General features: G+C 50.8%; 46 protein-coding genes and 1 tRNA gene (2 of these 47 running past the window's edge). 28 read left to right on the forward strand and 19 right to left on the reverse strand.

The annotated features are described in order from the left end of the window. The 3 genes from ACMGDE_RS05100 to uxaC all read left to right on the forward strand — a co-directional run. Window positions 1-575, forward strand: the 3' portion of a protein-coding gene (locus ACMGDE_RS05100) for an SDR family oxidoreductase (protein WP_436831680.1). The gene continues 247 nt to the left of window position 1, outside the view; the window shows 575 of its 822 coding nt (coding positions 248-822); its start codon lies beyond the left edge, outside the window; the stop codon is at window positions 573-575. 103 nt (window positions 576-678) lie between these two features. Continuing rightward, a complete protein-coding gene (gene uxuA, locus ACMGDE_RS05105; protein ID WP_436831681.1) occupies window positions 679-1,842 on the forward strand; it encodes a mannonate dehydratase in 1,164 nt (387 codons plus the stop codon). 21 nt (window positions 1,843-1,863) lie between these two features. Further along, window positions 1,864-3,267: a glucuronate isomerase gene (gene uxaC, locus ACMGDE_RS05110; RefSeq protein ID WP_436831682.1), complete on the forward strand. Its 1,404-nt coding sequence runs from the start codon at window positions 1,864-1,866 to the stop codon at window positions 3,265-3,267. 14 nt (window positions 3,268-3,281) lie between these two features. Here the strand turns inward: uxaC and ACMGDE_RS05115 are convergent, their stop codons facing one another. Both ACMGDE_RS05115 and ACMGDE_RS05120 read right to left on the reverse strand, forming a co-directional pair. Beyond that, complete coding sequence (locus ACMGDE_RS05115) at window positions 3,282-4,205, reverse strand: VOC family protein (RefSeq protein ID WP_436831683.1); 924 nt, start codon at window positions 4,203-4,205, stop codon at window positions 3,282-3,284. Window positions 4,206-4,254: 49 nt separating this feature from the next. Next, window positions 4,255-4,362: a helix-turn-helix domain-containing protein gene (locus ACMGDE_RS05120; protein WP_436831684.1), complete on the reverse strand. Its 108-nt coding sequence runs from the start codon at window positions 4,360-4,362 to the stop codon at window positions 4,255-4,257. A gap of 131 nt (window positions 4,363-4,493) precedes the next feature. Between ACMGDE_RS05120 and ACMGDE_RS05125 the strand changes: the two genes are divergently transcribed. The 4 genes from ACMGDE_RS05125 (at window position 4,494) to ACMGDE_RS05140 (ending at window position 6,622) form a co-directional block, all read left to right on the forward strand. After that, window positions 4,494-4,712: a helix-turn-helix domain-containing protein gene (locus tag ACMGDE_RS05125; RefSeq protein WP_436831685.1), complete on the forward strand. Its 219-nt coding sequence runs from the start codon at window positions 4,494-4,496 to the stop codon at window positions 4,710-4,712. Further along, window positions 4,709-5,038, forward strand: coding sequence for a HipA N-terminal domain-containing protein (locus ACMGDE_RS05130; RefSeq protein WP_436831686.1), 330 nt, complete (start codon window positions 4,709-4,711; stop codon window positions 5,036-5,038). Before ACMGDE_RS05125 ends, ACMGDE_RS05130 begins: the two co-directional genes overlap by 4 nt. Before the next feature lie 173 nt (window positions 5,039-5,211). After that, window positions 5,212-6,021, forward strand: a complete 810-nt coding sequence (locus ACMGDE_RS05135) for a HipA domain-containing protein (RefSeq protein WP_436831687.1) — start codon at window positions 5,212-5,214, stop codon at window positions 6,019-6,021. Between the two features lie 154 nt (window positions 6,022-6,175). Further along, on the forward strand, window positions 6,176-6,622 hold the full coding sequence (locus ACMGDE_RS05140; RefSeq protein ID WP_436831688.1) for a hypothetical protein: 447 nt from the start codon (window positions 6,176-6,178) through the stop codon (window positions 6,620-6,622). A gap of 169 nt (window positions 6,623-6,791) precedes the next feature. Here ACMGDE_RS05140 and ACMGDE_RS05145 read toward each other — a convergent pair whose 3' ends face one another. Continuing rightward, entirely contained in the window at window positions 6,792-9,146 is a 2,355-nt protein-coding gene (locus ACMGDE_RS05145; RefSeq protein ID WP_436831689.1) for a TonB-dependent receptor domain-containing protein, read from the reverse strand. Between the two features lie 333 nt (window positions 9,147-9,479). On the opposite strand from ACMGDE_RS05145, the gene ACMGDE_RS05150 reads away from it, so the two are divergent. Continuing rightward, the gene (locus ACMGDE_RS05150; RefSeq protein ID WP_436831690.1) at window positions 9,480-10,625 is read left to right on the forward strand and encodes a Fic family protein; all 1,146 of its coding nucleotides are present in this window, start codon (window positions 9,480-9,482) and stop codon (window positions 10,623-10,625) included. 107 nt (window positions 10,626-10,732) lie between these two features. Here ACMGDE_RS05150 and ACMGDE_RS05155 read toward each other — a convergent pair. Further along, window positions 10,733-10,804 (reverse strand) — tRNA-Glu (locus ACMGDE_RS05155). 55 nt (window positions 10,805-10,859) lie between these two features. Continuing rightward, window positions 10,860-12,134, reverse strand: a complete 1,275-nt coding sequence (gene purD, locus ACMGDE_RS05160; protein ID WP_436831691.1) for a phosphoribosylamine--glycine ligase — start codon at window positions 12,132-12,134, stop codon at window positions 10,860-10,862. Window positions 12,135-12,247: 113 nt separating this feature from the next. On the opposite strand from purD, the gene ACMGDE_RS05165 reads away from it, so the two are divergent. From ACMGDE_RS05165 to ACMGDE_RS05190, 6 genes are all read left to right on the forward strand, one after another. Next, window positions 12,248-14,959: a TonB-dependent receptor plug domain-containing protein gene (locus tag ACMGDE_RS05165; protein ID WP_436831692.1), complete on the forward strand. Its 2,712-nt coding sequence runs from the start codon at window positions 12,248-12,250 to the stop codon at window positions 14,957-14,959. 84 nt (window positions 14,960-15,043) lie between these two features. Beyond that, window positions 15,044-17,497 (forward strand): TonB-dependent receptor plug domain-containing protein, encoded by a 2,454-nt coding sequence (locus ACMGDE_RS05170; RefSeq protein WP_436831693.1) that lies wholly within the window; start codon window positions 15,044-15,046, stop codon window positions 17,495-17,497. Window positions 17,498-17,517: 20 nt separating this feature from the next. After that, window positions 17,518-18,285: an enoyl-CoA hydratase/isomerase family protein gene (locus ACMGDE_RS05175; RefSeq protein WP_436831694.1), complete on the forward strand. Its 768-nt coding sequence runs from the start codon at window positions 17,518-17,520 to the stop codon at window positions 18,283-18,285. Continuing rightward, window positions 18,282-19,169 carry an SDR family oxidoreductase gene (locus tag ACMGDE_RS05180; RefSeq protein WP_436831695.1) on the forward strand — a complete coding sequence of 296 codons (888 nt, stop codon included), beginning with the start codon at window positions 18,282-18,284 and terminating at the stop codon, window positions 19,167-19,169. The genes ACMGDE_RS05175 and ACMGDE_RS05180 overlap by 4 nt, the downstream gene beginning before the upstream one ends. Window positions 19,170-19,294: 125 nt before the next feature. Then, window positions 19,295-21,025: a phospho-sugar mutase gene (locus ACMGDE_RS05185; RefSeq protein ID WP_436831696.1), complete on the forward strand. Its 1,731-nt coding sequence runs from the start codon at window positions 19,295-19,297 to the stop codon at window positions 21,023-21,025. 1 nt (window position 21,026) lies between these two features. Beyond that, on the forward strand, window positions 21,027-21,572 hold the full coding sequence (locus ACMGDE_RS05190; protein ID WP_436831697.1) for an NUDIX hydrolase: 546 nt from the start codon (window positions 21,027-21,029) through the stop codon (window positions 21,570-21,572). Window positions 21,573-21,589: 17 nt separating this feature from the next. Here the strand turns inward: ACMGDE_RS05190 and ACMGDE_RS05195 are convergent, their stop codons facing one another. Together ACMGDE_RS05195 and ACMGDE_RS05200 are read right to left on the reverse strand one after the other, a co-directional pair. Continuing rightward, window positions 21,590-22,237: a response regulator gene (locus tag ACMGDE_RS05195; protein ID WP_436831698.1), complete on the reverse strand. Its 648-nt coding sequence runs from the start codon at window positions 22,235-22,237 to the stop codon at window positions 21,590-21,592. Next, window positions 22,218-24,224 carry a tetratricopeptide repeat-containing sensor histidine kinase gene (locus ACMGDE_RS05200; RefSeq protein WP_436831699.1) on the reverse strand — a complete coding sequence of 669 codons (2,007 nt, stop codon included), beginning with the start codon at window positions 24,222-24,224 and terminating at the stop codon, window positions 22,218-22,220. Before ACMGDE_RS05200 ends, ACMGDE_RS05195 begins: the two co-directional genes overlap by 20 nt. 214 nt (window positions 24,225-24,438) lie before the next feature. On the opposite strand from ACMGDE_RS05200, the gene ACMGDE_RS05205 reads away from it, so the two are divergent. The 3 genes from ACMGDE_RS05205 to ACMGDE_RS05215 all read left to right on the forward strand — a co-directional run bounded on the left by ACMGDE_RS05205 (window position 24,439) and on the right by ACMGDE_RS05215 (window position 27,914). Then, window positions 24,439-24,855 (forward strand): hypothetical protein, encoded by a 417-nt coding sequence (locus ACMGDE_RS05205; protein WP_436831700.1) that lies wholly within the window; start codon window positions 24,439-24,441, stop codon window positions 24,853-24,855. Window positions 24,856-24,881: 26 nt separating this feature from the next. Next, the gene (locus ACMGDE_RS05210; RefSeq protein ID WP_436831701.1) at window positions 24,882-25,289 is read left to right on the forward strand and encodes a hypothetical protein; all 408 of its coding nucleotides are present in this window, start codon (window positions 24,882-24,884) and stop codon (window positions 25,287-25,289) included. Between the two features lie 231 nt (window positions 25,290-25,520). Next, window positions 25,521-27,914, forward strand: a complete 2,394-nt coding sequence (locus ACMGDE_RS05215) for an ABC transporter permease (protein WP_436831702.1) — start codon at window positions 25,521-25,523, stop codon at window positions 27,912-27,914. A gap of 2 nt (window positions 27,915-27,916) precedes the next feature. Here the strand turns inward: ACMGDE_RS05215 and ACMGDE_RS05220 are convergent, their stop codons facing one another. Then, the gene (locus tag ACMGDE_RS05220) at window positions 27,917-29,122 is read right to left on the reverse strand and encodes an MFS transporter (protein ID WP_436831703.1); all 1,206 of its coding nucleotides are present in this window, start codon (window positions 29,120-29,122) and stop codon (window positions 27,917-27,919) included. A 331-nt stretch (window positions 29,123-29,453) separates the two neighbouring features. Here ACMGDE_RS05220 and ACMGDE_RS05225 point away from each other — a divergent pair, with 331 nt between their 5' ends. Continuing rightward, window positions 29,454-30,119 carry an ABC transporter ATP-binding protein gene (locus ACMGDE_RS05225; RefSeq protein WP_436831704.1) on the forward strand — a complete coding sequence of 222 codons (666 nt, stop codon included), beginning with the start codon at window positions 29,454-29,456 and terminating at the stop codon, window positions 30,117-30,119. Window positions 30,120-30,142: 23 nt separating this feature from the next. On the opposite strand, the gene ACMGDE_RS05230 is transcribed toward ACMGDE_RS05225, so the two are convergent. Further along, window positions 30,143-31,729, reverse strand: a complete 1,587-nt coding sequence (locus ACMGDE_RS05230; protein ID WP_436831705.1) for a S41 family peptidase — start codon at window positions 31,727-31,729, stop codon at window positions 30,143-30,145. Between the two features lie 187 nt (window positions 31,730-31,916). Between ACMGDE_RS05230 and ACMGDE_RS05235 the strand changes: the two genes are divergently transcribed. Further along, window positions 31,917-32,483, forward strand: coding sequence for a hypothetical protein (locus ACMGDE_RS05235; RefSeq protein ID WP_436831706.1), 567 nt, complete (start codon window positions 31,917-31,919; stop codon window positions 32,481-32,483). Here ACMGDE_RS05235 and idi read toward each other — a convergent pair. Further along, window positions 32,480-32,995, reverse strand: coding sequence for an isopentenyl-diphosphate Delta-isomerase (idi, locus tag ACMGDE_RS05240; protein ID WP_436831707.1), 516 nt, complete (start codon window positions 32,993-32,995; stop codon window positions 32,480-32,482). The two genes, ACMGDE_RS05235 and idi, sit on opposite strands and share 4 nt — an antisense overlap. A gap of 36 nt (window positions 32,996-33,031) precedes the next feature. Beyond that, on the reverse strand, window positions 33,032-34,345 hold the full coding sequence (locus ACMGDE_RS05245; RefSeq protein ID WP_436831708.1) for a nicotinamide mononucleotide adenylyltransferase: 1,314 nt from the start codon (window positions 34,343-34,345) through the stop codon (window positions 33,032-33,034). Between the two features lie 350 nt (window positions 34,346-34,695). On the opposite strand from ACMGDE_RS05245, the gene kbl reads away from it, so the two are divergent. From kbl to typA, 3 genes are all read left to right on the forward strand, one after another. Further along, complete coding sequence (gene kbl / locus ACMGDE_RS05250) at window positions 34,696-35,886, forward strand: glycine C-acetyltransferase (RefSeq protein WP_436831709.1); 1,191 nt, start codon at window positions 34,696-34,698, stop codon at window positions 35,884-35,886. 23 nt (window positions 35,887-35,909) lie between these two features. Then, entirely contained in the window at window positions 35,910-36,428 is a 519-nt protein-coding gene (locus ACMGDE_RS05255) for a GNAT family N-acetyltransferase (RefSeq protein ID WP_436831710.1), read from the forward strand. 67 nt (window positions 36,429-36,495) lie between these two features. Beyond that, window positions 36,496-38,301, forward strand: a complete 1,806-nt coding sequence (typA, locus tag ACMGDE_RS05260; protein WP_436831711.1) for a translational GTPase TypA — start codon at window positions 36,496-36,498, stop codon at window positions 38,299-38,301. A gap of 25 nt (window positions 38,302-38,326) precedes the next feature. Here typA and ACMGDE_RS05265 read toward each other — a convergent pair whose 3' ends face one another. The 6 genes from ACMGDE_RS05265 to ACMGDE_RS05290 all read right to left on the reverse strand — a co-directional run bounded on the left by ACMGDE_RS05265 (window position 38,327) and on the right by ACMGDE_RS05290 (window position 50,641). Then, window positions 38,327-39,793 carry a RagB/SusD family nutrient uptake outer membrane protein gene (locus ACMGDE_RS05265; protein WP_436831712.1) on the reverse strand — a complete coding sequence of 489 codons (1,467 nt, stop codon included), beginning with the start codon at window positions 39,791-39,793 and terminating at the stop codon, window positions 38,327-38,329. Window positions 39,794-39,830: 37 nt separating this feature from the next. Continuing rightward, window positions 39,831-42,851 carry a SusC/RagA family TonB-linked outer membrane protein gene (locus tag ACMGDE_RS05270; RefSeq protein ID WP_436831713.1) on the reverse strand — a complete coding sequence of 1,007 codons (3,021 nt, stop codon included), beginning with the start codon at window positions 42,849-42,851 and terminating at the stop codon, window positions 39,831-39,833. Window positions 42,852-43,270: 419 nt separating this feature from the next. Continuing rightward, a complete protein-coding gene (locus ACMGDE_RS05275) occupies window positions 43,271-44,875 on the reverse strand; it encodes a Na+/H+ antiporter (RefSeq protein WP_436831714.1) in 1,605 nt (534 codons plus the stop codon). Window positions 44,876-44,904: 29 nt separating this feature from the next. Then, window positions 44,905-46,023 (reverse strand): efflux RND transporter periplasmic adaptor subunit, encoded by a 1,119-nt coding sequence (locus ACMGDE_RS05280; protein ID WP_436831715.1) that lies wholly within the window; start codon window positions 46,021-46,023, stop codon window positions 44,905-44,907. Then, window positions 46,013-49,291, reverse strand: coding sequence for an efflux RND transporter permease subunit (locus tag ACMGDE_RS05285; protein ID WP_436831716.1), 3,279 nt, complete (start codon window positions 49,289-49,291; stop codon window positions 46,013-46,015). The genes ACMGDE_RS05280 and ACMGDE_RS05285 overlap by 11 nt, the downstream gene beginning before the upstream one ends. A gap of 6 nt (window positions 49,292-49,297) precedes the next feature. Next, window positions 49,298-50,641, reverse strand: a complete 1,344-nt coding sequence (locus ACMGDE_RS05290; RefSeq protein ID WP_436831717.1) for a TolC family protein — start codon at window positions 50,639-50,641, stop codon at window positions 49,298-49,300. Window positions 50,642-50,988: 347 nt separating this feature from the next. Here ACMGDE_RS05290 and ACMGDE_RS05295 point away from each other — a divergent pair, with 347 nt between their 5' ends. After that, complete coding sequence (locus ACMGDE_RS05295) at window positions 50,989-51,462, forward strand: DUF4293 domain-containing protein (protein WP_436831718.1); 474 nt, start codon at window positions 50,989-50,991, stop codon at window positions 51,460-51,462. A gap of 6 nt (window positions 51,463-51,468) precedes the next feature. After that, window positions 51,469-51,966 carry a hypothetical protein gene (locus tag ACMGDE_RS05300; RefSeq protein WP_436831719.1) on the forward strand — a complete coding sequence of 166 codons (498 nt, stop codon included), beginning with the start codon at window positions 51,469-51,471 and terminating at the stop codon, window positions 51,964-51,966. A 9-nt stretch (window positions 51,967-51,975) separates the two neighbouring features. Here ACMGDE_RS05300 and ACMGDE_RS05305 read toward each other — a convergent pair whose 3' ends face one another. Continuing rightward, window positions 51,976-52,512 carry a tetratricopeptide repeat protein gene (locus ACMGDE_RS05305; RefSeq protein ID WP_436831720.1) on the reverse strand — a complete coding sequence of 179 codons (537 nt, stop codon included), beginning with the start codon at window positions 52,510-52,512 and terminating at the stop codon, window positions 51,976-51,978. A 189-nt stretch (window positions 52,513-52,701) separates the two neighbouring features. On the opposite strand from ACMGDE_RS05305, the gene ung reads away from it, so the two are divergent. After that, window positions 52,702-53,373: a uracil-DNA glycosylase gene (gene ung / locus ACMGDE_RS05310; RefSeq protein WP_436831721.1), complete on the forward strand. Its 672-nt coding sequence runs from the start codon at window positions 52,702-52,704 to the stop codon at window positions 53,371-53,373. Here ung and ACMGDE_RS05315 read toward each other — a convergent pair whose 3' ends face one another. After that, window positions 53,374-53,844: an Lrp/AsnC family transcriptional regulator gene (locus tag ACMGDE_RS05315; RefSeq protein WP_436831722.1), complete on the reverse strand. Its 471-nt coding sequence runs from the start codon at window positions 53,842-53,844 to the stop codon at window positions 53,374-53,376. 286 nt (window positions 53,845-54,130) lie between these two features. On the opposite strand from ACMGDE_RS05315, the gene sufB reads away from it, so the two are divergent. The 3 genes in view from sufB to sufD are tightly spaced (at most 31 nt apart) and all read left to right on the forward strand, a layout consistent with a single transcriptional unit that may run on beyond the window. Beyond that, a complete protein-coding gene (gene sufB / locus ACMGDE_RS05320; RefSeq protein WP_436831723.1) occupies window positions 54,131-55,582 on the forward strand; it encodes a Fe-S cluster assembly protein SufB in 1,452 nt (483 codons plus the stop codon). Between the two features lie 31 nt (window positions 55,583-55,613). Further along, on the forward strand, window positions 55,614-56,378 hold the full coding sequence (gene sufC, locus ACMGDE_RS05325) for a Fe-S cluster assembly ATPase SufC (RefSeq protein ID WP_436831724.1): 765 nt from the start codon (window positions 55,614-55,616) through the stop codon (window positions 56,376-56,378). 17 nt (window positions 56,379-56,395) lie between these two features. Then, on the forward strand, window positions 56,396-57,671 hold the 5' portion of the coding sequence (sufD, locus tag ACMGDE_RS05330; protein WP_436831725.1) for a Fe-S cluster assembly protein SufD. 50 nt of this gene lie beyond the right edge of the window; only the first 1,276 of its 1,326 coding nucleotides appear in the window; the start codon lies at window positions 56,396-56,398; its stop codon lies beyond the right edge, outside the window.

Here is a 57,671-nt window from a genome sequence, read left to right on the forward strand (position 1 = left end):
TAGCTGTGTGGGGCACTATAGATGGTCTTGTGAATGCCGCTGGGGGCAACATCCCCGGCGCAACCATAAACCCCGACCAGAATCTGTTCGACACCAAGATCGAAGATACCAAAAAGGCGGTAGAACTGAATTTGTTCGGCACGGTCATACCGACTCATGTATTCGGAAGGGTAATTGCTGAAAAGGGCAAAGGTGCCATCGTCAATATCTCCTCGCTTGCCGCCCAGCAAGCCATTACGCGGGTGATGGGTTATAACCTGGCTAAATGCGCCATAGAAGGTTATACCAAATGGATGGCCGTTGAATTGGCGCAGCGTTATGGCGACAAAGTGCGTGTCAACGCCATTGCGCCGGGGGTGTTTCTTACCGAACAAAACCGTACGTTGCTGACCAATCCCGATGGGTCATATACCGACCGTGCCCAACGATTCGTCAACAATACAGCCTACGGTCGTTTGGGTACACCTGATGAATTGATCGGCGCATTGATTTTTCTGCTAAGTGACGCTTCAGGCTTTATCTCTGGAGAGACGATTCTGGTCGATGGCGGATTCAATGCATGGAGCGGGGTGTGAGGACGGGGTCAAAAGGATAAAGGACAAAGGAACAAGGATAAAGGAGCAAGGATAAAGGAATAGGGGTAAGGGAACAACGATAAATGAATAAGGATTGGGTACGATGACTAGAAAACTTGAGCAGACATGGCGGTGGTATGGCCCCGCTGACACGGTTTCATTGCAAGACATCAAACAGGCAGGTGCTACCGGCATCGTTACGGCGCTTCATCACATTCCTCACGGCGAGATATGGCCATTGGAAGATATCCGCACGCGCAAGGCTTTGATTGAGGCCGCCGGACTGGCGTGGAGCGTGGTCGAAAGTGTGCCCGTACATGAGGTGATCAAAACCCGGAAACCGAATGCGGGAATCTACCTCGAAAATTATCGGCAAAGCCTGCGCAACTTGGCCCAGGAAGGGATCAAGACCGTCTGCTATAACTTTATGCCGGTATTGGATTGGACACGCACGCAACTCGACCTGGAGATGAAAGACGGATCGAAGGCATTGTATTTTGATTGGAATGATTTGGCTGCTTTCGATCTTTTTGTACTGAAACGTGAGGGGGCGGCGCAGGACTATCCGGAAGAAATCGTGGCCGAAGCAAAGAAAAGGTTTGACGCATATACCCCGTCGCAGCTTGATTTGCTGAATGCCAATGTGCTCATGGGCATTCCGGGTGAGCGAAGCACGGAATTGGAGGAGCTGCGGGAAAGTATCCGTGAATACGCTGCCATTGGCTTCGATGGACTGCGGCAAAATCTGATTTGGTTTTTATCATCGATTGCCGATGTGTGTGAAGAGCACGGTATACGGATGACCATCCACCCGGACGACCCCCCTTATCCCATCCTAGGGTTGCCGCGCATTGCCAGCAATGAGGAAGACTTGCTTTACATCATCCGCGAACTGGATAAACCGTTCAACGGCATCTGTTTTTGTACAGGGTCGTTGGGTGCGGGCGTGTCTAACGACATCCCCGCTATTTTTGATGCGGTGAAATCCCGGGTTTACTTTGTACACCTGCGCAACGTGCGGAAAGATAAACAGGGCAACTTCTTTGAGGCCGATCATTTGGATGGCGATGTAAACATGTACGCCGTGATGAAGGCGTTAGTGGCCGAAAATCAGCGGCGCGACAAGCCCATTCCCTTTCGGCCGGACCACGGCCATCAAATGCTCGATGACCTCCAGAAAACCACTGCCCCGGGATATTCCGCCATTGGCCGCCTGCGGGGACTGGCCGAACTGCGGGGATTGGAACTCGGGATCATAGGACAATAATCGCTACCTAATCGAACGGACATGGCTCACTTCCTCCACGACGATTTCTTATTACAGTCGGGCACGGCTGTGAAGCTTTATCATGACTACGCGGCGGACCTGCCGATCGTCGACTATCATTCGCACCTCCCCCCGGAGGTGGTGGCGGCCAATGAAAACTTCCGCAACATGACCCACATCTGGCTGGCGGGCGACCATTATAAATGGCGTGCACAGCGGGCACTGGGTATTCCTGAACGGTACATCACCGGCGATGCAGACGACCGGGAGAAATTCCGCAAATGGGCGGAGGCGGTCCCCTACACCCTGCGCAACCCCTTGTACCACTGGACACACATGGAATTGAAAAACCCATTTGGTATCAACGAATTGCTCGGTTTGGATAATGCAGACGCTATTTTCGACAGCACCCTTGCGCAGTTGCAGCAACCCGCATTTTCACCGCGCGGATTGCTGACGCATTTCAGTGTAGAGATGGTGGGCACTACGGATGACCCCGCGGACGACCTTCGGCATCATCAGGCCATTGCCCAATCGGGGTTTGAGACCAAGGTGGTGCCCACGTTCAGGCCCGATAAGGCATTCCAATTGAGTAAGGGCGACGATTATCGCCGTTATATCGAGCGGTTGCAGGCAAGCAGCGGGGTAGCGATCGTCGACCTGGATACGCTGTTGGACGCGCTTTGGAACCGGCTATATTATTTCCATAGCCACGGATGTCGCATGGCAGACCACGGGCTAAGCCATATGCCCCGGAAGGGAACCACCGCCGTTTCATTGAACGAAGTCTTTAAACAAGTACTGAGCGGGGATGATCGCCGCGCGGCCGAATATGAAGAAGCATTTACATTTGCCGTATTGTCCGAATTGTGCAAATTGTACCACGATAAAGAATGGGTACAGCAATTCCACCTCGGACCGCTGCGCAATACCAATAGCCGGAAACTACGCGAGCTCGGCGCCGATACCGGATATGATTCCATCGGTGATTTTCAGCAGGCCGAGCGTATGCAGCAGTTTTTCAATGCCCTGGAGGAGGAAAACCGACTGGCCAAAACGGTCATATATAACGTAAATCCGGCCGATAACGCCGTCTTTGCAACCATGACGGGTAATTTCCAGGCGGAGGGAATCAAAGGAAAGATGCAATTCGGTTCGGGGTGGTGGTTTTTGGACCAGCTGGACGGGATGACCCAGCAGCTGAACACGCTATCCAATATCGGCTTAATCAGCTGTTTCGTTGGGATGCTTACGGACTCGCGGAGTTTCCTCTCGTACTCGCGCCATGAATATTTCAGACGGCTGCTTTGCAACTTGTTTGCCGAAGACATCGACAAAGGGCTGATGCCCACCGATATGGATTGGACGGGCAAGATCATACAGGACATTTGCTATCATAACGCAAAAGAATACTTTGGGTTATAAACTGACGTCCGGCATTATCGCTCGTATGCTTCTTTTAATTTCGATATATCCAGCTTTTTCATAGGCATGAATGCCTGCACGATTCGGTCTATTTGTTCCGGAGTTCCGTTACGCATCATTTGGCCCATTTCAGTCGGCGTAATCTGCCATGATAGACCATACTTGTCTTTGATCCATCCACATTGTTCCGCTTCCGGTACAGCAGAAAGTTTTTGCCAGTAATCGTCTATTTCAGGTTGATCGGTGCAGTTCACCATAAAAGAAACGGCTTCATTAAAATCAAAACCGTGTTCCTGTGCACTGTCCATCGCGGTTAACCAGTAGTCTTCCAGCATAAAATCGGCAAACATGATGGTACCTTCCTTGTTCGGCTCTTGTGCTTTGCCATAACGATACATTCCGCCCAGTTTTGAGTTTTTAAAAACGGAGAGGTAGAAGTTGATGGCTTCTTCGGCCTTGCCGCATTTACTGCCTACAAACATCAGAGAAGGCATTATTGAAGGGCGCGGTTCACCTTCAGGGTCGGTGAGAATCAGCTGCCAAGACAACCCGTATTTATCCGTTAGCCAGCCGTAACGTTTACTAAAGGGATACTCGTCGATGGGCATCAGCACCGTACCGCCATCAGACAGTTTATCCCAGACCATATCTAATTTATCCCTCGCGTCTTGATCCCGTGTTGATGATGAGCCGAAAAACAGGGGATCAAAATTTACCATGAATGACACGGAAGGGTTAAACTTGAAAACGGGCCCCGCGCTGATGGCCATAAATTCTTGCTTCCACAGCTCAAAGCTCACGACATCGCTATCTCCCGACGGCGTGCTGCGAAGCAATGTAGTGTGCGTAATTCGTGAGTCTGGAAACAGCGAAGTGTAAAATTCTGCCGCTTCTTTGGCTTCTTTGTCAAACCAAAGGTGTGGAACAATCTTTTGCATGACCTGTCATTTTTTAAGATTAACAAGCGTTGGGGTAGATTTGTTCTTCTTAATTCAAGTCCCGATACTTATTCGGTGTCACACCTGTTTTCTGTTTGAATAATCGGCTAAAATGCTGCAGATACTTGAAGCCCGATCGGCAATTTGTGCCTGACATAACATAGCTAATACGCTGTTCGGAAACACAGCGTTCTTCTAAAGAGGTAATGGCAAAAAGTGCGTCAAAACGCACTTTGGCATAAAAAATTAAATTAATAACTTTATATTTGCATCAGATAGAGCGTTAAAATGCACTTTGAAGAGATTATAAACACCATAAAAGAACGAAGGGAGTCACTGCAGGTCACTCAAGAAACATTAGCGGAGCTGTCGGGGGTTGGGTTGAGAACGCTTAAACAGTTTGAAAGCGGAAAAGGCAATCCTACTTTGATGACCTTGCAAAAACTTGTGGATACCCTAGGCCTCGAAATAGCATTGAGGATAAAGCACAAAACAAGTAACCCATGAGACAGGCAAAAGTATTATTCAAAGGCGGAGAAGCGGGTATACTAACCCAACAGGATGACGGTTCCTTCAGTTTCCGGTATCAATCCTCGTGGGTAGCCGATGCCAGTAAACCGGGAATCAGCCTTACCCTGCCCAAAACGGATAAGGAGTACCATTCCGATTTCCTATTCCCCTTTTTTTATAATATGCTCCCCGAAGGCACCAATAAGCAGACGGTCTGCAAGCTCAACAGAATTGACCAAAGCGACTATTTCGGGCTACTGATGACCACCACAAAAAATGATACGATAGGCGCCGTGAATATCGTCAAAATAGAAAATCAATGAGTCTTCCAGCAATAAAATATTGTCCCGGAACATTGGCAGCAGGGTTTGATACCTATAGCAGAGCATGCTTAAATCGTGTTTTCAACGGAAAAAAAGTTAGCCACATTTTGCTATACGATTCGCCCGCATCAAACCCTGATACAGATGAACTTTTTGAAGAAAACAGGAAAAGTATGTCCATTTCGGGGGTACAGGAGAAATTCTCTATGCTGTTGGAAAAAAATAAACTACGGCTGATTGGCGAAGGGGAGCAAGGAACCTACATCCTGAAGCCTGTTCCGGGAGCAGGGAGAAGGCCAGACCAAATGCCGGCCAATGAACATTTAACGATGCAGATCGGACGTCAGGTGTATGGCATAGAAACGGCTGAAAATGCGTTGATCTTCTTTAGCAATGGTCAGCCTGCTTACATCACCAAGCGTTTTGATGTAAAGAGCGACGGCTCAAAACGAGCCCAGGATGATTTTGCATCCTTGGCTCAACGAACTCCTCAAACCCACGGAGAACACTATAAGTACCTTGGGAACTACCTGGAGCTATTCCAGCTAATGGAGAAATATGTTCCTGCATACAAATTGGAGGCACCAAAACTACTGAAACTACTCCTATTCAATTATTTGTTTTCCAATGGAGATGCGCACTTTAAAAATTTTTCGTTGCTGGAAACACCTCTTGGAGATTATCGCTTAAGTCCCGCCTATGATCTGTTGAACAGCCGCATTCATGCCAATGACGGAGATTTTGCCTTAGCTGACGGCCTATTGCCCAAAAAGCTCACACAGGGAAAAATAAAGCGCCAATTCTCGGTATTAGCAGAAAATGCAGGGATTAACCAAAAGATTTTCAAGGATATCGTCAGGCTAATGCTGTCCGGATCGGACCTGGTAGAGAAATTGACCTTTTCCTCTTTTCTGGATGAAACGACCAAAAGGAATTATTGGCAATCCTATCAGGGCCGGATCAAACAGTTGATGAAAGATTAGTAGCCTATAGTAGGATTGAAAATATTGCTCTGTGACAAAAATAGCGATTTGGAAATTCGGAGCTTCTTTTTTCCTTTTGCCTGCTCAGTGTTGTAGCATTTCAATGTGAATTACGTCTATCTATATTGATTGGACAACTGAAAACAGCTTTGAAATGAACAAAGGAATGCTAATCGCGGCCTTATACCTATTTGCCGCTTGCGAAAAAAATGAGGTATGCAATAGCCCTACCCAACTGGCCGTTGAAAACTTGGAAACCCTGTTTGGATGCCAATATACGACGCATCAAATGCACATTGATCTAACGGAAACGCACACCATCATCCGCTCCCAAAATGATTTTGAAAACCGTGTCACTGGCAACTGCATGCGGGAAATCGATTTTGGAAAATACGACCTCGTTATCGGCAAAAAGAGGCTAACGAGTGGTGTGCATGAAATCAGGTATGATTATACAAGGGATTGTGACGGGACACACAATCTGAAAGTGGAAATCCAGCATAACGCGGCCTCGGAAGCACCCAACATCACCTACCACGCGCTGGTGCCAAAACTTGCGCCATCGCAGACGGTTAATGTGACGGTTGAGAGTAAATATTGACGATTTATGTTCAGTATGCAAAAGCGCTCCGTTTTTACGAATGGATAAGAACACAATGCGCGCGGGAAAAAATGAAAAAAATTAACCGCGCCATGTACTCTCCCTAAATAACCTCCAATTGTCCGAATCCGGACAACAGGTGTTCGAATACGAACCGAAGTCACCAAAGTCAATAACCGTCAATTTCTCTGATCTCGGGTCTTTCCACTTCTTTTTTACCCAGTTTCCATCGTAGAGCTACCCTGAAGAACCGATTGATATAGCGGCTTTCAACGTGCTGGTCAAAGGTCTCAGCAGCAGTAACTTCGGTCACATACCGGTACGGGGTGAACAGATTATCACAACGGGCGCTAAGATTCAGTTTGCCATCGAGCAACTCCTTGCTCACCGATAACGTATAACTTTGTACACCGGTGGCATATCCTTGAAAATTCACTGTTCTGGAATTCAGGTTCGCATAGGCACGGATGGTAAGCGAAGCGTTTGGTTTAAACGACGCATCTACACCCTGATTGATGATAAAACCATTCCTGAAGAGGTAGCCGTTTTGGCTGCCAAATTCCAGGTGCCGCGTGGTGTTTGTCAGGATGAATGTAAACCGTTTAAGGCGTAGTGACGCATCGATGCTAACCCCCAAAACATCATGGTCTGCTACGTTAGCATAGGTGTTTGCTACGATTCCATCCGGCTGCGCTACCCTTACCGGTTCAATGCTGTTCCCGGTCTGGTTGTAAAACAAGGCAACATTCAATAACCATGCAGATTTCCGGAAGGTGTAGGTCAGCTCATAGCTATTGGTAATTGCCGGCTTAAGATTGGGGTTGCCGTATTCCAGGTTCAGCGAGTCGATGTAGTTGACCACCGGATTCAGGTAATTGATATACGGCCGGAGTAGCTTCCTCGTATAGCCGGCGCCCATGTTGTGATCAGTGGAAATGGTTTTGCTGATAATCAGATTAGGCAGGAAATTTTGATAATCGGGAATGTTCAGTGACGTATCACGGAAGTGCAGCGGCCAGTGGGTGTATTCATAACGGCCACCGATTTTAATTTTCCAGGAATCAAGGTTAAGTGTGTACGTGGCATAAGCGGCGGCAATCATCCAGTTAAACCAAAACCGGTCAGCACGGAGGCTGTCGGGCAAATAAACGGACCGGTTGAAATCAAATACATCGAACAGATTTTCATTGAAGAACCTCCTGAATGCACCTTTTAGCCCTAATTCCAGTTCGCTGTCATTCCCGAAGTCTTTTCTTCCGTCCGCTTGGAAGGAAAATTCACGGTTGCCAAGCAAATTGAGATTCTTCTCTGAATAATTTTTTTGTTGCTGCCGATACTGATCCAATAAATAGCGATTTCGCTGGCCCTGGTAAAACCAATATCCCATGATGTTATATTCAGCAGATCCGTCCCGTGATCTGCGAAGCCATCCCCAGTTAATACCGTGCAAATACCGGAAAGCGGGATTATCAATTGTTCGGGTGAATGCGTCTGATTCCATCAAATTGTTTAGGGTCGACTTCGCGCCAAACCGGTCGCCACTATAGCGGTAGCCCGCATTCAGTGTAGTTAACGTATCGGGAAGGTAAATGACATTGATGCCGCCGAAGAGATTCTCCGATTCGTTGTTTATCTCCTTTTGCTGCCGTAATCCGTCACCGTCTACGGAGTGATCGGTACGCTCCAGCACGCTTGTGGTAACATTATCGGAGGCGCTGTGACCTATATCGAGACCTAACACCAGCTGCCGTTTTCTCCAGGTAATAGCGCCTGTCAATTCGTTGAAGCGGTTGGCCAGTGTTCCGTTAACGGTACCCGAAACACCGTCTTCCACGGGCGTTTTAGTGAAAATGTTAATTACTCCGTCTGCTCCCTCTGCATCATAACGGGCCGAAGGGTGGGTTATGATTTCAACTGTTTTGATATTATCGGCCGGTATCTGTCGTAAGGCTTCCGTCACGGAGGTTGCATACGTCATGGAGGGCTTTCCATCGATGAATACTTTGATGCGGTTACTGCCCCGCATATGCGGTGTTCCATTCGGGTCTACCTGCACGCCCGGGAGTTTCCTGAGCAGATCGGCGGCTGTTTCCCCGGCTTCCTGTATCTCCTGATCCGCATGGTATACAAAACCATCTATCCGTGTCGATATAGGCGAACCTTGCGCGGTAACGGTCACTTCGGCCAGTGTTTGCCCCGAACGGGCCATCAAACAGGGCGGGAGTTCGATAATGCTGTCTTTTACCGTAAAGTGCTCTGACACTTTCGGGACATAGCCTGTCATACGGCAATGGATCCGGTAGATACCTGGGGGCACTTCTTCAAAATAAAAACGCCCCAGGCTATCGGAAACGGAATTCTGCAAGTGCTTTTGATCCTTATCCACCAGCCTAACGGTAACAAAGGGCAGCTGCCAGCGGGTAGCAGAATCGACCACGGCACCTGAAACCCTGCTTTGTGCAAGTGCGTTTTGTCCGATGGAAATTATGGCCAATAGTAATAAAACAAGTGAACGTTTAATCATAGGGAAAATGCCTGAATGATTACGACAGGCAAATGAAACGGAATAACGGGTTATCCCGAAAAAAAGTAGACGAACGGCTAATAAAGTAGAGGAACCCAGGCTAACAGAACTGCACCGGATGAATCATATTTGCACAGTTGTAAAAACCACGCTTTTAACAGTATAATCAAAGCGGTAGCCCATAGCGTACAATCTTCGAACTCTTTTCTGCCTGATTTGAGACGTTTTGGGCGGGTTTGTGAAAAGTAAAACAGCAACTCGCTTATTTTACTTTTGGCCATTAAAGTAAAATATGTTTTTTTTTGTTTTACTTTGTAATACTAATCGAGTGCAATGGTAAAACTTGAAGCATACGAATCAGGGCATGTTGAAAAGGGCGTGGGTGGATACAGTTACTTTGTCCCATCCCCTATAAATATGGAATGGAAATGGGATAACCCGACAATCAATGGGTTACTGGAAGAGGCTGCAATTAAATTGGGTGAGCTGAATTCATTTGCAAGGCTTGTGCCCAATATCGACCTGTTCATCCATTTACACGTTACCAAAGAAGCTGTCAAGTCAAGCAGGATAGAAGGCACGCAGACCAACATAGAGGAGGCTTTGTTGGAAGAAAGGGAAATCTCTCCCGAAAGGAGGGACGACTGGAAAGAAGTGAATAATTACATCAGGGCACAGAATTACGCGATAGCGCAATTAGAGCGACTTCCCATTTCCTCAAGGCTCATCAGAAAGGCACACGCTCTACTTTTGGAGGGCGTGAGGGGGGAGCACAAACAGCCGGGAGCGTTCCGCACAAGTCAAAACTGGATTGGGGGCACGAGTCCAGCAGATGCTGTATTTGTTCCTCCGCACCACCAGTACGTGGAGGCCTTGATGGGAGATTTGGAGAATTTCCTCCATAACGAAGGCATCATCGTGCCAAAACTGATCAGGATTGGTATCGCCCATTACCAATTTGAAACGATACACCCTTTTCTGGATGGAAATGGTAGGATCGGCAGGTTGATGATACCATTGTTTTTGATTGATTCGAAGATACTGGAGAAGCCGCTGTTATATCTGTCAACTTATTTTGAACGAAACAAAGGGCTGTATTATGATAATCTGACCTTTGTAAGAACCAAGAACGACATGATACAATGGTTAAAGTATTTTCTGGTCGGGGTCGCGGAGATGGCCTCCGAGGCGGCCAAGAAACTGTCGCTCATATTGGAACTCAAATCCGATATGGAAATTTTGATCAACGGGCAGTTCGGCAGAAAAAGCAACTCGGCAATGGCATTGCTGCAATACCTGTTTAAGCAGCCGATCGTCTTCGTGGAGGATGCCAAACAAGCCACGGGGTTAAGTTACAAAGCAGCCAACAACTTGATTGCAGACTTTGAGTCATCGGGCATACTAAAAGAGACGACGGGTCAAAGCCGGAATAGGTCTTTTGTGTTTGACAAGTATCTCGACCTGTTCCGAAAGGATTGATCAAACCACTGATTCCTGCATAATTTGGCAGAAAATTAAAAGCCTTACAATATAAATATAATTGCAAGGCTTTAAACCATTAAACTTGGGTAGTACCCAAAAGTACGTAGCCCATAGGGGAATCGAACCCCTCTTTCCAGAATGAAAATCTGGCGTCCTAACCGATAGACGAATGGGCCTTCATAAGGATTGCAAATATAAAGCTAATTCAAATAGCTACCAATAGCCGCTGATTTATATCAGATCAAATCCGATGTCCCTTCGAAAATATTTTCCTTCGAAATAAATACGCCCGGCATCGGCGGTGGCTTGTTGAAGCGCGTCAAACAAGGTGTCTTCCAGGGCCGTTACCGCCAATATACGTCCGCCCGCGGTGTGGACCGCGCCGTCTACTTCTTTGGTACCGGCATGGAATACGATGGAACGTCTTACATTTTCGATGTTATCGATGACTTTGCCGGATTCGTACACGCCGGGGTATCCACCAGCGACCAATACCACAGTAGCGGCCGTCTTCGGGGAGAGCGTGAAGGACCGTTCGGAAAGGTTTCGCTGGGCTACCCCTTGCAATAAGTCCACCAGATCGCTTTCGATGCGCGGCAATACGCTTTCGGTTTCGGGATCACCCATGCGGACATTATATTCAATGACGTAGGGCTCGCCATCCGTGTTCATCAAGCCGATGAAAATGAATCCTTGATAGGGGATGCCATCTTTTTTGAGGCCATTGATCGTCGGCACTACAATGCGCTGTTCCACCTTATCCAAGAATTCGGTGTCGGCAAAAGGTACTGGAGATACGGAGCCCATGCCGCCGGTATTGAGGCCGGTGTCACGCTCCCCTATGCGTTTGTAGTCTTTGGCCGAGGGCAATATCTTATAGGTCTCGCCGTCTGTAAGGACGAAAACAGACAGCTCAATGCCTGTCAGGAATTCTTCAATGACGACGGTGTTACTTGCCTCCCCAAATTTAGCATCGGCAAGCATGGCTTTTAATTCGGCCTTCGCTTCTTCCAGGGTGGCGCAGATCAATACGCCCTTCCCTGCTGCCAGTCCGTCGGCCTTGAGCACGATGGGAAGCTTTTGGACCTCCAAATAGGCCAGTCCTTCGGACAGTGTTTCTTTGGTGAACGATCTTGATGCCGCGGTAGGAATGCCGTGGCGCACCATGAACTGCTTGGCAAAATCCTTACTCCCTTCTAACTGGGCACCCTGTTGCTGCGGACCGATGACCGGGATCCGCCGGAGGCTGGCGTGGTTTAGGAAATAATCGTGAATCCCTTTTACCAGCGGCTCTTCGGGTCCGACCAACACCATGTCTACGCTGTTTTGAAGCACGAAGTTGCCGATGCCCTCGAAATCGGTGACCTTGAGCGGCACATTTTTGCCGTATTGGGCGGTACCTGCGTTGCCCGGAGCAATATATAGCTGTGTGATTTGTTTGCTCTGGGCGATTTTCCAGGCGAAAGCACTCTCCCGACCGCCCGAACCGATAATTAGGATGTTCATCTTGCAAAGATATTTTTTTTGCCTATATTTACCACTATACCGGTCTGACAAAACCAATGCACATCGCGCGTGTTTATACCTGTAAGGTTACTCCACTGAGTTTAATGAGCTATATGCGCCATTTGCTAGCGATATTGATGGTTTTTGGGCTTTTTATACCAGTACTCCGTGGGCAGGAGACGACCGTTGATAGCCTTTTGAAGAAGCTCAGTAACTACACGGGCGAGTACCCGCAGGAGAAGGTATACCTGCACCTGGACAAACCCTATTATACGGTGGGTGATGATGTTTGGTTTAAGGGTTATGTCACCATCGGGGCGTACAATAACCTTTCTGGCCTCAGTAAAATTCTATACGTAGACCTTATCGGTCCGGAAGACCAGGTTATACAGTCTATCCGGTTGCCGCTGATCGCCGGGGTGACCATGGGGGATTTCCAGTTGGCGGATTCACTGCACGAGGGCAACTACCGCATCCGGGCATACACCAATTGGATGCGCAATTTTGACAATGATGTTTTCTTTGATCGGGTGTTGCCCATCGGCAATGCCCGTACGGACAGTGTGATTACGCATAGCTCTTTTTCTTACGAGAATTCGCCGATGCATACCGTCAACGCGGAGATCGAATTTACCGATTTAACAGGTGGACCGATGGCTGAGATGGATGTCAACTATCAAGTGACCATGGAAGGACGAAACATTGGTCGCGGCAGGGCTAAAACGGATGAACACGGGCGGGTTGCCTTTGATTTCGTAAACAAGCAGCCATTCAACCTGAAGACCGGGAAGATCGCACTTGCGCTATTGACACCCGAAAAGCGCGCCATCAATAAGACGATTCCGCTGAAAACCACGTCTAATACCAATAGTATCCAGTTTTTTCCGGAAAGCGGCCACCTCGTCGCCGGCATGCTCACCAAGGTGGGTTTCAAGGCGTTGGCGCCCGAGGGCCTGGGGGTGGGCGTGAAGGGCTATGTCGTGGATAACAGCGGCACTCGCAGCGCTGATTTTGAATCGGTATATGGCGGGATGGGCCATTTCGCCCTTATTCCGCAGGCGGGGGTCACCTACCGTGCTCGGATGACCTACGCTGATGGAAGCGAGGGGGAACAGGAGCTTCCGCAAGTGCAAACGGCTGGCTACGCGTTGGCGGTGAACAATGAACTGGATAAGCAAATTTTTATACAGGCATCTGCCTCGGATGATTTGGTAAACGGGCAAGAGGTTACCGTATTGCTTCAGCGGAATGGGACCGTATTTTATGCATCAAAAAGCAAACTGTCAAAAAAAGAGGTCGTTTTTGCCGTCCCGCGCGAGCGTATTCCGGCAGGAGTCGTGCAGATCACACTGTTTGCTGCCGATATGAAACCCTTGGCTGAACGGACGATATTCAATGTGAATGAAGCATCGATGCTGCCCATCGCCGTATCTACGGACAAAGAAAGCTATGGGCCTAAGCAAAAGGTGTCCGTAGCGGTCAATGTCGGGCAACAAACCGACAGCAGCCGCATAGCCGCGCTCTCGGCGGCCGTGATAGACGTGGCAAAGGTTCCCGTTGATAGTAATGTACGCGAAGCGAATATTTATGCAAACCTGCTGTTGAGTTCGGATATAAAAGGATACATTGAAACCCCTGAATATTATTTTGAGGATAGTGATATTGCCAAACGAAGGCAACTGGACAATGTGATGCTCACGCAGGGCTGGAGCCGGATCAACTGGCAAGACCTTGCCGCAGGGAAGACACCGGCTATCACTTATCATCCCGAGCAGGACTTGCGCATCAGCGGGGTAGTCATCAAGCGCGACGGCAAAACCCCCGTCCCCAATGCAACCGTAACGGTGCTGTCCACCAACAATGTCTCGGCGATTATTGACACCATAACCGGTCCGGACGGTCGATTCAGTTTTGATAGGCTGTTGTTTTATGACGATACCAAGTTTGTCGTGCAGGCGCGCGACGAGAAGGGCCGGAAGAATGTGGACATCCAGTTGGATGAAACGCCGCGGCAGCAGGTAACCCGCAATAAGAATACACCGGATGCGACCGTCAATGTGAATGAGTCCATCAGCACGTACCTCAAAAACACGCAGGAGCAATTCGGAGAGATGGAAAAATACGGCCTCAAGGGAAAGAGCATCTTATTAGAAGAAGTGAAGGTGACACGGGAGGCCGAAAACAATAAGGTCAGACACTCGAGCAACCTCAATGGCGCCGGCAATGCCGACCAGGTGATCACTGCTGAGGACCTGTCGATGGGTTGCGCGACGTTGGATATGTGCTTACAGGGTAGGTTGCTGGGCGTGATCTTCCGCAACGGTATACCGTACTCTACCCGTTCGTTCGATCAGCCGATGCAAGTGATCTTGGATGGGATGTATATGGAGGCCGATGCACTATCCATGATCAACCCGTTTGATGTAGAAACCGTCGAAGTGTTGAGGGGCATTGGCAACACGGCAATTTATGGTAGCAGGGGTGGCGGGGGTGTGCTCATCATTACCACCAAACGAGGGGATAGCGGGGGATATAACAGAGACCTGTACACGCCGGGCATCGTCACGCACAGTCCGCAGGGATATTACGAAGTGCGCGAATTCTATGCACCTGATTACAGCGCGCCTTCAGACTCGCTCGCAGGAATGAAAGACCTCCGAACCACCATCCATTGGGCACCTAATATTGTCACAGATGTGGAGGGCAAGGCATCGTTTGACTTTTATACGGCCGATAGCCCGGGCACGTACCGCATCGTGGTGGAAGGGTTGGACGTAGACGGGCGGTTGGCACGTGCAGTGCATTACATTACTGTCAAAAACTAATTTGATTTATCCTAATAGCGATCAATACTAAGACGATATGCCAGAACGTAGATGTGGAAGAAGCACCCATATAGTAGAAAACTTTTGACGTCGGCGTTATGCTGGCTGTCGGTATTTACACTGCATGCACAAGAACGCACCCTCGATGACCTGCTAAAAAAGCTTGCGCGGTATGCGGAGGAATACCCCCGTGAAAAGGTGTATCTGCATGTGGACAAGTCCTACTACGCGGTTGAGGATGACATTTGGTTTAAGGGATATATAATGATCGGGGCGCATAATAGACTTTCTGGATTAAGCAAGGTGTTATACGTAGATCTCATCGGGCCCGAGGACACTATTGTGCAATCCCTTAGGCTTCCCATTGTAGCCGGTGTGACGATGGGAGATTTTCAGTTAGCAGATTCGCTGGATTCGGGCAGCTACCGGATTCGGGCGTATACCAATTGGATGCGGAACTTCAGCGACAACGGATTGTACGAGCAGGAAGTATGGATTGGAAAGACGGGCGAAGCAATGGACAAAAGTGCAAAAGTGGCCGAAACGACACCGCTCATCCATGGTGTCCGATTTTTTCCCGAGGGTGGGGCGTTGGTGGCAAGTAATCTTACGAGGGTTGCTTTTAAAACAGTACCGGAAGGTTCGGACATCAATTTGAGCGGATATATAGCGGATCATCAGGGCGATCGGATCGTCAATTTTGCGTCTATGCATCCTGGCGTAGGGGATTTCAGTTTTGCACCTCAGCCGGGGAGCAGCTACTTCGCTGAGGAAACGTTCTCAGACGGGAGCCGCGTCGAACAAGCGCTTCCGCCGGTGAAACACTCAGGCTATGCTCTTGCGGTAAACAATGAGCTGGAGGAGCGGATTTTTGTTCAGGCCTTTACGACAGCAGATTTGGTGAGGGGGCAGGAAATTAGTCTCTTGGCACATCAGGACGGGGAAGTATTCTATGCGTCAAGGAACATACAAGCCAAAGGAGAGGTGATTTTTTCTGTGCCGCGGGCAATCTTACCTGCCGGGATTGTGCAGCTGACATTGTTTTCAGAAGCGATGGAGCCGGTGGCGGAGCGTGCGATATTTAATGTGAATGGTCTTTGGGCTTTGCCGACAACCGTCGTCACGGAGAAGGAACACTACGGTTTACGGAAGAAGGTAGAGGTGCAGGTGAGCGTGGGTCATGAGGATGACAGTAGCCGTGTCGCCGTGCTGTCGGCGGCTGTTGTAAACCTGGATAAAGTTCCTATTGATAGCGCGGTGCAGGAAGGGAATATTTATGCGAATTTGCTGTTGAGTTCGGAGATGAAAGGATATGTTGAAACACTGGAATATGATTTCGGAGGTATCGGTATCAACAAGCGCAGGCAGCTTGACAATGTGATGTTGATGCAGGAAGGCAGCCAGATAGATTGGCAGGAGCTTGCCGCGGGGAAAATCCCGGTGATCACCCATCATCCTGAGCGAGGGCTGAGCGTCAGCGGTGTTGTGACCGAGCGGGGCGGCGATACTCCCGTTGATAATGCCCGTGTGACGCTGCTTTCCAGCAACGGCTTTGTCTCGATGATGGATACCGTAACACGTCAAGACGGACGATTTAATTTCGACGAGTTGGTCTTCTATGACAGCACGCGGTTCGTGGTGCAGGCCCGAGACGCTCAGAATGGAAGGAAGGTGGATATCCGTCTTGATGAGTTTCACGGTCCGGCGGTTGCGCCCAGTAAGCGCATTCCAAACGCGACGGCCCGACTCGAAGAGGACATAGGTGTTTACCTGGGGAACGCAGAGGAGCAATTTAGCGAGCTTGAGAAGTATGGATTTGAGAAAGAACAAGGCATATTGTTAGAGGAAATAAGGGTGACGCATAAAATTTCCAATCCAAGACTCAGGAATTCCAGCAACCTGAACGGTCCGGGCAATGCAAACTATGTTTTCACAGCTGATGACCTAAATCCATCTTGTATTACCTTGGCTGAATGCCTCCAGGGGCGAATACCCGGGGTGAGTTTCAGGAATGGAATGGCGATCTCGACGCGTTCCATGGGGTTCGGTGGCGGATCAATGGCGATTATCCTTGACGGCACATTCATGGAGCCTGCGGCTTTGGCGGATATTCCGCCCTTTGAGGTAGAGGCGGTAGAAGTGTTATCGGGTCTGGGGTATGCCGCTGTTTACGGTGATGTTGGAAGCAGCGGGCTGTTGGTCATTACGACCAAGCGTGGAGATAGCCGCGAATACGATAAAAAAGGATATAACAAAGAATTACACACACCGGGCATCGTCACGCATAATCCGCAGGGATACTATGAAGTGCGCGAATTCTATGCGCCTGATTATAGTGCCCCCACGGATTCGCTTTCGGAGATGAAAGACCTCCGCACCACGATCCATTGGGCACCCAATATTGTCACGGATGAGCAGGGCAACGCATCGTTTACCTTTTATACGGCTGATAGCCCGGGCACATACCGAATGGTGATCGAAGGGTTGGACGTATATGGGCGTGTAGGACGCGCGGTGCATTATATTAAGGTAGACTAGAGACGAGTAAGCAAAAAAGGATGGACTTCATTAAAGTTAGTATCGAAGAACGTGTCTCCCATGTGTATTTGGATCGCGGCAAATCCAACGCCATGAACCGGCAAATGCTCGAGGAGCTCGGGCAAAGCTTAACTGGTGCACAGGACGATCCGGCGATTGAGGGGCTGATCTTGCATGGCAAGGAAGGGTTTTTCAGTGCGGGACTTGATTTGGTTGCTTTGTATGAAAGCGACGAAGGGGAGGTGCGCCAATTTTGGTATGCTTTCATGGACCTGGTACGGGTGTTTGTCGCGTTTGACAAACCGGCGGTAGCCGCCATCAGCGGGCATGGCCCCGCAGGAGGCTGCGTGTTGGCGCTATGCTGTGATTATCGGGTAATGGCCGAAGGGGATTACGTTATCGGACTCAACGAGATCCCCGTTGGTATAATCGTGCCGGATAGCATCTTTCAATTATATGGTTTCTGGCTGGGCCAGGCGGCGGCGTATCGATATTTGCTGGAGGGCAAGCTTTTCAGTCCGCAAGAAGCACATCAGATCGGATTGGTCGATGAGGTGGTCAGCGGAAAAAGCATTCGCACCGCCGCCGAACGGCAATTAGGTAACTATACGCAATATGAGCGGAATAGCTGGAGGCAGAGCAAGCGCAATATGAGACAATCCATGATCGCTGCGTTCGAAGTGAGCCAGGAACAAACCATCGAAGCGATATTGAAGCAATGGTGGTCGCCCGCTACCCGTGCGGTCCTCAAAGCGATTATCGACAACTTGAAGCGCGGACAAAAATGAAAGACTCAGCAAATACTGTACAAGGCGCTTTGCGCGAGGATGCGCTAAAAGACAAAACAATCGTGGTGACCGGCGGCGGTACCGGATTGGGCAGGGCCATGGCCACGTATTTTCTCCGATTGGGCGCGCGGGTGGTCATCGCCAGCCGGAAAATCGAAGTGCTGGAAAAGGCGGCCGAAGAAATGATGGCCGATACAGGTGGGCAGGTACTGCCCGTTGCGTGCGATGTGCGGGATATTACGCAGGTCGAGCAGCTGCTGGCGGCATCGCTGGAGCGGTTTGGCCGGGTGGATGCCTTGGTAAACAATGCCGCAGGCAACTTCATCTCGCCTACCGAACGCCTGTCTGCCAATGCTTTTTCGGCTATCATTGACATCGTACTGAAGGGCACGGCCAACTGCACCTTGGCTTTTGGCAAGCAGTGGATTGCCCAGAAGCAACCGGCCAGTATACTCAACATGGTGACCACCTATGCCTTTACGGGGTCGGCTTATGTGGTGCCGTCGGCAGCGGCCAAAGGCGGTGTGCTGGCGCTTACCCGTTCGCTGGCGGTAGAGTGGGGCAAATATGGCATCCGTAGCAATGCCATTGCCCCGGGTCCCTTTCCCACCAAGGGGGCATGGGAGCGGCTATTGCCCGGTGATCTGGCCAAGCAGTTCGATTTCAAAAACCGGGTGCCCCTTAAGCGTGTAGGCGATCATCAGGAACTGGCCAATCTGGCCGCTTTCTTGGTATCCGATTTTGCAGGGTATATCAACGGAGAGGTCATCACCATCGATGGGGGAGAGTGGCTGCAGGGCGCCGGTCAGTTCAATGGCCTCGCCGCCATCCCGGATGATCAATGGGATCTGCTGGAGCAGCTCACGCGGCAAGCCAAGGGCTGACACGGGTTGACCGAAAATTTCATCAGTTGTGCGGGCTTTTCTCGCCGACTTTGGCACTAGTTATGCTTATTATCCAACCGAGTTAATATTTTTGATAGCGACAAATTTTAGCCCCCATGACCACAATGAATTTAGATTCAGCATTACAAGCACGCGCCGAGGCTTGGCTGCAAGCCCCGTATGACGAAGACACCATCAACGCAGTAAAACAACTTTTTGACACGGGACAATACACCGAGTTGACCGATAGTTTCTACAAGGACCTCGAATTCGGTACCGGCGGTCTCCGCGGCGTCATGGGTGTGGGCACCAACCGGATGAATAAATATACCATCGGCCGGGCCACACAGGGATTGAGCAATTACTTGCGCAAGGTCTATCCGACAGCAGAAATAAAAGTAGCCATATCATACGACAGCCGCAATAACTCACAGGCCTTTGCGCGCTTGGTAGCAGATGTATTCTCAGCAAACAATATCAAGGTTTACCTATTTGCCGAACTGCGGCCTACCCCGCATCTTTCCTTTGCCGTGCGTCACCTGCAATGCCAGGCCGGTGTGATGCTGACTGCATCGCACAATCCGAAGGAATATAACGGCTACAAAGCCTATTGGAACGATGGCGGACAGTTGGTGCCGCCGCACGATAAGAATGTCATCAACGAAGTATATGCTATTGAAGATCCCAATGCAATCAAGTTTGCCGGCATCGCAGAAAACATCACGCTATTGGGTAAGGAGTTTGACAAGGCCTATTTGGATGCGATTGCAGCACTGACCATCCGTCCGGATGCAGTAGCCCGGCAGGCTGATCTGAAAATCGTCTTCTCGCCGATACACGGGACCGGCGTAACGCTGGTGCCACCGGCATTAAAACAGTGGGGCTTTACCAACGTGAATGTGGTAGCGCAACAGGCTACGCCGGACGGCAATTTCCCTACGGTTATATACCCCAACCCCGAGGAGGAAGAAGCCATGTCGTTGGCCGTGAAAGAGGGGGAGCACATCGGAGCGGATGTTATCTTCGCCACCGATCCGGATGCCGATCGGGTGGGCGCAGCCGTCAAGAATGCGCAAGGCGTTTACCAATTGCTTAATGGCAACCAGATCGGGAGCCTATTGGTGCACTATGTGCTTTCTGCCAAGCAAGAGCAGGGCGATCTGCGGCCGGATGACTATGTGGTCAAAACCATCGTCACCACTAGCCTTATTGCCGACATCGCCAATCAGTATGGCGTTACCTACTACGATACGCTGACCGGCTTCAAGTACATCGGCGAACTGATTACACTGAAAAATGGAGAAGGCCGGTTCCTCGTCGGCGGGGAAGAGAGCTATGGCTACCTCGTGGGCGAGCTGGTGCGCGATAAGGATGCCGTGGTATCTGCGGTGTTCATCGCCGAGATGGCCGCGTATTATAAAGATCAAGGGAAGACACTTTTTGATGCATTGCTCGACCTTTACGTGCAGCATGGATTTTATAAAGAGAAGTTGATCTCGCTGACGAAGAAAGGCAAGGCTGGAGCAGAGGAAATCCAAGCCATGATGGAACGCCTGCGAAGCAACCCTCCGCAGACCATCGGCGGCATCGAGGTGGCTGAAATAAAAGACTACCAGAACAGCGAATCATATAACCTCAAGACGGGTGAGCGGGGAATCATCAATCTGCCCAAATCAGACGTTTTGCAATTTATGACGGTTGACGGTGACGTGGTTTCGGCACGCCCATCGGGTACGGAGCCCAAGATCAAGTTTTATTGCAGCGTGAGGCAGCCGCTTGCCGATCCGCAAGATTTTGACCGCGTGAGCCGCGAATTGGACGAGCGCGTAGACCGCATCATGAAAGACATTGCTTGATATGCTACATTGGGAAACATTATCCTCCGAATACCTTGTACAGGCCCCTTGGGCAGTATTGCGCAAAGACGTGTGCCGCATGCCGAACGGCCATATCGTGCCGGAATATTATGTGCTGGAATATCCCGATTGGGTGAATATGGTGGCGCTGACTGCAGACAACCAGTTTATCCTGGTACGGCAATACCGTCACGGCGTGAAGCAGGATGTGCTCGAAATCCCCGGCGGCGTCATTGACCCCGGAGAGGATGCCCCCACGGCGGCGGTCCGCGAGCTGCTAGAAGAGACCGGCTACCGGTTTGACAGCATCGAAGAGCTGGCCTCACTCTTTCCCAATCCGGCTACCAGCAATAACCGCACTTTCACCTACCTCCTCACCGGCGGCGTGAAAGTGCAGGAGCAAGCGCTCGATGAGCAAGAAGAAATAGATGTGTTGCTGGTTACTCCCGAAGAGCTGAAACAGCTATTGCTAAACAATCAGTTCGGTCAATCCCTGCATACCGCAGCGTTATTCTATTCGCTGGTCAAGCTGGGTCTACTGGCCTGATACTTATTTGCCTGATATTAAAGGAGGAGGTGCTCGGAGGCCGTTTTGACGAGTTCCGCCACGTTTTTGACTTCAAACTTCTGCAGGAGATTGCGCCTGTGAGTGACGATGGTGAGCGGACTGAGGAATAGTTCTTCAGCAATTACGGCGCTGGTTTTGCCCGTGGCCAGTAGTTTGAGGATCTGTGTTTCCCGTTTGGTGAGTTTTGGAATGACTTTCCATTCGTTTCTCGCCGGGCGAGTAATGATGTCCGTTATTTCCCGGCTGAAGGTGACCCGGCCATCGAGGGCTTCCCTGATGCAGGTAGCGAGCTCATCGAGAGAGGCGTTCTTCAATAAATATCCGCTGGCCCCGTGTTGGATGGCCTGCATGACGAAGCTACGTTCGGCATGGTTGCTCAGCATTAATACGAGGGTTTTGGGATAACGGGTTTTAATTTCAAGACATAAATCCAGCCCATTGATGTCGGGCAGGGTAATGTCGAGAAGCGCGATGTCGATATCCACCGTCTCTAAAAATGCCAATAGCGATCCGCCATCTACAAACGTGCCGACAACGTCAAACGTGAGCTCATTGGCCAGCAATAAATGAAGCCCCTGTATGACGATGGGGTGGTCGTCTACGGCGACTATCCTGATCTTATGCTTACCCTGCTCCATGGTCATGTAATTCAAGGTGTATGGCCGTTCCCTCGTTTGGGGAAGAGATGATCTCTATTTTGCCCTTATAATATTCGACCCTGTTTTTTACATTTTCAAGGCCCAAGCCCGTTTTGCCGGACAACCGTTTGGTATCAAAACCAATGCCGTTATCTTCTACAGTGATCAGGAAGTCGCGGTTGTGTTGGCTGCATTGTAAGACGATGTCCGAGGCGTGGCCGTGCCTTACCGCGTTCGATAGCAACTCCTGCACGATTCGGTAGATGGTGATTTGCAGCGGGAGGGAGATGTTGCGGTCGATGCCGAAAGGCTGGAAGTCGATGTGCAGCCCATCGTGCATATAAAATTCGGATAGATCCTTCAGCGCTGTCTCCAGCCCAAACTTCAATAGGGTCTCGGGCATCATGTTGCGGGCGATACGTCGCAGTTCGCCCACAGAATTGTCGAGCTGTTCGATGACCCGGTAGAAGTCCGTATCATTGGGTTGGTGCAGGTGGTTGGCCGCCCAACCGGATAGGTTGAACTTTACTCCTGCGAGCATACCGCCAAGCCCATCGTGCAGGTCCCGCGCCACGCGTTTTCGCTCCCGTTCCTCTCCTTCCAGCATTGCCCGGGTCACGGCCAGCTCCTGTTGCTGCTCCATTTCCCGGAGTTGTTGCCGGTGGTTGATCTCCTGTTGGGTAGTAAGCCGACGGTGGCTACGGTAGTAGGCCAATGAAAAAATGGTCGCCGCCAATAAAAACAGGCAAACTGCCCCCAGTAGCCAGTTGAATAACCGGTTATTGTTTGCTTCCAGTTCTGCGGCGGTCTTTCCGGCTTTCAGCGTGGCAATTTCCCGCGTGTTCTCAGCCGTGCGGTAGCGGGTTTCCAGCTGGTGCATTTTTTCTTTGTAGTGGGTTTCATGCAGACTGTCGCTCAACACACTGTAGGCCTTTTGCCAGCGGAACGCATTATGCATGTCGCCAAGTTTTTCATAGGTTTCGGCGAGGTTTGTATAGTAAACCGCCCTGGTGGCGGCAAAAGGCGTCACAGGATGCTGTGCTACCCCACTCAAGACTCGCTCGGCGGCTTGGTAATTCCCCTGCTGGAACAACGTCAGAAACTTTTCATTGAGCATACCCTCTTTCCGAAGAGTATCGTTTAAGTCTTCCGCGAGGGCGATACCCGCTTCGATGCTGTCAAGTGAACGCGCGTAATTTCCCGATTTGCGATAAAACCGTCCTTCACCCTCCAGGTATTCGAGGTAATACCGGGATCCGGTATGATCGGCGAGCAACCGGCGAACGCTGTCCTGCCATCTTCTGCCGAGTTTAAGGCTGTCCATGCTGATATAATTGACGGCGGCGGCGAGGTATACATTCACGCGAGCGGAGCTTTCGATTTCAAGGGTGTCCAACTGTTGGAGCGATTGCTCGAAATAGGGGGCTGCTTTGGCATATTCGCGCTGGTTCGCAAATAGAGTACCTACATCGGCGTAGGTCAAGGCCGTATAGGTAGGCAATTCCGCTTTTTTAGAATAAGGAATAACCTTGTTGAGCAGTATGGCAATGGTCGATTCATTGTCATCTTTGATTTGTTGCAGGATCGCGTAGTTGTTCCATGCGTTGGAACGCAGGGCAAAAGCGCTTTTGGTAACGATACCATGCCGGGCGAGGATGGAATCAACCCTAAGGTATGCGTCTTCACTCTTGGTCCTGTCTATTCGACGATAGAGCTGGCCGATGTAAAATTGATGGCGCGCACGCGTGTAAGGACTGTTCCCGGCTAGGCGTCGGCCTTTCTCGAGATAGGTTTTTGCTTTGGCCGTATCAAGGTAGGACCAAAATTCACACAAGAGATATGCCGCCCTAGCCCGGAGGCTATCCGATTGCTCCGTATCGCTCAGCGCCCGCTCAAGGCTGTCTGCATGACGCTGCCGATCAAGGGGAATGGATTGCGCGGCAACCGCGATACAGCAGCATGCACCGATCAGGGAAAGCACGAGCTGTTTCATCATATTAACACTAAAACTTCATAACAATAATATAACTTCCTGCTGACAATTGCCAATTTCACCAAAAACTACTCAAAAATGAGTAGACATAATCCATGCTTTCAGGGGATTGTTTGGCCCTCTTCCCCTTGATACTTTTGCTTCGGTGGTTTTCCCATACCTGAAAATCACCAAGGATGAAGAACATGATATAGGGACATTAAAACAGAAGGTCATGAAAACAAGAATTGAACTGAAGACAGTGTGCGCCGTGTTATTAGCCGTGTTCACCGCCGCGGGATGCAAGAAAGATAATCCGTCACCGGATGCCGACCCGGCATCGGGGATTGCAGGCACCTATATGGGTACCCTGGATGTTTTCCAGGGCGAAACGCATTACGACGCCGTAATTGTGGTGACACGTAACAGCGCCGATGAAGTGACATTGACCGCTAAACCGGATGAGGAGTATTCGATCATTACCCCTAAAACGTTGAAGGTATACGATAACGGGGGCATCTCCATCCAAACCTCATCGAACGATGCGCAGGGAATCGCAATATACACGCTGGACAATAAAACGTTATCGGTGGTGACGAAGCAAACAGCAGCAGCCGACGTAACGTATAGTTTTGAAGGTGTGAGGCAATAAAAGCATTATAGTTAAAAGTTATGATTATGGATACGCGTTTAAAAAAGAGGAGAAGCGGGTTCTTCGCCGTATGGTTGGTTGCAGTACTTTTGGTATCGTGCTCAAAAGATGACCCCTCACCGGAGGAGGGAAGTGAATGGAAAACATCGGATATTGAAATCTCCAATATCGTCGCAGAGCAGGAGGAGGCGGGTCGCCAGGTCCACGTATCATACGACGTGAAAAACGTTTCCGGAAAAGATATCCTTAACTATGGCACGTTTGATATCCGGTGGACAGTCAAGGATACAGACGGCACGCTCTATCAGACGGAGCGGGGTGTTCCCGAATTGTTGAAAGATGCGGTCAGCCCGCAGGACGTGTACATCAGCGTTTCTTCTGGTAAGTTGGCCGACCTGTCCACGGTGGTGTATGAAATACTTTTGGATGAATAGCGGCTTGTAATCCGGGTCAATTAAGGCTGGCTGCACACTTGAAAAACCGTCCGATATCGAACACTAACTGTTCGATATCGGACACCTGTGTTGTTCGCTCACCGTTTGCAGGCTCGGAAAAGGGCGATTCAACCGTTTGGTAATGAATTTGATGTGAAATAAACACATCGAATTTCGGGCAGAAATATGGAAATCTGCCCGTTGGCTAATCATATTCATAAACGGATAACCATGCATTTGAATAATCTAAAAATCGCCTGGCGTAATGCGCTCCGATCCAAATTATTTACCGCGTTAAACATCTTCGGTTTGGCATTGGGATTCGCTGGTTTTATGCTGGCCTATCTGTATATCAACCGGGAGACCAGTTATGACCGGTGGAATCCGAACTACAATGAGATTTACCTGGTTGGGTTAACCTACCAAGGGAACAATACCGATCTTACGCCCCCGGCATTGGCTACGGCGATCAAAGCGAAACTTCCTGAGGTGCTGGAAGCGGGGAGGGTGTCTTATTTTCCGTGGGAAGTGCCTTTTATCGGCGATGATGGCCAGACCTACGTAAAGGACTGGAAGACCGCTGACCTGTCTGTTGCCCGGATGTTCGGAATTGATGCATATGGCGTGCAGATGACGGAGACGAATCCCGAAATTAATTTGCTGACCCCTGAAGTGTTTCAGCAAGTCTTTCCAAACGATAGCAAAGATGCGTTCGAGCCTCAAAAAATCATACTTGACCCATGGGGAATGACGATGGTTGACATTCACGGGGTAACGAAATCCCGTAAATTGTCCAACCTAACGTATGAAGCGATGTTTTTCAAGCCGGAAATCATCGGCGTACTAGATCAACCGAACAAGTCGTTATACCAGACTTATATTCAGGTAAAACCAGGCACGGATATCATTCAACTAAACCAAAAAATCAAGAAAATATACAAACACGAAATTGCGCAGCACCACCATAACGCCACGTTGGCTTTCGCCAATGGTGATACGTATCTTGACCCGCTAAAAAACCTCCATTTAAGGCCACGGCACGGCTCGAATACGGGGTACATCACGGTTTGGGCGTTGGGGGTACTTTCCGGTGTCATCCTCCTGCTGGCCGGTATCAACTTTGCCAACCTGATGATGGCGCAGGCAAACAAACGAGCCAAGGAAATCAGTATTAAAAAGGTGTTTGGCGTAAGTCGTGGCCGGCTGGCCACACAGTTCCTGGGTGAGGTATTACTCCAGTGTCTCCTTGCTTCCGCGATTGCCTGGGGCTTGGTCGTAGCCTCTCAGAATGCGTTACAGCAATGGTTGGCTTACGATTTGGCGGCTTTTTCCCTGTCAGAGCAGATTGCATGGCAATTGTTGCTGGCCGCATTGTTTACCGCGATAGTATCCGGCATATACCCTGCCGCCATCCTATCGAGTTACCATCCGGTCAATATCCTGAAGGGCAACTTCCAAACCGGCCACCGGACGGCATTGTTCCGCCATGCGCTATTGACCTTCCAGTTTGTCATTGCTATTGTATTCATCACCGGTATGGTTATCCTCAACAGGCAACTGGATTACATGCGCCAAGGGGACAAAGGTTTTGAACCTGCGCAGGTGGTGTACATCAAAAATCTCGCGCTATTAAATAAGCCATCCGATTTCAAACCGTATCGCGACCGGATGCAAAGCTATCCCGGTATTGAATACATGACTGTAGCGACCAGCATTCCAGGCGGGATCGGGCCAGCCGCAAGCGAATTTCAATTCCGGGATGTTGTGCGAAAGAGCGACCACATCGGTGTGGACTTCGATTATTTTGAAACGATGGGCATGGACATGCTGGAAGGCCGACCGTTTACGGAGGCTTTCGCGGCGGACTCCATGAAAGGAGCCGTGATCAACGAGGCGGCAGCCCAAGCATTTGGCATGAAAAGCCCCATTGGACAAATCATCCGGGGATGCGATACCGACTTTGAGGTAGTGGGGGTAGTCAAAAACAGTAAGATGCAAGGGTTTGAACAATTTGCACGGCCCACGGTATATTCCATCAACAGTGCATGCGGACAGCTTAAAACGGAAATCCTGGTAAAATTAAAGCCGGGTACGATTCGACAAACATTGGCCGCATTAACCAAGGACTGGGATTCAATCAGCAAGGACTGGGAGTCCAGCAACAGGTCTTCCGGCGGAAAAAACTTCCGTTATGAGTTCGTCGACCAGAAATATGCTGCACTCCATGCCCAACAGGAACAATTGGAGTCTGCTTTCAGTGCGTTTACCATTCTTTCTGTCGCCATCGCGGTAATGGGGCTGTTCAGCATGTCGGCTTATAGCATCAGCATCCGGCAGAAGGAGATGAGCATCCGCAAGGTGCTGGGTGCCTCGGTGAGTCAGTTGTTCATGCAACTCAACAAACCCTTCTTCAGGATATTTGTCTTGGCCAACTTCATTGCGATACCATTGGCCTACTTGTTGGTAGACCGGTGGCTGGCCACTTTTGCCTATCGTATCGAGGTGCGGTGGTGGATGTTTGCGCTGGCGGGCATTACAGCCATGCTGATCTCATTGCTCACAGTAACCTATCAATCGGTTCGGGCCGCACAGGCCAATCCGGTCGACTCCCTGAGGGATGAATAGGATTATCTCTCATAGCATACCGCATCTGGTGCATCGACAACGGGCTGAGGAGCCGGAGGCATTTGTTGGCGTTGCTGCATGATGAAAGACAAGGCAAATACAGCGCCACTGGCGGCCATGGCGGCTCCCACCCATTCGGGAGCGGTATAGCCATATCCCATCGCGATGGGCAACCCGCCCAAAAAGGCCCCCAGTGCATTGCCGATGTTGAAGCTTGCCTGGCTTACGGAGGCAGCGAGCATTTCGGAACCCTTGGCTGTATTGATCATCAGCATTTGTATCGGGGCTGAGAGTGCGAAGGCGAGACCCCCGATAATGAAGGTCATCGCCAACGACGGGATGGGGTAGATGGCCAGATACTGCTGGGAGATCAGCGCAACGGCCATTGCCGCGAGCAACATCATCGACGCTTTTGCAGGCGATACCAGATCGGCCAAGCGCCCCCCCAGCAGGTTGCCGACGAACATGCCCAGGCCGGCGAGCATCAGGATGTAGGTCATGGATGATTCTGCAAAACCGGATACCTTGGTCATCAACGGCGAAATATAGCTATACCACGAAAAGAGTCCGCCGGTACCGATGGCGATCATCCCGATGATCAGCCAGGCAGCTCTCCGTCTGAAGAATCCAAGCTGAGAGGTTACACTGCCCGTTTGCTTTACGGGAAGATTTGGCAGCCATTGTTTCAGGGATAGCAGGGTGATGAGCCCTACCAGCACCACGATGGCAAACGAATACCGCCAGTTGAATTGCTGGCCGATGTAGGTGCCGAGCGGTACGCCGATGAGGTTGGCAATGGTGAGACCGGCAAACATGAGAGACACCGCGCGCGCTTCTTTGCCCGGCTGAGCCAGACGACTGGCCACTACCGAGCCTACGCCGAAAAATGCCCCATGGGGAAGGCCCGCCAGCAACCGCGAAATGAGCAGGGTGGCGTAGCTGGGTGCAAAAGCCGAAAAAGCATTGAAAACCGTAAACAGTATCATTAGGCCGATCAGGATACGTTTGGGCGGATATTTACCGGCAATGACCACCAGCAAGGGCGCTCCGATGACCACGCCCAGGGCATAAGCCGTTATCAGGTGGCCTGCTGTGGGGATATCGATATGCAGGTCGCGGGCGATGTCTTCTAACAACCCCATCATCACGAATTCGGTAATCCCGATGCCCAACCCTCCGAACGTGAGCGGTATCAAACTTTTCTTCATATACGTGCCTGTTGGCGTCTTCAAACGCTTAGTGTAATAAGTACACAAAGGTACGTTGTTTTTGCTAGCTTATTTCCGTCCGGTGGAGGCCGTTGAAAATATGATATTAAACTGACGGGAGTAGGCTTTTTTCCGGCAATGGGTGTTCGGAATCGCACATAAGCTGTTCGGAATCGCACACCGGATGCCCATTAAGTTCAGGTATTGCGTTCGTTCATAAGGATTTGTGATATTGGTAAGGATTTTGGCATTGCTAACGCGATATTTAATATATTTGGTGTTGTCAGCCATGGTGGTTGATGGCTGACCGCTGAAAACCGATCGCTAAAAAATGATCCAGTTAAACAACATATTCAAATGGTACAACGTGGGCGGTAGCCGCTCTTTCGTACTGAAAGATGTCAATCTTCATATTGCCGAGGGTGAGTTCGTTTCCATCATGGGTCCCTCGGGTTCCGGCAAATCCACCCTGCTCCATATTCTGGGATTATTGGATGAACCGGATGAAGGCGAATACCTGTTCATGGACGAAAATGTGCTTGGGCTGAAAGAGCGGCAGCGCTCGGCGCTTTATAAGCAGCATATCGGCTTCGTGTTTCAGGCGTATCATCTCATCGACGAGCTTACGGTGTATGAAAACATCGAAACACCGCTTATCTATAAAAACCTCAAGGGCGGCGAACGGAAGGCGATAGTAGCGGACCTAATCGACCGTTTCGGCATCGTAGGTAAAAAGGACCTATTCCCTACGCAGCTTTCGGGCGGCCAACAGCAGTTGGTGGGCATTGCCCGGGCGCTGGCCACTACGCCCAAGTTGCTGCTGGCCGATGAGCCTACGGGCAACCTCAACTCTAAGCAAGGGGAAGACATCATGAACCTGTTCAAACAGCTCAACCAGGAAGATGGGGTAACCATTGTGCAGGTAACGCACTCGGAGAAAAACGCGGAGTATGGCAACCGCATTGTCGAGCTGCTTGATGGACAAGTGGTCAAGTAGTCCAAGCAGCGAGTAAGGATAAACTACTCCTCTTGTAGGGCCAGCAAGGCGGTGGCCAATACGTTATCCGATCGGTTGCGCACTTTGAAAAAGGCCTCGCTGCCGAAATAATAGCGGCCCAATAGGGCTTCGATGTCGGTGCGTACCATCGACTTTACTTGGATGGCCTCTTTTGGGGTGTAGTCAACACCCTTTTCGCGCAGGTACGCCAAAAAGTTGCGATACTCCTTTTCCGGCAGCGTATAACCGTTCAGGTAGTTTTCGATGGAGTACGCCGGCACGGATCTGGTCAGCCGCCCGTAGACATAGGTCTCGATGAAGTTGGCTTGCCTGATCCGATGATAGAGGGTGTTCAGGTTCGTGCTGTCAACAGGCACCCATATATCGGGTGAGATGCCACCGCCGCCGTAAACGCGTTTGCCAGACTCGGTTTGGTAAGCGGCGGTATCCGTCGATGGCTTCCCCAAGGCAGGCTGTTTTGGGGCACGAATAGGTTTCCCCGCGTTCGTCGTGTATGATTTTTGGATACACCTCCCTGATGGCGTATAATAACGTGCTATGGTGAGGTTGAGCGCCGAGCCATCCCCAAATCCAAACTGTTCCTGAACCAATGCTTTGCCATACGAACGCCGGCCGACGATGATGCCCCGCTCCAGGTCTTGCACGGCGCCCGCGACAATTTCGCTTGCCGATGCCGACTGTTCATCGATCAGGACGGCCAGATCACCGTTGCCGAAGATGCCATCGGCACTGGAATAATAGTCCACGCGGGGTTCATGAGCCCCTTCGGTATATACGATCAGCCGCTTGTCTTTAAAAAACTGGCTGGCCAATGCGGTGGCTGCATTGAAATAGCCGCCCCCATTTTCCCTAAGATCCAGTACTAACCGTCGTGCGCCTCGCTTTTTGAGGTTTTGCACGGACCGCTTAAATTCATCGGCCGTCTTGGCACCGAATTGCCGGATTTTGATGTATGCGGTGGCGCTGTCAATGATATAGGCAGCGTCAATGCTGCTGACCTCCACCCGGTCACGGATCACTTTGAGGGGCAGCGGCAGGTTTTTCCCATCACGGTTGATCGTGAGTTCGATGGCGGTACCCTTTCGCCCGCGAATCTTGTCAGATATCCGCTGTTCCGAAAAGTTTGCTCCGGTGATCATCTCGCCGTTGATGGCCACCAGCTTGTCGCCCAATCGCAGGCCCGACCGTTGTGCAGGGCCTCCTGATACCAATCCGACGGTCATCAGCGTATCATTCAGGTTATAGTATTCTATTCCGATACCCTCAAAACTCCCCTCGAGGGTCTCGTATTGTTTAAGCGCTTGATTGGGCTGGAGGTATTCAGAGTGCGGATCCAACTGCTCAACAATCTCATTGATGGCGAGATCCTGCAGGTGGCCGATTTCGATGCTATCGACATAATTGGAAGCAATGATGTCGATCATGCGCTCCACCTTGCCAGGTTGACCCGTAATATCCAAGGGAAATACATCTTGTCCGCCCGAACGCACATGCTTACCTGCATAATGTTGTCCGAGCAGCAGCCCTAAAAACAAGACCCCTCCATAGGTTGCTGCTATAAATAAATTTTGTTTGGTTTCCCTGCGCATATCACTGATAACACGCGCTAAATTAAATAGTTTTCTGCATTTTCCGCACGCTAGGGGGCAAAATTTACAATAGACTGGCCGTTGCAGAACAACGCTGCACCCTCAAGATGAAACGACCCGCGCAAAAATCAGTTGGTGTCATTAACTTTCGTGAAATATTATCACTTTTGTAAAAACAGCATGAGCGATGCACGAGATTGAGCCATATTACCGCTGGAGGGACGATTACATCGCTTCCGAAGACGAGCTGTCCCCTTTTTACGGCACAGAGTATAATGAGTTTGAATTCGATAAACAGATCTATAATTTCCTGCTGCATCCGCAGTGGGACAGTTTTGGCTCCAGCACCTTATACCTCAAAATCCTATACGCCGATTACCAGCGGGGTTACACCATTATCGAATTCATCGGGGAGTGGAACGATGCCATATACAACGACATTATGCTGCTCAAGCGCGAGGTTATCGATATCATGGTCGATGCGGGCATCAACAAGTTTATCATGATCGGTGAAAACGTACTGAATTTCCATTTTTCCGATGACAGCTATTACGAAGAGTGGTTTCAGGAAATCGAAGACGGTTGGATAGCAGGCATTAATTTCCGGGATCATGTTATCGATGAATTTAAGTCAACCAACATTGACTATTACATCAATTTCGGCGGCAAGCTTGATGACCTCAACTGGCGCAATCAGAAACCGCAACAGGTATACAAGGCGGTCGAGGAACAGCTGATGAAACGGTTATATTAGCGTTGCCCCACCTGTTCGAAGACCTTTTTATAGATCAGCTTAAACCAAGCCGTATACGTTTCGGCAACGCGCGATAGCTCATGTTCAACTTCTTGGAGCGTCGCCCAGCGGTAATTGGCCGCCTCTTCCGGGTTTGGTGTCGGCTGGGTATTGGTGTGACCGACAAATACGTGATCCAGCTCATGCTCGGTCAAGCCATTGTCGAATGGTGCGCGATACAAAAAACTGAAGGCAAAGGTCAGCGGGATGTCCAATCCCATTTCCTGCTGCAACCGGCGGTGTGCGGCGTCCGGCGTCGTTTCGCCGGGGGCGGGATGGCTGCAGCAGGTGTTCGTCCACAGACCGGCGCTATGGTATTTATGTGCAGCCCGCTGCTGGAGCAGCAAACGCCCCGCATCATCAAATACAAAAACGCTGATGGCCCGATGCAATACCCCCTTGCGGTGCGCCTCCATCTTTTCCATGGAGCCGATTTCGCGATCATGCTCATCCACCAATATCACCTTTTCCATGTTCTATTATATAGTTCACCCATCACCGGTCACCCGCTAAACCGTCTTCACGAAGCGCTCATCATAATTTTCAATGTCGATGATGTATTTATTCTTTACCAGAAAATCAAAGAGGGGCCGGGCTTCATCCGATACGGGCATATTGTCCGTGGTGATGATTTCGCTGTTTTGGCTATCGAGGTACGGGTACGCATACAGCTTCACATTTTTGCTGAACAGTCCACTTACATAGGCCAGCAGCTCGTCGGTATAATTACCCTTGGTATACTGCCTGGAATTGAAAATATTGCGCAGGTTGGAGATGTTTGTTGAAATACCCACGTTACGCGGTTTGAATCGGGACAGATATTCAGCGAGGTAATGGTTGCGGGTGAAGTTGGATACCAGGATATGGTTGCCGGTGCTGCAAAGGTATTCGGCCCGTTCAGCAAAATAGAGCAGATCCTCACTGGAAAACTGCGGCGTCTGGTCAAGCACATTGCTCATGAGCACTTCGATCATGACCACCAAGTTATTGTCCTTGACGTCCAAGTTACGTTTGAATTGGTCTACCGCAAGGTTGAACAAGTCAAAATTGGGATTCGACTTCTGCCGATATTTTGTACGTAGAATGATGATGTCCTTCTTGTACAGGAAGTCTTTGCTTTGGTAGGCCGAACCTTCGGGGTTGAAAATGGCCGCCTTGGAATACCCCTTGGCGATGAGGTACAAGTTGATCAGCCGCTCACTGACGTCCTTGAAGGCAGGACCGCTGACTTTCACCAGGTCGATTTCGATGGAGCCCCGGGACAGGTTGTCGACGAGCGACTCAATCATGGTCTGCACATCTCGCGTATAATAGTAGGCCGCAAAAACAAGGTTTACGCCAACGATACCCAAGACTTTTTGCTGCAACAGGTTGTCGCTGTCCAGTAGCCTCACGTGAAATATGATTTCATTCGGGGGGCTACCCGCTTCCTGTTGGAAACGGATACCGAGCCAGCCGTGTGGTTCGTTGGTTTTGTTGAAATTGAGTGCAGCGACCGTATTGGCAAGCGCAAAGAGCCGTTTGTTTTGGTACTTCTCACCGACGAGGCGTTCGGTGAGCAATTCGAATTCATGCTCGAGCATCTTGCGAAGCCGCGACTGGCTGACATATCGTCCGGATTCTTCGACGCCGTAAATGGCGTCGCTGAACGTCATGTCATAGGCCGAGATGGTCTTGGCAATGGTTCCCGAAGCCGCGCCGGCGTTGAAAAAATTGCGGGCCACCTCCTGTCCGGCGCCGATCTCCGCAAATGTGCCGTAGATTTCTTCGTTGAGGTTGATTTTTAATGCCTTGCGCTTGGTTTCGTAGATTTCCCTTGCCATGCGGGCAAAGGTAGCGATTTAAAGCTTTACCATAAAGCATTACCCCTGTCAACGCAATGGCTGGCAACTTTTTTCCGGAAAAAAAGGAAATAGATATGATACTATATTTATAATAAACTGATAATATATATTGTTTATGAGGTATATTGAATGTATTTCTATCGTATGATAGACGATAGACAAACGATAAAAACACGATAGAAAGACGATAAACAATAAAATGACTAGGATCTTTAATTGTACTTTAATTTAAATTTGTTTGGAATTCATTGGCAAACTTGTCAGACAGGGTTTCCCAAGTTGTCGTTGTCTCCCAAAAAACCCTATTTTTGTCTGCAAACTCACGAACGATGTACAAAACCCTCCAACCCACGCTGCAACAGGAATTGCAGGATATCAAAGACGCTGGATTACATAAAAACGAACGCGTGATCATCACCCCGCAGGGGGCCGATATCAAGATCGAAGGCGGAGAGGAAGTGATTAACTTCTGCGCCAATAACTATTTGGGTCTTTCTTCGCATCCTAAAGTCATCGAGGCGGCCAAAAACACCATCGATACACATGGATATGGGATGTCGTCGGTACGGTTTATCTGCGGCACGCAGGATATCCACAAAGCATTGGAAGCCAAGATTTCGGAATTTCTCGGCACCGAAGACACCATCCTCTATGCGGCCGCATTTGATGCCAACGGCGGGGTGTTCGAGCCGTTATTCGGCGCTGAAGATGCCATCATTTCCGATGAGCTCAACCATGCCTCCATTATCGATGGGGTGCGGCTCTGCAAGGCCCAGCGTTTCCGTTATAAAAATTGTGACATGGCCGATCTGGAGGCGCAGCTCAAGGCAGCGCAAAGCGCGCGCCACCGGATCATTGTGACCGACGGGGCTTTTTCGATGGACGGCAGTATCGCTCCGCTCGCGGATATCTGTGATTTGGCCGACCGATACGATGCATTGGTAATGATTGACGAATCGCACTGTACAGGCTTTATTGGCAAGACCGGACGCGGCACGCACGAGCTGCACGGAGTAATGGGGCGTGTGGATATCATTACCGGCACCTTGGGTAAGGCGCTGGGGGGTGCTTCTGGCGGATTCACCACGGGCCGCAAGGAAATCATCGACATGTTGCGCCAACGGTCTAGACCTTACCTGTTTTCCAACACATTGGCTCCAGCGATTACAGGGGCCTCCATCGCCGTGCTGGAGATGTTGAGTGAAACCACTGAACTCCGCGACAGGCTGGAATACAATACGAAATATTTTCGGAAGAAGATGACCGAAGCGGGCTTCGACATCAAACCCGGCGAACATCCCATTGTACCTGTGATGCTTTATGATGCCCCATTGGCGCAGGAGTTTGCCGCGCGGATGCTAGCAGAAGGCATTTACGTCATCGGCTTTTATTATCCGGTGGTACCCAAAGGCAAAGCCCGCATCCGGGTACAGCTATCTGCGGCGCATCAGCAGCATCACCTCGATAAAGCCATTGCGGCATTTGTCAACGTCGGCAAGGAGTTGGGGGTATTGAAATAGTCAACAAGGACGTCTACAAGAACATGATCGTGAAAACCGGGGAGCGATTGCGCTATCGAGATGCCAGGCAAGAAGACTTGGCAAAAATAGTGGAGATTTATAATTCCACGATCCCTTCTGGAATGGTGACGGCCGATATTGAACCCGTTGCGGTTGATAGCCGGCAAAAGTGGTTTGATGAGCACCATCCGGATCAGCGGCCGCTGTGGATCGTCGAGCAGGCCGACCGTGAAATCGTGGGATGGGTCAGTTTTCAATCCTTTTATGGAAGGCCCGCCTATCAGGCAACGGTTGAACTCAGCATTTACCTGGATGCGCGGTATCGGGGTCGGGGTTTGGGCAGGGCAATACTGGCTTATTGCATTGACCGTGCACCGACGTTCGGTGTGAAAACATTGCTTGCATTCATTTTTTCGCATAATGAACCGAGTTTGAAGCTGTTTAGCAGCCTGGGGTTTGACGATTGGGCGACCCTTCCTAACGTGGCGTTGGTCTATGGTCAAGAACGTGGGCTGAAAATACTTGGGAAAAGAATAGCATGAAACAATTAAATGTCCCGATTTTTCCATACCTTTGCGCCCTCAAAAACTGACAAAACGTTTGGCTGGGATGCAGAAAATCAGAAATATAGCGATCATTGCGCACGTTGACCACGGTAAGACAACCTTGGTAGACAAAATCCTCCATTTCACTAATCTCTTCCGCGAGAACGAGCAGACCGGTGAACTCATATTGGATAATAATGACCTCGAACGTGAGCGGGGTATTACCATTGTCTCCAAGAATGTGTCCGTCATGTACAAGGACATCAAGATCAACATCATCGACACCCCCGGACACGCCGACTTCGGTGGAGAAGTGGAGCGGGTATTGAAGATGGCCGACGGGGTTATTCTCTTGGTGGATGCCTTTGAAGGCCCCATGCCGCAGACCCGCTTCGTGACGCAAAAAGCACTTGCCCTGGGCCTCAAGCCCATTGTGGTGGTGAACAAGGTCGACAAGGAAAACTGCCGCCCCGATGAGGTGTATGAGGCTGTCTTTGATTTGTTTTTCAGCCTTGACGCCACCGAAGAGCAGCTGGACTTCCCGGTGCTGTACGGCTCGTCAAAGCAGGGCTGGATGTCTACCGACTGGAAGCAACCCAAGGACAATTTTACCGATTTGCTCGATGCGATCTTGCAACACATCCCTTCGGCGCCCTACGCAGAGGGCACGTTGCAAATGCAGGTCACCTCGTTGGATTATTCTTCTTTCGTAGGCCGTATTGCCATTGGTCGCGTAGCCCGGGGCGTCATCAGGGAAAACCAACCGGTATCGTTAGTCAAACGAGACGGAAAGATTGTAAAGTCACGTGTAAAAGAACTGCATACGTTCGAGGGGCTGGGCCGGGTAAAGGTGTCTGAAGTAAAGGCCGGTGATATCTGCGCCGTGGTGGGCATCGAAGGATTTGACATTGGCGATACGCTTGCTGATTTTGAAAATCCCGAGCAGTTGGCGGTCATCAAGATCGATGAGCCGACCATGAACATGCTCTTTACCATCAACAACTCGCCGTTTTTTGGCAAGGAAGGAAAATTCGTGACATCACGCCACCTCCAAGAACGGTTGTACAAAGAGACCGAAAAAAACCTGGCGCTTAAGGTCGTACAGACCGACTCTCCTGATTCGTATCTCGTCTATGGGCGGGGTATCCTTCACCTGTCGGTATTGATTGAGACCATGCGCCGCGAAGGGTATGAGTTGCAGGTGGGTCAGCCGCAGGTCATCATCAAGGAAATCGACGGCGTGAAATGCGAACCCATCGAGACGCTCGTCGTAGACGTACCAGCGGAAGTATCGGGCAAAGTGATCGAACTGGTGACCCAGCGCAAGGGCGAGCTCTTGGTGATGGAGACAAAAGGCGATATGCAACACCTCGAATTTGACATTCCTGCCCGGGGCATTATCGGATTGCGCAACAACGTGCTTACCGCTACAGCGGGCGAAGCCGTGATGGCGCACCGTTTCAAAGCATATGAACCCTGGAAAGGCACCATACCTGGCCGGTTGGCCGGCGTGTTGGTATCCATGGAAAAAGGACAGACCACAGCCTATTCCATCGACAAGCTCCAAGATCGCGGCCGTTTCTTCGTGGACCCCGGTGTAGAAGTGTACGAAGGGCAGATCGTGGGCGAACACATCCGCGATAACGACCTGGTCATCAACCTCGTGAAAGGCAAGCAACTCACCAATATGCGGGCATCAGGAAGTGATGACAATGCGCGCATCGCGCCGGCGATCAAATTCTCGCTCGAAGAATCCATGGAGTACATCCAAGCTGATGAATATATTGAAGTGACGCCTCAAAGTATCCGGCTTCGGAAGATCTACCTCAACGAAAACGAACGGAAAGTCAACGCCAAGAAATTCCATTAGGATAGCCGGATGCATCCATGCCGGCTTAATAACCGGGATTCTGTTCCAGCGCGGGATTCGTCCTAAGCTCACTTGCCGGGATGGGCATCAGGAGGTAGTTGGCATTGAAGGTTATCCCGCCCCCGCCTTCTTCGGGGCGGGCCAAGAAGGTGTTCATGATTGCCGTGGCTTTTTCCGGACCTTGCCGCACGATGTCAAACCATCGCAATGCTTCACACGCAAATTCTAGCCGCCGCTCCTTAAATAGCACTTCGCGGAATGTTTCCTGGTCCGGCGCGTCTGATGCTTGCAGGCTATCCAATCCGGCACGGTTGCGCACGCCATTGACCAATGCAAATGCATCGCCATCGGCCACGTAGCCCAGTTCGTTCAGCACCTCGGCATACATCAGCTGCACGTCGGTGATGCGTACGATGGAGAGGTTGACATCATTATCCACATTGTTGGGAGGCACCGTCCCGTGGGCATATTTGATGTAGAGCAGCGTGAGGCTGTCGACCACATTGTTGCTGGTAGCGTAACCTTTTTGGATGGTCACGTCACGGCGCATATCCCTTTCTTCGTATGATTCATATAAATCGTTCGAAACGGCAAGCCAGGTAGAGCGGCCACCCTGCGGAAACTGCTCGGATCGGATGTTTTCCGGAACGAGCGAGTACACCAAGGGGTTCCCTTGGCTATTCAGACCAGACGTAAACTGGATCTGGAATACATGTTCTGAACCATTATCCTTCGTATTGAGAAAACAGTCGGCGAAGGTTTCATACGGACTCAGTCCGTCGTATGCAAGAATTTCCTCCAACAGCGGTTTGGCGCTTTCGTAGTTGCGCGTAAAAAGGTGCAGGCGCGCCAGGATGCTTTTCGCAGCGAATTTGGTAGCCCGTCCCAGATTATCGCCCCCTTGGTGTTCGGGGAGGACCTCTGCCCCCGCTTCCATGTCAGAAACAGCGAACGCAAACGTCTCCGCCTGGGTGGTCCGTGGAATGGCGGCGATCTCCTCGGCAGTCATCACCCGATCGATGAGCGGCACACCGCCGAAGATCCACCCCAGCTGGAAGTAGCAGTATCCCCTGATGAACCGGGTTTCACCGCTCATAATGGTTCGTACTTCTTCATTGGGGAATTCCCCCGCATCGATCTGGTCGAGTATGTTGTTCGTCCGATTGATCACGCTCCAATAGGCCGACCAAACGCCCAAGATGCGATCGTCGCCAGCCGTAAAGCCGAAGCGAGCAAGGGGATTGTTGGTGGTGTTTTGCTGCGTGTTGATATTGTCACTTAGGCTTTCCATCATCATGGGGTAGTCGAACCCGTGCACGGCCCTCAGGCCCCCATAAGCGCCGAACAGGGCCTGCCTGAAATCGTTGACGGTTTTGTAGAAATCTTCGGTATGGTATGACGACTCCGGCGCGAGGTCGAGGTCCTTGCTGCAGGCCGACCACAACAGGGTTGCCGAAATAATCAATAGGCTAAGCAGTTTCGTCGTTTTCATGCTATTGGCGTTTTCATGCTTCATCTTCGGGACTACATTAAAGCGAGACATTCACCCCAAGGGTAAACCTTTTGGATATCGGATACCCTCCGTAGTCCGTCGCTGGGCGGGTATTTTCATCCGAGCCCGCGCCGCCGGCATTGTTAGCCTCGGGGTTCGAACCGGGATACCGGGTAAACGTATGCAGGTTGTCGGCCATAATAAATAAACGGAGGACGCTCACATTCCATTTTTTTAGCAGCGATTGGGCAAAGTTATAGCTCAACGTCACGTTGCGTATCCGCACGAATGTCGCATCGTATACCCAAGTGTCATTGTATACCGGATTCACGCCGACGACACTGGGGGTCTCGCCATCCCAACTCATATCTACCCCCGCGGGAATATTGGCACTGAACATAGCCGGCTTATAGGCATGCAGCCAATCGCGGTACTGGTTGGTGCCTTCGCCCAGACCGTTATTGAAACCGCGCCTGCCCAGGTAAAACACGTCGCCTCCATGCTGCCCTTGGATATCAAAGCTAAAGTCGAATCCCTTGTAAGAAAGCCTATTGGATATCCCCCACAGAAAATCAGGTTGTGGATTTCCGACGATGGTGTGATCATCCTCGTTGATCTGGCCGTCCTGATTCAGGTCTGCGATTTTGAGGTTACCTTCCAATTGCCCATTGATGATGGGAACCAACGGGTTGCCTGCTTCGTCAAAATCCGACGCCAATAACAGTCCGTCGGTTTGGTACATATAGAAGGCCCCCATGGGTTCGCCCACGATGGTTGCGTAGGCATTGAAATCATTCAATGTCGTTAACATGTTGAGCTGGTCGATTCCGGGGATCAAAGCAAGCACCTTGTTGCGGTTCTTCGAGAAATTCACCGAAGTCGTCCAAAGAAAGTCTTCGGTTTTGATATGCTGCGAGGTCACCTGCAACTCAATCCCGTTGTTTTCCACCTCGCCGATGTTCTGCCTGATGGTCGAAAATCCACTCACCCGCGTAGTGGGCACATTCAACAAAAGGTCGCTCGTTTTATTGAAGTATGCATCGGCGGCAAACTGAATACGATCATTCAACAGCCAAATATCCAGTCCGATGTCCCGGGACAACGTGGTTTCCCAGCTCAAGTTTTCATTTGCAAGGTTGCTAGGCACCATGCCCGTTACCAATTGCCCATTCAGGTTGTAGTCCTGCCGTCCGAGGAGCGATACATGCTCATAATTGCCGATCCGGTCATTGCCAGCGCGGCCCATCGATCCCCGTATTTTGAGCAATGACAACCATTCGACGTCTTGCAGGAAGGGTTCTTCGCTGAGCTTCCAACCGGCAGACACCGCGGGAAACAAGCCCCACTTGCTGTTTGGTCCGAACCGCGACGACCCATCGTAGCGGGCACTGACAGAAAGCAGGTACTTGTCGCGGAAGTTATACTGCGCCCTCCCGAAAAAAGAGGTCGTGGCGCTCTCGCCGATGGTGGTACTCGCCAGCGTAGGATTATTAGCGTTATTGAGCGTAGGCAACAGGTCATTCGGGTAACCATCGCCAGCGGCGGCAAGGATTTCCTGCCGGATACGTTCATAGCCCTGGCCCAGCAACAGCTCCAGGACATGATCTTCACCCAATTCCGGGCGGTATGTTGCGGTATTCTGGATGCTGAACGTGTAATTGTCCGTGCTGGAGGCATAGCCATTGGCCTGTGCGCCCCTATTGACATTTGCCGGTAGAAATTCATTGTACGCCGCGTGTGATGAGATATAGCCGAGCTGCGTGCGCAGCGTCAACCCTTCGAGTGGTGTATAGTCAGCAAAGCTGTTGATTTGCAATTCATTGGCTTTTGCCGCAGCCGTCATCTCGCGAAGGCGGGCCAGCGGGTTTACATAGGTTTGGGCGGGCGAGTAGCCCGTGGCCTCCGTATTTTGATCGAGCTCGACTACCGGAGGCATCGCCAAGGCATAGTGTGCGTTGCTTTCCTTACCGTCGGTCTGCGGGTCATTCATCCGGTTGAACGATGTGGCCACATTAGCGCCCACTTTCACGTTTTCACTGATATTGAACACCGTATTCGCCCGTAGGTTATACCGCTCGAATCCGGTATGCTGCATGACCCCATCTTGCCGCAGGTATGCGCCCGACAGCAGGAAGGTGCCGATGTCCCCGCCACCGGATACGTTTAAGGCATAGTTTTGCATCTGGGCCCTCCGGTAGACCTCCTCCTGCCAGTTGGTGTTAGGGAGGGTCGATGGGTTCAAATAACTCTCGGGATATTGGTATTCTGCCGGACGCCCGGAGAGGGGCAATGACAGATCTCCTCCTGCCTGCTGGAAGCGCGAATCACGCAGGTACCGGATGTAAGCCGTATAGTCATGGGTGTCCATCATGGGTAGAAAGCGGTCTACTTCCTGAAGCCCGACATAGCTGCTGAAATCGACTTTCGTGTCTCCTGCCGACCCCGACTTGGTGGTGATGACGATGACGCCGTTGCCGCCCCTTGCGCCGTATATCGCCGCGGAAGAAGCATCTTTCAGCACCTCCATCGAGGCGATATCCCTCGGGTTTACATTCCGCATATGGTCCTGCGGGATCCCGTCAATAACATAAAGCGGGTTGCTCGACGCGGTGATGGAGTTGACGCCTCTGATTTTGATATTGGCAGATTTGCCCGGAGCGCCGCTGCCCTGACTTACGCGCACGCCGGCTATTTTTCCGGCGATACCATCTTCAGTATTCGTAATGGCGTTGTTTTGGAAGGCATCGCCCCGCAACGAACTGACCGAACCGGTAAGGTTCTTTTTCTGCACCGTGCCGTAGCCGATCACCACTACCTCGTCAAGTTTTTGTGCCTCAGCGGGTACCAGTGTTACGGTCTGCCCATTGGCCAGGCTCATGGGCATTTCGAACGTTTCAAACCCGAGCATCGAGAAAACCAGCATGGCAGCGGTGTCCGTCGACGCTTGAATCTCGAATGCACCCTGCTCATTCGACTGCGCCTGTATATCCGAGCCTTTGACCCCGATGGTAACACCCGGCAGGGGTTTGCCATCGGGGTCTGTCACCTTTCCTTTCACGGCACGTTGAGTAGTATCCCTCTGAGCAGTATCCTTCCGGGAGGTGTCCTTCCTGGAGGTGTCCTGTTGGATGGATTGCTGATTAAATCCCGAAAACGTTGCGGAATAACTTCTTAAATGGCCACAGAGGAAAAGTAATAATACACAACAACTAACATGTTGGAGCATTTGTACCGAAACACTTTTTTTCATCTGTATATAATTTGTTCTTAAAAGGTGATGAAGCTATCAGATTTATTCATCCCACTGTGTGGTCTGAAAAATCATGATGGTTTCATATCCGTTTAACGTTACCCCAAACCAAAGTTTATGGATTGGCTAGCGTATGAATGTGTTTGTTTGAAGTATGCTGGAACTTCTTAATATACAGCGTTGCGGCAGATTTGTTTTTAAAATGTTGGATGCGGTCAGGCCAGCCGTCACCATTTGTTCAAGCGCGCTTCTTCTAAGTCGAGGTTGTGTTCGAGGTCGCGGACTACTTCATCATCGTATCGCTTCTCTTCTGCGATGCGATGCAGCTCGGCCCGGCGCAGTTCAAGCAATTCCAGGGAGATTTTCTTTTGAAGCCGCCTGACGGAAACAAGTTCATTTTTTTTGATGTCTTCATTCAGTGCCAGTTCCGTTGCTTGGATGCTGCGGACAAATTGCTCTTTGATGCGGGCGATCGTCTCGTGTGCTGCCATCTCTTCTTGGTAGTGGCCATCCAAGTGTGAGACCACCTGTTTGCCAAGCCGTAGCCGGATGGATTCCACCTGTTCTTCAATCGGGACGATATCGTCCACTTCTTTTACTTTTAGGAGGCGGAGAAAGAAGGGTAAGGTAAGTCCCTGAAAGACCAACGTGACCAAGATGACCACGAAGGTAATGAATAAGATGAGGTTGCGCTGCGGAAAAGCATCGCCGTTTTGGAGCGCTAGCGGAATAGCCAGGGCCGAAGCCAGCGATACGACACCCCGCATACCTGCCCAACCGATGATGAAGGGCAGTTTCAACCCAGGGCTCCGCTCCCTCGCCCTTACCCGCGGACTAACCCAGCGGGGGATGAATGCGGTGATATACACCAGCACGATCCGGATGACAATGACCATCGCCGATATCAGGAGGGCATACCGTATGGCCTCTTCCATCGAGTAGTCTCCCAAGCCATCTACGATCACCGGTAGTTCCAATCCGATCAGAATAAACACAAACCCGTTGAGCAGGAACCCCACCGTTTCCCACACTTCCTTGGTTTGCATGCGGGTATGGTAGTTGAGGTAGTCTTTCGAGCGAAACGACAAAAACAACCCGCCGCTGACCACCGCAAGGACACCTGACCACTCCAGTTCTTCCGCCACGACATACATGATGTAGGGAGCAATAAGCGTAATTGGTGTGGTGATGCTGGAAGACTTGGCCCAATAGCGGAGAATGAAGTAGAGGATGTGGCCAATGACCAATCCGACAAATACACCCATGACGGCCAACACGAAAAAATCGGTAACGGCCTCCTGCAAAACGAACTGTCCGGTCAGGATAGCCGCCACGGCAAAGCGGAACACCGTCAATGAGGCAGCATCGTTTATCAGGCTTTCGCCTTCGAGGATGGTAAGCCCTCTGCGGGGTATGCTTATCCCCTTGAGCACCGAGGTAGCCGCCACCGCGTCGGGTGGGGAAATGATGCCGCCAAGCAGGAAGCCCAGTGCCAATGTGAAACCGGGAATGATGTTGACCGAAAAGTAGGCGATGGCGAGCGACGTAAAGAAAACCAGGCCGAAACCCATCATGAGGATCGACCGTTTCCATCGCCAGAAGTTGTTCCACGAAGTATACCAGGCTGCTTCAAATAGCAGTGGCGGCAGGAAAATAAGCAAGATGAGATCCGGATCGACTGTAATATTGGGCACAGCAGGTATGAAACTGATCCCCAGTCCACCGATGACCAAGAATATGGGATAGGAGATCTTGATGCGTTGGCTAAGGAGGTAAAGCAACGCCATGGCAAAGAAGAGGGCAAGGATGAGCAGCAACTGGTGTTCGATCATGGAGGCAAAAATATGGATTTTTGCGTCACCTATGGGGCGGACGTTGCGATGGCGACCGACGAGCTGTCTCTGATTTCTTCACTCACCCGTTCAATGAGTTGGTCCCCCTCCTTGATATCGCCAAATATCTCGGTTTGGTCAGCTGTCGTGTTTCCCGTGGTAACCGGCGTCCAAATCGCCTTGTTATTTTCTACCTTGATGACGTATACGCCCTGCGTGCTGCGTAAAACAGCAGACGAAGGCACCGCGAAACCGTTGGCCAGACCATTGAGCGGGATTTCCACCTCGGCTACCATGCCGGGCAGCAATTGTTTTTTGGCGTTGTTGACATCCATCTCCATCCGTTGTGAACGCAATCGGGTATCCAGTGCTCCAGCTAACCGGCTCACCTCGGCCTCGAAGGGTTGGTTGGGAAGCGATTTGACGGTGAATGTCCCTTTGCCGTTTTTTTGGAGATAGCCCGTGTACGATTCTGGCACACTGACCACCAAGCGAAGATGCTCATGATCTTGCAGGGTAAAAATGGGTGCTTCCGAACCGCGTCCTGAAGGTCCCACATAGGCCCCCGGACTGACGTTGCGCGCCGTGATAACCCCGCTGAAGGGAGCCCGTATTTCGAGGTAGTTGCGCATGTCGGCCACCTCGGCATGTGCCGCCTTGGCGGCTTCCAGCTGGGCCAAATCCGCATTTTGCCGGGCTAGCGCCAGCTCCAAATCATTCTGTGATATGGTGCCAGGGGTCTTGCTGGTTTGTAATAGACGCGCATATGTGGCTTTACTGGCCAAAGACGTGGCCTCCTGTGATTTGAGCCGTGATTCTGCACCCAGCAATTGGGAGTTAAGTTCCGGGGCTTCCAGGGTGGCCAGCAATTGCCCGGCGCGCACTTCACTGCCCACATCCGCATGCAGGGTCTTGATGAAGCTGCTTACCTTGGCATACAGGTCTACTTGCTGGTAGGCGATGAGTTCTCCCGGTATCTTGAGTGTCGAGGAAAGCCGATCATGCTTCAACTCAAACGCGGCGATCGAGGGCACTTCCGCCTCAACGGCGGCGTCACTGGATTCGCCCTCCGCATTCGAGGAACCACACGCCTGCCAAAGGGCGGCGCTTGCAACCAGTGCGATTATGGGAACAATGCTAGTCATCATGTCTCGATGGAATATAATGTTTACTTTCTTCATCTTCGGGATCCAAGGATACGCTTTGGGTGGTGGCCCGTGCCTGCCCCCAACCAAATACAAGCGGCAGGATGAACAGGGCGGCAAACGTGGAAGCCGCCAGGCCTCCAATGACTGCCCGGCCCAATGGGGACGACTGATCCCCGCCCTCGCCGTGTCCGATGGCCATCGGGATCATGCCGGCGATCATGGCCAGGGCTGTCATCAAGATGGGACGCATCCGCAGGGCAGCGGCTTCGCGGGCCGCCAATAACGCATCGCCATTATGCTTGCGGAGTTGCTCCGCGTTGGTAATGAGCAGGACGGCATTGGATATGGATACGCCGACCGACATGATCATCCCCATATAGGATTGAAGGTTCAATGTAGAGCCTGTAGCCATCAACAGCAACAGCGAACCCACGATCACGGCAGGCACCGTAGCCAGCACGATCCCCGATACCTTAAATGATTGGAAATTGGCCGCCAGCATCAGGAAAATAACGATGATGGCCACCACCAGCCCGTTTTCCAGGCTGCTCATCGTTTCATCCAGCGTTTGGCTCAATCCGATCAGCTCTACACTGAGCCCGCGGGGCAACTCGCCCAGCGAAGCAATGGCTGCCTTTACGCCCTTTGCAGCGGTGTTCAGATCCACATCGTTGAGATTGGCGGTAACGGACAACATCGGCAGCGCCCCTAAGTTATCATTCTCGCCGTTGGTCGTGCCCGTCGTGATCGTCGCCACATCGCCCAGCACAGGCCGTGTGCTATTGCTGAGCAGCGGTATTTCGGCAATATCGTTGAGGCTGGCCATCTCGCTTTCGGGCACCTGCACCTGTACGCTGTAGCTATAGCCCGCTTTGGTATCTACCCAGGTGCTCTTTTCCGTAAAGCGGGAGGAAGATGTGGCGGCGATGAGCGACCGGCTTACATCGGTCATATCCAGTCCCAGCTGTGAGGCCCGCACCCGATCGACCTTAATGTTGATGGCCGGATAATTAATAGACTGCCCCAACTGCACATCCCTCAGGTAAGGCATTGCAGACAGCTTGTCGATCACCTGTTGCGCATATTGCCGGTTCAAGGCCTTGTCCCGTCCGGATAGCCGCACTTCTACCGGTGTGGGTGATCCCTGGCTGAGTATTTTTTCCGTCAGTTCGATGGGTTCAAAAGAGAGTTTCACACCGGGTAGGTCTTTTCTGAGTCGGGCGCGGATACGTTCCTTCAGCTCGTCCAGGTCCGTGTGGTAGTCTCCGGATAGCGCCACTTGAATAACCGCCTCATGGGGCTGCGCCATCCATAAAAAAATTGGGCTGATGGAAAACAGCGCAGGGTGATTGCCCACATAGGCGGAGGTGATGGATACATGCTCCGCGCCGACAACATCCTTGATCGCGGTGATGGCACCCAGCGTGATTTTTTCCGTATGTTCGATACGAGTGCCCTCCTCTCCACGCAAACGCACCTGAAACTGACGCCCATTCACTTTAGGGAGTACGTCCCGGCCGATGCTCATCATGAGCAGTGCCGCAATACCGCAAACCACCAGCACATAAACGATCACGATCGGCTTGCGGTAAGGCATCATCCGTTCGATGAACCGGAGGTAACGCATGCGCAGGCGCTCGAAGAAGCTCACCTTGCCATCGCGGTTGCTGTCTTCACGTTCCACCAATACTTTCTTTTGATTCCAGGTATCTTCCTCGCTTTCGGCATCCAATCCCGATGCTGCAAATTCCTCCGCATCGCTCATGGTCTGGCCATGTTTGTTTTTAGGATGTTTGGTCTTCATGATCCAGTTGGCCATCACGGGCACAAAGGTCTGCGCCAAAAAATAAGAGACGGTCATGCTGAAGCCGATGGCCAATGCTAACGGAAGGAACAGCGATCCGGGGATGCCGCCCATGGTAAATGCGGGGGCAAACACAGCGAGGATACAGAGCAAGATGAGTAATTTCGGAAAGGCGATTTCTTTACAAGCATCCCAAATGGCCAGCGCCTTTGGCTTGCCCATGTCCAGATGCTGGTGGATGTTTTCGATCGTGACGGTACTTTCATCCACCAAGATGCCAATCGCCAGCGCAAGACCGCTGAGTGTCATGATATTGATGGTCTGCCCGAAGAGACTGAGAAACAGCACCCCGGCAATGATCGAGGTGGGAATCGTGAGGATCACGATTAATGCGCCCCGCAGGTCGCCCAAAAACAGGATGACCATCAAGCCGGTAAGGATGGCTCCGATAACCCCTTCGGTGAGCAAGCTTTTCACCGAGTTGATTACGTAGGTTGACTGGTCAAACTCGTAGCTTAACTGTACATCCTCGGGCAGCTGGCTTTGGATCTCAGGGAGCGATTTTTTCAGGTTTTGCACGACTTCCCAGGTGGAAGCGTCGGCGCTTTTCGACACATTGAGGTACACCGAGCGCCGGCCATTGACGAGTGCATATCCCGCGGTAATGTCGGCCCCATCCTCCACCGAGGCCACATCGCGAACGTAGAGGTTGGATATGCCGCCCTTGAAAATGGGGATGTTTTCAAAATCTTGTATCTCGTCAATGAGCGTGTTTGTGGGGGTAATGTAGCTTTTGTCTCCCATGCGTACATTGCCCGATGGAGCGGTTTGGTTGTTGAACCGCAGCGCCGCCACCAGTTGATCCGGTGAAAGGTTATGGGAGCGGAGGCGTTCAGGATCCACCTTGATGACCACCGTGCGTACATTGCCTCCGAAGGGGGGCGGGGCTACAAGACCGGGGATACGGGTGAACGAGGCCCGCACATAGATGTTTGCCAAATTCAGCAATTCGTTATTGTTTCGCTGGTCACTGCTGAGCACCAACTGCCCCACCGGAAGCGTAGAGGCATCAAACCGGATAATAAACGGCGGATTGGAACCCGCCGGGAAGATCGCCTGGATACGGTTGGCAAATCCGGTGAGTTCTGCGGCAGCCTGCGCCATGTTGGTGCCCGGATAAAAGCTGATCTTCATCAGCGTGAGCCCTTGGATATTCTTGGATTCAATACTTTTGATGCCATTTACAAACAGCAAAATATTGATGTATTGCTTGCCAAACATCGCCTCCATCTGATCGGGTGTATACCCCGAAAACGGGTGGGAAAGGTAGATGACCGGCAGATCAAGTTTAGGGAAGATATCCACCTTGATGGTACTGGTCGCCTTGATACCGAAGAAAAACAGGCCCGCTACGATGACGAGAATAGTGATGGGCTTACGAAGGGCAAATCGGATTAAATTCATAGACGGCTATAATTCATTCATAAAAAGGCCAAAATCTCCCGCAGCGGCAGCCTTGAGCAGGAATGCCTGCCACACGTTATTATAGGCAATATCCCGGTCGGTTTCTGCGCGGACCAACGCATACAAGGCCTGGGTGACATCGACCAGATCGGCCAGCCCATTTTTGTACAGCACGCTCCGCTGTTGATAGGCTTCCACGGCCGCCCTCACCTGCATAGGGGCTTCCCGATAGTTTTCCAGCGCATTTGCAATCTTCGCATCCGCCAGTTGCAGTTGAGCGGAGAGCTGCTGGTCAGCCAATTGGTATTCTTCCTGTAGACCTGTGGAAATAAACCGTTGTGACTTCACTTGCGCGGCAATGCGCGATACTTGGGTGATGTTCCAGGTAATGGCCAATCCCAATAGGTAATTGCTGCGGGTCGGATTGACACCGTCCCAATAATGCTGGGTATAGGCCTGCTGGTCCTGTGCATAATTGCTGGAAAATCCCGAGGCACGCGTCTGCAATACGCCCACTAGCGACACAGCCGGAAAACGCAATGTCTTCAGGTACTGCTCCTGCCGGTCGCTGAAGTCGACCCGGCTTTGATACCACTGCAACTCGGGATGCTGTGATCGTGCCGAATCACCAGCGGGTATACCCAAGGCCTGTGGAATACGGGTGATAAAGAAGCTATCCAGTTGGAACGCCGTGGACGCTACACCCATCAGTACAGCCAGCCTGTTGGCTTGCTCCTGTTCCCTGTCGAGGGCGGTCACCAGTGCGATGTGTGCGCTGGAAACCTCCGCATTGGCCTGGGAAGAATCCACCCCGGCGATCAGTCCGTTTAGCGCGCGGGTAACCGTCACCTGCCGGAAGGTATCCGCCCGGGCGAGATTTTTACGATAAGACGCAGTGAGCCGCTGCGCGGCCAACAGGTTGAGGTAAGCCGCCGCCACCTTTACCTGATGCTGGAATAATTCCTGTTGATAATCCTGTTGGTCGCGCCTGGCCGCCGCCTCGGCGGTCCGGATCCGCTCCCGGGCGCGGCCAAAGGCAAAAACTTCCCAGTTGATATTGCCTACGTATAACGCCCCGAAGGCAGCATTCCAGTTTTGCTCCGGGAGCGGCAATCCGGAGGAGCTCACGCCTAGTCCGCCGAACCCATACGAAGGCCCATTCTGCCCGTTGACGGTGCCATATACCTGTTGCGCAGACAAGGACACGTTAGGCAGGTAGTTGCGTTTGGCTTGCAAAACGGAAGCATCTGCGGCATCTGCATATGCAGCCTTGGCTTTGATGCTCCCGTAATGGTCTATCGCGGTCTGAATGGCTTGTTTTATCGAAAGGGGTTGCTGTTGTGCATGCACATGACAACATAAACCCGTTAAAATGCATGTAAATGTTAGCCAATGGGGTAAAATTAATCGCATGATTTGACCTGATGTGAGCACCTGCTTGAATATGACAAATGTAGCACACTATTTTGAAGTAATTTTGAATAAATGCTTAAGGAATGTGCAAAATTCGTAACAAAAACGTATAACATTTGAAGCTAATCGTTCGAAAACGCTGCGTTTTTGAAAAATCCATAGGCAAACCGAACTAAATCGGATAAAATTTGCCTTCATTCTGAAGGGTGGTATAAGCGGCTCTGGACGTTTGCTTTTATAGGCAAGTTTAGCTAAGTTTGCTGTCGTAGTAAATTCAATCCACTATGATTCAACGTATCCAAAGTCTTTGGTTGTTTCTGGCCTCGGTCACCATTTTTGCGTTGTTCCTCTTTCCGTATTTGCAATATGCCGATATCGGAGGCATGGGAAAGGCGTTGAAAGTGACGGGCGCGTACCATGGGCAGGCAGCGCAGGCCATCCGGGATGAGTTTTTCATTTTGCAAGCCGCGGCGACGGTATTATTAGGGATATGCCCGCTATATATCATTTTCAAGTATCGCAACCGTAAGGTGCAGGCCCGACTGGTTCTGCTGGCAGTGGTGCTCGTGCTGTTGTTTGGCGTTTGGCTATACTTCGCCGCAGGTGCGGCGCTGAATGAGGCCAACCAAGTGCTTTCGGCTCAAAACATCGGGGTAGGTTTTTTCTTGCTGCCGATCAGCATCATCTTTTTGCTGATGGCCATGGGCGGGATTCGGAAAGACGAAAAGTTAGTTAAATCGGCAGACCGCTTAAGATAGTTCGGTATGAAGAGGTTATGGGTTGTATTTGCATTAACGTTCCTGTCCGTCAAGGCCGTATGGTCCCAGCAAGGGGTAGACACCCTGTCCGGGCAGGATTCCAGCACGGTCATCGTTGATGATACCAAGTTCGATATCTTACGATTCACGATCGATTCGACCAGCCGTATAGCTACGGTTGAACTAACGCTCACCAACCTGAAAGAAACGCCGCGGGAGCTTAACATCAATGTATTCGGAACCCAGTTGGTGGATAACGAACGGAATGCCTATTATTTTTCGACCATCACATTAGGGCGAGTCGTGATGCAGTTTGGCGACAAACAAAACTACCTGCACTATCTGTTGCAACCCGATACGCCGGTAACGCTGACGATTACAGCCGAAAAGATTTCTGCCGAGGCTACTGCCATTGAATTGGTGAAAATCACCTTTGAAGACAGTACAGAAACAGGCCGGTTTTTGGATGCCTACCTGAGCGCGGTGTCCGCCCCGGAAGAATGAAGCGTCATGTTACCGATACCGGATCTGTTGGCGATCCATCAAACCCATCTGATCTTTCATCATCTTGATCTGCTCGGCGAGCAATTTATTCTTGTCTGCTTTCTTCGCTTCCTGGAGATATTTGGCAGCCTCCCGCTTATTGCGTTTGGCCATGGCGATGCCGGCAAGGCTCAATTTGGCTAATGCCACATTGTGGTCCATGTGCAACCCCAGTGAAAGGGCTTTCTTGAAGTACTTTTCTGACTGCATGGGCGATTTCTGGGATTCCATCAGTCCCAAGAGCAAATGATAATATCCATGTTGCGCACGCATCAGTTGATTTTCGTAATGGGTGATCCGGCTTAGCCATTGGGATGCCTTGGCCATGTTCTCCTTGCGCAGGTAAAATTGAGCAACGAGCATGTTCTCGTTGAAAAACACGGTCACGAATGCAATGATTGTCAGTAAGATACCCAGTATCCCCCACCCCCACTCGCCATAGAAAAACAAGGCGATGGTACCAATCAGCAGGAGGGAAGATAGGATGATTCGAATAAGATTAGACATCTGTCGTTGTTGTTTTTATACATTGCACTCAAGAACCGTGCAAACTTAACTAAATTTGCGTTCATATAAAAGCAAATTTAGCGTTCTCTCCGCTGCCGCTGAGAAACAACTTCGGCGGAAATATCCGTTTAATTAAGCGCTTTATCAACGGGCGATGATTGATTTTACAAATAAGTGTACATTTGTCGTATGAGCATACAATTGGAAAGCAGTTGGCGAGCGGTACTGGACCCCGAGTTTGACAAGCCCTATATGCAAGCGCTCAAACGTTTCCTCCAGACAGAAAAAAAACAGCATGCGGTCTTCCCGCCAAGTTCCCTCATTTTCAACGCGTTTGCCCATACCCCCTTTGATGAGGTGAAGGTGGTCTTGTTGGGGCAGGATCCCTACCACAATGTCGGGCAGGCACATGGCCTGTCATTTTCTGTTCCCCGCGGCATCGGCATCCCCCCTTCGCTGCGCAATATATACCTCGAATTGAGTACCGATATCCCAGGGTTTCAACTTCCGGACCACGGAGACCTCACTGCGTGGGCCAACCAAGGGGTGCTGCTGCTCAACGCCACACTGACGGTGCGGGCACATACCGCGGGGTCACATCAAGGCAAAGGGTGGGAAGCGTTTACCGACAAGGCGATCGCGGAGTTGTCTGCGCGCAGAAGCGGCATCGTATTCCTGCTGTGGGGCAGGTATGCCAAGAACAAGGCCGCGTTGATCGATCACGGCAAGCACCATATCCTCACTGCCGCGCATCCTTCACCATTTTCCGCCAGTAACGGTTTTTTTGGCTGCAGGCATTTTTCCAAAGCCAATGCGTTTTTGGAAAAGCAGGGAATAGCGCCCATCAATTGGCAGATCTGATCAATATTCCATCGGTACGATGGGTTCCTTTTTGCTGGTAGACATGATCATCATGGTTTGGAATGTTTTTACGTACGGTATTTTGCTGATTTTTTCCATGATCACCGTCTCGTAAGCCTTGATGTCTTTGACGTATACCTTCAAGATGAAATCGCATTGCCCGGTTACATGATGGCACTCCGTTACTTCTTTGATGTTTCGCACCGCCTCTACAAACTCCGGAATGGCATTGTGGGTATGAAAATCAAGCGAAACCTGTATGAATGATTTGATGCCCAAGCCGAGCTTCTCTTCGTCAACAAAAGCATGGTAGCTCTTGATGTATCCCGAATTTTCAAGCTTCCTTACCCGCTCCAGTGTCGGCGCAGGCGACAGTCCGATGCTGGACGCCAGCTGTAAGTTGGTAATCCGGCCGTTTTCCTGTAATAGCTTCAGGATTTTGAAATCTGTTCTATCGGGTTGAAAGGGCATATCTTTTACGAGCGGTCATGAATCTGTGCAAAACCAAATTATATTTGGCAATAATACGATTTATTTTCTATATTATTTGTTGAAAATGACATCATCTGAAGGAGTGTTTGCCGCTCATCTTTAAAGAACCTATTCATTATCACCGATTTGTAAAAATGCGGCGCAGCCAGCCGCAAACGCAAATGAACGGACAATATGCAAGGTTTATTGACAGTTAAATCGTAACTTTGCAACTCGAAAAGTGTAATGGCATCAATCCGCTTACTTTTTAAACGTGAGGTGTGTTATGAGTACAAAAGATGATGAATTGTTGAAGGAGCTCGCGCTCGAAGAATATAAATACGGGTTTACCACGGATATCGAAATGGATGTGGCCCCCACAGGGCTCTCGGAAGATACCGTACGGATGATCTCCGCCAAGAAAAATGAGCCGGCATGGCTATTGGAATGGCGGTTGAAAGCGTTGCGCCATTTCCAGCAAATGGACATGCCCACGTGGCAGAATTTTGATCATCCGGATGTGGATTTTCAGGGGATCTCTTACTACGCTGCACCCAAGGCGAAGCCCAAATTGAACAGCTTGGATGAGGTAGACCCCGAGTTGATCTCCACCTTTGCAAAACTGGGTATTCCGCTGGATGAGCAGAAGGTATTGGCCGGAGTAGTTGCCGTTGACGCCGTATTTGATAGCGTGTCGATCAAAACCACCTTCCGTGAGAAATTGAAAGAGCAGGGCGTGATCTTCTGTTCCTTCGGTGAAGCGGTGCAAGAACACCCCGAATTGGTAAAGCAATACCTGGGCTCGGTAGTGCCGCAAACAGACAACGTTTATGCCGCATTGAATTCTGCTGTGTTTTCGGATGGCTCGTTTGTGTATATACCCAAAGGCGTGCGTTGCCCCATGGAGTTATCCACCTATTTCCGCATCAATGCCGAAAATACAGGGCAGTTTGAACGTACACTGATCATCGCCGACGAAGGCGCATACGTCAGTTACCTGGAAGGGTGTACCGCCCCTATGCGCGATGAAAACCAGCTGCACGCCGCGGTAGTGGAATTGATTGCGCTTAAAGATGCTGAAATTAAATACTCCACGGTGCAAAACTGGTATCCCGGTGATAAGGATGGTAAAGGGGGGATCTACAATTTTGTCACCAAACGGGGCATCTGCAAGGGCGACAACAGTAAGATATCGTGGACACAGGTAGAAACGGGCTCGGCGATCACCTGGAAATACCCAGGCGTGATCCTCAAAGGCGACCATTCCGTGGGCGAGTTTTATTCCGTGGCGCTTACCCGCAATCGGCAGGCGGCAGACACGGGTACCAAGATGATCCACCTCGGCAAAAATACGCGCAGTAAAATCGTGTCCAAGGGAATCTCCGCCGGCATGAGCCACAATAGTTATCGTGGACTGGTCAAGATCGGTCCCGGTGCCGAAAATTCGCGTAACTTCACCCAGTGCGACTCCTTGTTGATCGGTGACCGTTGCGGGGCACACACCTTCCCCTATATCGAAAGCCGCAATAAGACCGCCAAGCTGGAACATGAGGCCACCACGTCGAAGATTGGGGAAGACCAGTTGTTTTACCTTACCCAACGGGGTATCGACCCCGAAAAGGCAGTGGGGCTTATCGTCAACGGGTATGCCAAAGAAGTGTTGAATCAATTACCCATGGAGTTTGCCGTGGAAGCACAGAAATTATTAGCGATATCCCTTGAGGGAAGCGTAGGATAATGAGTATTTAGTAAAGAGTAGCGAAATAACGATGTTAAGTATAAAGAATTTACGAGCAAGAGTAGAAGACAAGGAAATATTGAAAGGGCTGGACCTTGAGGTCAAAGCTGGGGAGGTCCACGCGATTATGGGTCCGAACGGCTCGGGCAAAAGCACCTTGGGAAATGTATTGGCCGGCCGGGATGCCTATGAGGTGACCGAGGGAGAGGTGCTGTTGGACGGGAGAGATCTGCTGGAGCGCTCGCCGGAAGACCGTGCGCGCGAAGGCGTGTTTCTGGCTTTCCAATACCCGGTGGAGATACCGGGTGTTTCCAATATCAATTTCCTGAAGACAGCGCTCAGCGAAATCCGCGCGTATCGGGGGCTTCCTCAATTGGAAGCCCGGGACTTCCTGAAAATGGTGAAAGAGAAGCAGCAATTGGTTGAATTTGATGCCAAGCTGGCCAACCGCTCGCTGAATGAAGGATTCTCCGGAGGTGAGAAAAAGCGCAATGAAATTTTTCAGCTGGCCATGCTCGAACCGAAACTGGCTATTCTGGATGAGACCGATTCGGGGCTGGATATCGATGCCCTCCGTATCGTGGCGAGGGGCGTAAACCAGCTGCGGTCAAAAGACAATGCCTTTATCTTGATCACCCACTATCAGCGGTTGCTGGAATACATTGTGCCCGATTTTGTGCACGTGCTGTACAATGGGCGCATCGTACGTTCGGGTACCGCAGCACTTGCGCTCGAACTGGAAGAGAAGGGTTATGATTGGATAAAGGAAACCGTTGACGCCGAAGGAGCGGTTTGATCGACCACACAAATACCATGATTACACAAACAAGCGATTCGTTATATACACAGCTGATTAAAACGTACGGGGGCAATTTGCCATCGTCCGAACTCCACTCACTTGATGAAATCCGCAGACAGGCATTTGAGCGGTTTAAAGACACCGGGTTTCCGACGGTAAAGCAGGAAGACTGGAAATATACCAATATACAGCCGCTCGTCAGCCAACCTTATGCGCTGGACTGGGATGCGGAAGCGCCAACCGCCGGATTGGCTATTGATAAAGCCGCTATCCCCGCATTGGATGCCTACCGCATAGTGATGGTTGATGGCCGATATAGCCATGAATTATCTTCAGTGGGTGACGTTCCCGGATTAGCTGTCATGCCTATCGAGCAGGCTTTTGAACGCCTGTGTTTTGCCAAATATTTTTCGGAATATGCGGACAAGACGGATAACCCCTTTGTAGCGCTCAACACCGCGCTGTTTACAGCAGGGATATTCATCGAGGTTGGCAAAAACTGTCGGCTGCAAAAGCCCATCCATGTCATCCACGTCGCATCGGCTACCAAGCCGGTATTCGTACAAGTGCGCAACCTCTACGTGATCAGTGCGTTTGCAGAAGCGGAGATCATTGAATCATTCACGACAAACGAAGGCGCCGCGCATAGCCTCCATAATTTTGTAACGGAAGTCGTGGTGAAGGAAAATGCCAAACTACAGCATTACTACCTACAGGTTGCAGGTCCACAAAGCCACTACCTCAATCATACAGAAATCTATCAGGAGAAGTACAGCCTTTATAACCATTACAATTGTTCATTCCCCGGAGCCACGTTTATACGCAACAACATCAACGTACGATTGGGCGATAGCGAGGTGGAAAGTCATCTGTATGGTGTGACGCTTACAGCCGACAGTCAGTTTGTTGATAACCATACCGTGGTAGATCACCGGCATCCCCATTGTGAGAGCTACGAATGGTACAAAAACATCACGCAGGATACTTCTACCGCGGTATTCAACGGTAAGATCTTTGTACGGCCGGATGCGCAGAAGACCAATGCATTCCAGCAAAACAACAACATGCTCATCGGCGAAAAATCGGCCGTATACACCAAACCGCAGCTGGAGATTTTTGCAGACGATGTAAAATGCAGCCACGGCTGTACCATTGGCCAGTTTGACAATGAGGCGTTGTTCTACCTACAGGCAAGGGGCATTGGCGAAGACCAAGCGCGCGTACTACTGGTGCATGCATTTGCGTTTGACGTGACGAGCCGGTTTGCCAATACCACCGTGAGGCAATACG

The organism is Parapedobacter brassicae (assembly GCF_051400755.1).
GTDB lineage: Bacteria > Bacteroidota > Bacteroidia > Sphingobacteriales > Sphingobacteriaceae > Parapedobacter.

Bases quoted from the DNA above. Each gene is read 5' to 3' on its own strand.
- ACMGDE_RS05130 (WP_436831686.1), top strand. From the start codon at position 4,709: ATGAGACAGGCAAAAGTATTATTCAAAGGCGGAGAAGCGGGTATACTA.
- ACMGDE_RS05315 (WP_436831722.1), bottom strand. From the start codon at position 53,844: ATGCCCTTTCAACCCGATAGAACAGATTTCAAAATCCTGAAGCTATTA.
- ACMGDE_RS05230 (WP_436831705.1), bottom strand. From the start codon at position 31,729: ATGCGCAGGGAAACCAAACAAAATTTATTTATAGCAGCAACCTATGGA.
- ACMGDE_RS05255 (WP_436831710.1), top strand. From the start codon at position 35,910: ATGATCGTGAAAACCGGGGAGCGATTGCGCTATCGAGATGCCAGGCAA.
- ACMGDE_RS05300 (WP_436831719.1), top strand. From the start codon at position 51,469: ATGAAGAGGTTATGGGTTGTATTTGCATTAACGTTCCTGTCCGTCAAG.
- ACMGDE_RS05180 (WP_436831695.1), top strand. From the start codon at position 18,282: ATGAAAGACTCAGCAAATACTGTACAAGGCGCTTTGCGCGAGGATGCG.
- ACMGDE_RS05175 (WP_436831694.1), top strand. From the start codon at position 17,518: ATGGACTTCATTAAAGTTAGTATCGAAGAACGTGTCTCCCATGTGTAT.
- ACMGDE_RS05275 (WP_436831714.1), bottom strand. From the start codon at position 44,875: ATGATCGAACACCAGTTGCTGCTCATCCTTGCCCTCTTCTTTGCCATG.
- uxuA (WP_436831681.1), top strand. From the start codon at position 679: ATGACTAGAAAACTTGAGCAGACATGGCGGTGGTATGGCCCCGCTGAC.
- ACMGDE_RS05285 (WP_436831716.1), bottom strand. From the start codon at position 49,291: ATGAATTTAATCCGATTTGCCCTTCGTAAGCCCATCACTATTCTCGTC.
- ACMGDE_RS05205 (WP_436831700.1), top strand. From the start codon at position 24,439: ATGAAAACAAGAATTGAACTGAAGACAGTGTGCGCCGTGTTATTAGCC.
- ACMGDE_RS05190 (WP_436831697.1), top strand. From the start codon at position 21,027: ATGCTACATTGGGAAACATTATCCTCCGAATACCTTGTACAGGCCCCT.
- ACMGDE_RS05140 (WP_436831688.1), top strand. From the start codon at position 6,176: ATGAACAAAGGAATGCTAATCGCGGCCTTATACCTATTTGCCGCTTGC.
- uxaC (WP_436831682.1), top strand. From the start codon at position 1,864: ATGGCTCACTTCCTCCACGACGATTTCTTATTACAGTCGGGCACGGCT.
- ACMGDE_RS05185 (WP_436831696.1), top strand. From the start codon at position 19,295: ATGAATTTAGATTCAGCATTACAAGCACGCGCCGAGGCTTGGCTGCAA.
- ACMGDE_RS05165 (WP_436831692.1), top strand. From the start codon at position 12,248: ATGCGCCATTTGCTAGCGATATTGATGGTTTTTGGGCTTTTTATACCA.
- purD (WP_436831691.1), bottom strand. From the start codon at position 12,134: ATGAACATCCTAATTATCGGTTCGGGCGGTCGGGAGAGTGCTTTCGCC.
- ACMGDE_RS05125 (WP_436831685.1), top strand. From the start codon at position 4,494: ATGCACTTTGAAGAGATTATAAACACCATAAAAGAACGAAGGGAGTCA.
- ACMGDE_RS05305 (WP_436831720.1), bottom strand. From the start codon at position 52,512: ATGTCTAATCTTATTCGAATCATCCTATCTTCCCTCCTGCTGATTGGT.
- ACMGDE_RS05265 (WP_436831712.1), bottom strand. From the start codon at position 39,793: ATGAAAACGACGAAACTGCTTAGCCTATTGATTATTTCGGCAACCCTG.
- ACMGDE_RS05235 (WP_436831706.1), top strand. From the start codon at position 31,917: ATGCACGAGATTGAGCCATATTACCGCTGGAGGGACGATTACATCGCT.
- ACMGDE_RS05215 (WP_436831702.1), top strand. From the start codon at position 25,521: ATGCATTTGAATAATCTAAAAATCGCCTGGCGTAATGCGCTCCGATCC.
- ACMGDE_RS05145 (WP_436831689.1), bottom strand. From the start codon at position 9,146: ATGATTAAACGTTCACTTGTTTTATTACTATTGGCCATAATTTCCATC.
- ACMGDE_RS05195 (WP_436831698.1), bottom strand. From the start codon at position 22,237: ATGACCATGGAGCAGGGTAAGCATAAGATCAGGATAGTCGCCGTAGAC.
- ACMGDE_RS05295 (WP_436831718.1), top strand. From the start codon at position 50,989: ATGATTCAACGTATCCAAAGTCTTTGGTTGTTTCTGGCCTCGGTCACC.
- ACMGDE_RS05115 (WP_436831683.1), bottom strand. From the start codon at position 4,205: ATGCAAAAGATTGTTCCACACCTTTGGTTTGACAAAGAAGCCAAAGAA.
- typA (WP_436831711.1), top strand. From the start codon at position 36,496: ATGCAGAAAATCAGAAATATAGCGATCATTGCGCACGTTGACCACGGT.
- ACMGDE_RS05210 (WP_436831701.1), top strand. From the start codon at position 24,882: ATGGATACGCGTTTAAAAAAGAGGAGAAGCGGGTTCTTCGCCGTATGG.
- ACMGDE_RS05220 (WP_436831703.1), bottom strand. From the start codon at position 29,122: ATGAAGAAAAGTTTGATACCGCTCACGTTCGGAGGGTTGGGCATCGGG.
- idi (WP_436831707.1), bottom strand. From the start codon at position 32,995: ATGGAAAAGGTGATATTGGTGGATGAGCATGATCGCGAAATCGGCTCC.
- ACMGDE_RS05225 (WP_436831704.1), top strand. From the start codon at position 29,454: ATGATCCAGTTAAACAACATATTCAAATGGTACAACGTGGGCGGTAGC.
- kbl (WP_436831709.1), top strand. From the start codon at position 34,696: ATGTACAAAACCCTCCAACCCACGCTGCAACAGGAATTGCAGGATATC.
- ung (WP_436831721.1), top strand. From the start codon at position 52,702: ATGAGCATACAATTGGAAAGCAGTTGGCGAGCGGTACTGGACCCCGAG.
- ACMGDE_RS05135 (WP_436831687.1), top strand. From the start codon at position 5,212: ATGTCCATTTCGGGGGTACAGGAGAAATTCTCTATGCTGTTGGAAAAA.
- sufC (WP_436831724.1), top strand. From the start codon at position 55,614: ATGTTAAGTATAAAGAATTTACGAGCAAGAGTAGAAGACAAGGAAATA.
- ACMGDE_RS05280 (WP_436831715.1), bottom strand. From the start codon at position 46,023: ATGATGACTAGCATTGTTCCCATAATCGCACTGGTTGCAAGCGCCGCC.
- ACMGDE_RS05150 (WP_436831690.1), top strand. From the start codon at position 9,480: ATGGTAAAACTTGAAGCATACGAATCAGGGCATGTTGAAAAGGGCGTG.
- ACMGDE_RS05120 (WP_436831684.1), bottom strand. From the start codon at position 4,362: ATGTCAGGCACAAATTGCCGATCGGGCTTCAAGTATCTGCAGCATTTT.
- ACMGDE_RS05245 (WP_436831708.1), bottom strand. From the start codon at position 34,345: ATGGCAAGGGAAATCTACGAAACCAAGCGCAAGGCATTAAAAATCAAC.
- ACMGDE_RS05200 (WP_436831699.1), bottom strand. From the start codon at position 24,224: ATGAAACAGCTCGTGCTTTCCCTGATCGGTGCATGCTGCTGTATCGCG.
- sufB (WP_436831723.1), top strand. From the start codon at position 54,131: ATGAGTACAAAAGATGATGAATTGTTGAAGGAGCTCGCGCTCGAAGAA.